The organism is Streptomyces sp. NPDC060049, from assembly GCF_042736715.1.
Taxonomy (GTDB): domain Bacteria; phylum Actinomycetota; class Actinomycetes; order Streptomycetales; family Streptomycetaceae; genus Streptomyces.
This window is the reverse complement of the sequence record NZ_JBHWVV010000007.1, coordinates 396,379-437,212: the sequence shown is the minus strand read 5'-3', so window position 1 is coordinate 437,212 and position 40,834 is coordinate 396,379. Positions and strand designations below refer to the sequence as shown.

Here is a 40,834-nt window from a genome sequence, read left to right as displayed (position 1 = left end):
CCCCCGCCCACCGCCCGCCGGTGCCACGGCCGGGCCGCCGCGTCCGGAGTCCCGGCTCCCGGCCTCCGCCCGCCGGTGCCACGGCCGGGCCGCCGCGTCCGGAGTCCCGGCTCCCGGCCTCCGCCCGCCGGTGCCCCGGCCCGGCCGCCGCGTCCGGAGCTCCCTGCCCCGCCCGGCCGTCCCGCTGGGCTGGGTCCGGCCCCCTTTACGCTGCTCGGCGGCTACCCCCTGCGGCTATCCCCTGCGGCTACCCCCTGCGGCTCGCCGCCGACCCGCCGCGGACCTCGAGGGCCGTCTGCCAGCCCGGGGCCTCCTGCGGGGCTTCCGGCGGGGTGCGGCGGCCGCCCCTGGCGAAGAAGGCCGCCAGGGGGAGGGTGGCCGCGCCGACCGTGACCGCGTCCGGGCCCAGCGAGCCCATGTCGATGGTGACCCGGGCGGCCGGGTGGCGCAGCGAGTAGCGCGTCGCGTGTTCCCGTACCGCTTCGAGGATGTGCGGGCCCAGCATCAGGCCCGCCCAGCCGCCGATCAGGATCCGCTCCGGGTGGAACAGGTTGATCACGTCGGACAGGCCCGCGCCCAGGTACTCGGCCGTCTCGTCCAGGACGTCCAGGGCGACGGCGTCGCCGCTGCCCGCCGCCGCCAGCAGCGCGGCCAGGGCGTCCTCCTCGTTCCCCGCGACCGCCTCCACGCCGCCCCCGAGCTCCGCCCACCGTTCCAGCAGCGACTCGGCCCCCGTGTACGCCTCCAGGCAGCCCAGCGCCCCGCACCGGCAGCGCCGGCCGCGGACCTGGACCGTCAGGTGGCCCCATTCGAGCGGGGCTCCCTCGGTGGCGCCGCCGTCCGGTGAGCCGTCGGTGATCAGACTCGCGCCGACGCCGGAACCGAAGAGCACGACCACGGCGTCCCGCGCGCCGCGTCCGGCGCCGAACCACATCTCCGCCTGGCCGAGCGTGCGCGCCCCGTTGTCGATGATGTACGGGACCTCCTGCGGCACGGCTCCCGTCTCCCGCAGCAGCGCCTCCAAGGGGACGGCGTCCCAGCCGATGGTCTGCCCGTGGACGACGGTTCCGCCCGGCGCGTCGCGGTCCACGATGCCCGGTACGCCGATCCCGACGCCGAGGAGCCGGTCCGGGCCGATCCCCGCCTCGGCGAGCACGGTGGCGATCCCGGTCCGTACGTGGTCGACGATCGGGCCGACGTCGTAGCAGCCGCGCGGCTGCAAGGGGAGCTCGGTGCGTGCGAGTTCGGTGAGGGTGAGGTCGAACAGCTCGACCCTGACCCTGGTTTCGCCGACGTCGACGCCGATCATGTGCGCGCTGTCCGGAGCGATCCGCAGCAGCGTGCGGGGGCGGCCACCGTCGGAGTCGACGACGCCGGCCTCCTCCAGGAGTCCGTCCGCGACCAGTTCGCCGACCACGTTGCTGACCGATCCGGAGCTCAGGCCGGTGGCGGGACCGAGCTCCTGCCGGCTCATCGGCCCGCCGAAGTACAACTGCTGCAGCACTGCGCTGCGGTTGCCCCTTCGCAGGTCCCGCACCGTACGTCCACTGCGCCCCGTGGTCATGTGGCTCCTTCCGCCCTGACGTCGATCGCAACATACCCTTGAGCGACCCCTTGGCGCGACCCTTTCACAGGACTTAACTCACGTTCTAAAATAAGTCGGGACCAAGCGAGACGGGCAAGTACCCGGTTGGGGCCGGTACGCCCCCTCCGACCGGAACCTTCCGCCGCGCCGCGCCCGCACCTCCTCCCGGGGCGGGCGCGGCTCTTCGTGGTGGGATGGGCAGGGGGACATCTGACCGGCTCACGGAGAGGCGAGGCGCATGTCCGAAGACCAAGAGGGCACCATGCGGGCGATGACCTACGACACCTACGGCGGAGTGGAGGTGCTCTCCGAGACCCGGCAGCCCCGGCCCAAGGTCGGGCCCGGCGAAGTGCTCGTGCGGGTGCGGTGCGCCTCCGTCAACCCCGTCGACTGGAAGATCATGGCGGGCGGACTCGACGCGCTCATGGACGTCGTCTACCCCGTCGTACCCGGCTGGGACGTGGCCGGCACCGTGGAGTACGCCGGCATCGACGCCCCGGAGTTCACGGCAGGTGACGAGGTCATCGCCTACGCCCGCAAGGACTACGTGCACGGCGGCACCTTCGCCGAGTTCGTGACCGTCCCCGTGCGGGCCCTCGCGGCCAAGCCCGCCTCCCTGAGCTGGCAGCAGGCCGCGGGACTGCCGCTGGCCGGCCTCACCGCCTACCAGGTGCTCACCCGCCTCGCCACCGGCAAGGACGACACCGTCCTCGTGCACGGCGCCGCGGGCGGCGTCGGCAGCCTCGGCGTACAGATCGCCCGCGCGCTCGGCGCCCGTGTCATCGGCACCGCCTCCGCACGCAACCACGACCGGCTGCGCGAGCTCGGCTGCGAACCCGTCGAGTACGGGGACGGCCTCGCCGGCCGGGTCCGGGAGCTGGCTCCCGACGGCGTCACCGTCGTCGCCGACTTCGTCGGCGACGTCCTCGAGACCACCCTCGCGGTACTGGCCGAAGGAGGCCGGCACGCCTCCATCGCCGACCACACCGTCCTCGGCGCCGGTGGCCAGTGGATGTGGGTGCGGCCCATCGGCGCCGACCTCGCCGAGCTGGGCCGGCTCGCCGACGCCGGAGCGCTCACCGTCACCGTCGCCGAGACCTTCCCGCTCGCCGAACTGCCGGCCGCCTTCGAACTCAGCCAGGCCGGACACACCGCGGGGAAGATCGTTCTGGAGGTCTGAGCCCGCCGGCCGTCGGCGGACGCCGACCGCGCGCCGGGACATGCGAAACCGCGCGCCGCCCGGGTGAGGTACGGGCGGCGCGCGGGATGTGCGGAGGTGGGGTCCCGGGATCGGGCGTAGACGGCCGAAGTGGAACAGGGAGCTGCGCGGTGCACGCGCATCCGCCCCAGCCGTCGTTCGGGAACCCGCTCCCGTCCTGGGAAGGGCGGGGTGCGGAACCGGGTGTGCGGGGGAGGGTGCGGGTGCGGCCAATCCCCCTACGGGAGGCGGTAGTCGGGGCCGAGCACGGCGCCCGCGCCGGGGTGGGTCTCGTCGTAGCCGCGGGCGTTGCACTGGAGGCCGCCCTTGATGCAGTGCTCGACGAGGGCGTTCAGCGTCCGGTCGTCCCACGCGTTGAAGAAGTCGTAGTGGAAGGAGTGGCCGGATCCGCTCGACAGCCTGACCTGCGACATGTCGCCGCTGACCGGGAAGGCCATCTTGAACTCGACCATCGGCACCGCGACCGGGTGGTCGGCCGGGCAGACGTTGTCGTTGTTGCCCGGCTTCACGACCGGATAGGCCATGTGCGCCTTGTGGTCAGGGGTGTCCAGGTGCTTCCCGTCCCAGCAACTGGGCGACTGCATGCGGATGTTGAGCTGAGTGCCTGACGGGCAGTGGGCCGGGAACTCCGTGTTCTTGAAGCTGTCACCGCACTCCCAGCCCTCGACCCAGCCCCGGTGGCCGCGGAACTCGGCCGCGGTCTGGGTCGGGCTGCCGACGACGAAGCGCAGGCCCTTGGGGAACGGGCGCACGCTCGTGTAGTCGGTGACGCCCGTCTTGTAGTAGATGACCTGCGGACCGGTGGGCAGGACCTTCTGGTTGCCGTTGTAGAGCGTCGGCATCCAGTAGCCGGAGAGGTCGCCGACCGCGTTGCACGCGGTACCGCCGCCGCTCAGCGAGGCGGTGGTGCTGAAGGCGTTCGTGGTGGTGTTGCCCATGAAGGTGTGGTCGTGCGAGGCACCCGGCCGGCCGGCGTAGACGATCGGGTCGTCCGGGGCGGTCTTGCTGACCGCGCAGTTGGCCTGGAACTCGTGGAAGTAGCGGTCCGGCGGATTGTTCCAGGACGGGGTCACGCCGGTCACCTGCGGCACGGCCGGGATGTAGCCGTCACCGTCGGGGTCGTCTCCCGACGCGAGCGGGGCCGCGGCGGAGTGGTCCATGCCCAGGTGGACGGCTCCGGAGTCGGGCGCGGCCTGCGCGGTGAGCGCGGTGGCGCCGAGGCCGGCGGCCGCGGTCACGGCGATGGCCGCCGAAACCAGTGAGGCGGACAGGGCCCGCGGTCGGAGATTCATGATGCTGCGGCTCCTTCGGTTGGTGTTCTTGGGGGTTCGGGTGGTTGTTGAGGGCCCGGAGAGGTGGGAGAGCGCTCTCTCGGGTGTCCCGGAAAACGCGGGGCGGCCGGCGGCCGCCCCGCGATCCGGGGGTCAGGGGTAGATCAGGGGAAGGAGACGACGGTGGACGGGACGGTCGACGTCCCCGACGTCGGCGCACCCGTGCTGTTGATGACGTGCTCGTACTGGCCGTTGCCGCCCAGCGAGACGACGAGGAGGTCGTGGAACCTCACGCCGGGCTTCACCGGGACCTGGAAACCGTGGTCCTGACGGATCGTCGGGTCCACGTTGTAGTAGCAGTAGCTGCCCAGGCCCCAGCCCTCGTGGGTGTTGACCGAGTCGGCCACCTTGTAGGCCGCGTAGCCCTTGATCGAACCGTTCTGGATGGCGGCCTGGTTGGGGGCGTCGTAGGCCTTCTCGTTCTGGAAGAAGATCGTCCGGCCGCGCTCGCCGTTCCATTCCACGTCGTACTTGTTGAAGTGTTCGACGAACAGGCCGGTGGCCAGTACGTCGTCACCGTTGACGCGGAACCCGTAGTCGGAGCGGTTGGTCTCCCAGCCCACCCCGTCGCCGTGGTCGGCGCGCCAGATCCAGGTGTGGTCGACGATCGTGTCGTGGTTGTTGATCACCATGCCTGCCGTCGCCTTGCCCGCGCCGGCGCCGCCGACCCGGATGAAGACGTCCTGGACGGTGGTCGGGTTCGCCGCGTGGTCCGTCGTGGTGCCGGCCGGGCCGACCTCCAGCAGGGTGGGGGAGTTGACCTGGCCCGCGTCGATCAGGAACCCCGCGAGCTTCACGCCGTCGACGTCGGCGACCTTCATGGCCGTCACCCCGTTGTCGGGGATGAGGGTGGCGAGGCCGAGGCCCAGGACGACCGTGTCGGCGCGGTTGACCCGCACGGTCTGGTCGACGTGGTAGACGCCCGGGGTGAAGAGCAGGTGCAGGCCCTGGGCCAGTGCCTGGTTCATCGTCGCGGCGCTCGTGCCCGGCTTGACGACGTAGAACTGGCTGAGCGGGATCGAGGTGCCCTGCGGGGTGCCGTTGCCCCACGAAGTGCCGCGCGCGTTCACGCGCTTGGCCGGGACGAACACCTTGTACTCGGATCCGTCCAGGTAGAGGAAAGGCTTCTCCCGGGAGACCGGGGTGGTGTCGAGCGTGGTGTAGCGCGGCTCCGGGAAGCTCTGCGCGGGGGCTCCCACGGTGCCGGAGAAGACCTGGTTCCAGACGCTGTTGGACCAGCTGCCGATGGAGCTGTCCCGGGTGTACCACTGCTGCTGCGAGTAGTTGCCGACCTGGCCGTCGATCTTCGAGTCGGCGATGTAGCCGCCCGAGGCCCAGCCGTAGCCGTTCGGGGCGAGGTTGAGGCCGCCCTTGACGTGCATCCGGCGGAAGGGAGCCGCCTGCGAGACGGCCCAGCGGTCGGTGCCGTTGACCGGGTTGAGGGCGAGGTTCTCCGCCGAACGCCAGAAGTTCTGGGTGGCGTTGCCGCCGAACCAGCCGGCGTCGACGGTCACGTCGCCGTTGATGGTGGTGTCGTCGGGGTTCAGTCCGAGGCCGGAGATGGAAGTGTAGAAGCCGATCTGGGCGTTGAGGCCGTTGTAGGTGCCCGGCTTGAAGAGGAACTGGTAGCGGCCGGACCCGAACTGGGCCGACTCCTGCTGGGCGAAGACCTGGTCCAGCTTGGCCTGGATGTTCGGCGTGGAGGGATCGAAGACGATCACGTTGGGTCCGAGGTCGCCGCCGCCGGGGAGGGTCGGACCGGTGCCGGTGGTCCCGTACACCTGGAACTCCCAGAGCGAGTAGCCGTATCCGGTGGTGCGCTGGGTGCCGTACACGCGGACGTAGCGGGCGGTGCCGGTGATGTCGTGGGTCTGGACGCCGCCGGTGCCGTTGGCCGTCGAGTAGGCCGTGGACCAGTTGGTGCCGTCCGTGGACAGCTCGACGCGGTACGCCTTCGCGGCGGCCGCCTCCCAGCGCAGGACGACCTGGCTCAGCTGGGCGGGGGCGCCGAGGTCGACCTGTATCCACTGCGGATCGGCGAACTGGCTCGACCAGCGCGTGCCGTCGTTGCCGTCCACGGCCGCGGAGCCGGGGGTGCCGGCGCCCTCGATCGAGGAGACGGTGACGGACTTGCCCTGCGAGAGGAGTGTGGGCGCCGCGGTGGCGGCGGTGCTCGGGAGGAGCACGAGGAGGGCCGCGACCAGCGCGGCCGCGAGAGTGGCGACGGTCAGCCGCGAGGGGCGTGGCGGGTGATCGGAGAGCAGGGGCATGCGGGGGGACTCCTGACGTCGTGGATCCCGGGGGGATCGAAGCGTGAGTGAACTGCCCGGGGAGGAGGCCGTCAAGGGTTTGAGCGTTCATGAACTGAAGATCCACTGAGGTGTCAACCACGCATCAAGCCTGTGAACTTGGAGTTTCTTCAATCCTTGTGAAAAGTGTTGACGAAAAAACTTCGCAGGACTCTACTAGGGCTCTGACCGCTCCGTCCCGCCGTGCCCGCTGCGGTGGGACGGCGCGTGGGTCGGGAACTTCGGTACGTTCGGAGAGTCGGGTCCGTCGTGCGCTCCGGGCAGCCCATGTGTTCGTTACTTGTCGGCATGGGAGGGGTGGCGCGGGGAGGGTGAGGGCGCGGATCGTGAAGGCCGCGCCGGGACTTCGGGCGCTGAGGTGCCGGATGTCAGGGCAGGTCGGGAACGTCGCCGCAGTCGGCCCCGGCCACCTGTGTGCCCGGGAGCGTCGCCGACCAGGAGGCCGTGAGGGCCGTGAGGGTCCGCGCGTCCGGCGGATCGGCGCCGAGGCCGATCGCGAAGCGGGCCAGGGTCGCGGTCCGCTCGAACGGGCGGGGCCAGGCGTGCACGTCCTCGAAACCCGCCTGGGACAACGCGCCGAGCAGGGCGCGGAGGCGGCCGCGCATCCGTCCGAGATTCTCCTCGAAGTCGGTGGGACGGGCCCCGGTCACCGTGACCACGGCCCAGGCGGCGTGCCGGCGGTGAAGGGGCGGGGCGCCGGCGAGGGCGTCCGCTCCGCCGCCGTCCTCCAGGGCTTCCCACGCGGCGTACAGTTCGCGCCCCAGCAGGTCACGCATGCCGGCGCCGACTTGGGCGGTGCACGTACGCACCGGAGCGGAGGGCGTGAGGACGGTGACGGCCCCGCCGCCGAGCCCCGCCGCTCCGTGAACCGCCCCGCCGGCCGGTCCGGGGTCCCTACCGGGGGCGGCCTGTGGACCGGCCTTCGCCTGCGGTGCCGGCCCGGTCGCGGTGCCCGCGTGCGGTGCCGGCGCCAAGGCCACCGGCGCGCGCCAGTCCCACGCGGCCCAGGTGGCGAAGAACTCGCGGAGCAGTGGGCCGGGGGAGCGGTCGCCCGCGGTGCGGACCGTGCGGGCCGCGAGGACCGCCCAGGCCAGGCCGGGCAGACCGCCGAAGGGGGCCGAGTCCAGGCCGCGGGTGCGGGCCCAGGCCTTGGCCTCGCGCGCGAGCCGGGCGAACGCGGCGTGCTCCGGGCCCACGAAGGCCCGTACCGCGTCCGCGTCGCTCACCGCGCTCAGTGCCACCGCGGCCGGCTCGCCGAGCTCCGCGCGGCGCTCGACCGCCCGGCGCGGCGGGACCTGCCCGGTGGCGACCACGACCAGGTCCACGTCCAGTCCTGCCACGCGCAGCCGCAGGCCCGGCACCCGCGCGCCCGTGACCTCCCGGAGCCGTTCCGCCTCCGGGAACGCCGAGGCCACCCGCGCCCGTACCTCACCGATGCCGGTGGTCCCCGGCACCGCCGCCACCAGGTCCAGGTCCGCCTCCGGCAGGGCGCAGCCCATCCGCCGCGATCCGGCCACGTGCACGACCGCTTCCGGCAGCGCCGCCGCGATCCGCGCCACGACCGCGGCCGCCGTGTCCGTGGCGGCACCCGCGGGCCGCGCGCTCGCTCCCCGCGGCGCTTTCCCGACGGGCCGGACCTGCCCGGCGGGCTCCGGAGCCCGGTTCACCTCGCCCGTGCCGAGTTCCACCGTGGCCCTGACCCGCATCGGCCCGTCGCCGCGGCGCGAGAGGACGGTCAGCGTGCCGACGCGGGCCGATCGGCCGGCGCCGAGCCGCGCGGTGAGTTCCCGCTCCGCCCGGCGCGGGTCCGCACTGCGGCCCAGGGTCAGGTGCGGGGTGAAGCCATCGGCCCGGCCCCGGCACCCGGGGAACCGCAGGGCCAGCGCCTGCCGCAGCTCCTGCCACGGGGCGTCGCCCGCCGCCGCCGGGTCCAGCCACAGGGTCGCGTCGAAGCTGTGCACGCCCTCCAGCCGCGCCGTGAACGGCGCCGTTTGCGCGGCCACTTGGGACAGCAGCGGCAGGGCCTGCTCGAAGGAGGACTCGGGTACGAAGCCGAACAGCAGGTTCACGTGCGCCGGCCAGCGTTCCGCTTGCGGGTCGAGCTCCCGGCGCACCGCCTCAACCGCCGCGTCGTGCGGCGGTGTCCACGCCACCGCCGTCCGCGCCGTGGACCGTACGTCCAGGGTCGCCGCGTGTCCGTCGGCGTCCACCGGGCCGAAGTCCAGCGCGGCCTCGACCCCGTAGTGGTCGGACACGAACAGGCCTTCCGGGGAGGGCGAGTCGCCGCGCAGCCCGGCTCCCGTCACCCGGGCCGCCGCCGACCGCAGCAGGATCCGGTCCAGCCGTGCCGCACGTCCCGACAGCGATCCGACCGCGGCCAGGGGATTGGCGACCGGATCGAAGGTCGGCGTCGCGTCGGCCGGCCCGTGGACCTCGTTCCACGCGTCTCGCATCCCCAGCGCCGCCGCCGGCCCCCCGACCCCCGAGCGGCCGTCGTTGAAGTCGCCGAGCAGCGCCACATCGGCCGCCTCGATCCCCGCCAAACCCTCTGCTATCCGCGTCAGTTCGACAGCACGCCGCTGCGCCCCGCCCTCGGTGTGATCGCTCGTCAGGTGCGTGACGGCGACCACCAGCGGCCCGCCCGCGGTGTCCACCGTGACCGCGAGGACCGCCTTGTGCGGGCCCAGGACGTGCACGCCCGCCTCACGCACCGGGAGCCGGCTCAGCACCAGCAGGCCGCTGTCGGCGACCTCCCGCCCACCGGGATCGGCGGCGACGGTGTACCCGGCCCGCACCCACGGCTCGGCGAGCAGCATCCCGAGCAGCTCGCGCTCCACCTCCTGGAGCGCGATCACATCGGCGTCGGCGGCCGCCAGGTCGGCCAGCAGCAGCGGTCTGCGCAGCGCGGTGGCGATGTGCGGGGCGTCGTACCGGTCCCACAGCGTGTTCCAGGTCAGCAGCCGGACCCGCGCCGGACCGGCGCCGGCGGATCCGGCCTCGGGCGCGGGCAGCCACGTGCCGCCGGCGGCCGCCGCGTCCCACGCGTACGGTGTCCGGGCGGTGAAGAGGGGCGCCCGCAGCAGTCTCGGGTCGCGGACCCGCCCGGCCGCGGCGCTGTCGATGATGTCGACGCCGGTGGCCCGGTCCCACACCAGGACGCCGTCCGCCTCCACGAACAGCACCCGGTGCCACGGGATGTCGCCGCCGGGCACGAACGACGGCAGCGGGACCCGCTTCGGTGCGGCGCCGCGCTGGAGCAGCCCGAGGGTGAAGCGCGCCGGATCGAAACGGGGGTCCCAGCGGACCTGGTGGTAGAGCTCCTCGCTGGTGCGCATCAGTGGTCCCCGCCCCGGGTCGTCCCCGCCGCCGTCGTGCCCGCGGTCGGCGCTGTCGTACCGATCGTGCCCGCCGTGTCCTCGACGGTTCCGTCCGCCCCGATGTACCAGGTGCGGTGCGCCTCGCCGGGATACGGCGGAGCGAAGCGGAGCAGCTGCGATTCCAGCACCCCGGCCGGTACGGGATGGGCGCGCACGGCATTGCGGCGCAGCAGCTCCGCCTCCCCGACGAGGACCACGGCGTGGGTGACCAGCGCGTCGCGCCTCCGGGCGACCGCTCCGGCCTGCCCGCGCTGCCGCCCGGTCAGGGAAGTGGCGTCCCAGACCACCGTGCCGCCGCGGGGTGCGGCGGCGGCCAGCGCCGAGTCCAGCCGGTCCAAGCCCTCGCGGAGCACGTCCGCGTTGTCCCGCTGGTCCGCACGCGCACCCCGCGCCGCGCGCAAGTCGTCCAGAGCGATGTACGCCTCCACCCCGGGCAGGTTCCGGGCGAACGTGCTCTTCCCGCTGCCGGAGGGTCCGCAGAGCTGTACCAGGCGCGGGTAGGACGAGCCGTCCCGCCACCTCCAGGTGGCCGCCACCGCCTCCTCGGCGGTCGTCAACTTCCCCAGTCCGTAGGCCTCGCGCGCCTGCGCCCAGCAGCGGTCGGACGCGTCACCGTCGGATGTCGGCGCGCCGGCGAGGGCGTCGCGCAGCCCGGCTCGCAGGGGTTCCAGCGGCGCCGGCCCGAGCAGTCCCGCCTCCTCGGCGTGCAGCGCGGACCACTCGACGTACTCGCGCACCTCGGCGGCCCGCGCCCCGGAGCCGGCCGGGGCCGCCCCCGCCAGCGCGTGCAGAACCCCCAGGTCGGCTGCCTCCGCCATCCGGACCAGGCCGGCCCGCCGCTCCGCGTCCGGGTAGGGGAAGGGCCTGCGCAACGCCGGGTACAGACCGACCAGGTCCGCGACCCTCCGCGCCGTCGCCATCCCGAGCGGCCCCGTCGCGAGCCGCGCCGCGATCCGGGCCCGGGGTGCGCCGTGCAGGACGCCCGCGAGTACTCCGGCCAGCCGGTCCTCCCCTGACCGGCGCGCCTCCAACCCGTCGATCCTGCCCGCCACTTCGGCGCCCACCTTCTCGGCCGCGCCCCCCGATGCGACCTCGCTCGCCGCCGCTACGGCTGCGCCCGCCGCGCCCGGTTCCCCGACCGCGTCGAACCCCAGAGCGCCGAGCAGGCCCGCCACATCGGGCTCCGCGCCCGACCGTACGTCCCACAGGGCGGCCGCCGGTCCGAGGCCGTTCGCCACCACCCGCTCGTACATCCAGTGCGTGTCCGTCGCGACATGGCCGCCCCGCACCCACTTGGCCACGTACCGGCCGAAGTCGGCGCGCTCGAAGCCCGCCGCCGTGCGCACGACGTAGCCTTCCTGGCGCGCCGTGTCCAGCTTCAGTGCGCGCAGCGCGCGCTCGTCGAAGACGCCCCGCCAGAGCACCCGCGGTCCCGGCACGCCGAGGTCGCGCAGGAAGCGCGCCGTCCGGTCCCAGTCCAGACAGTGATCGCCGTCCCACACGGAGAACCCGTAGAACCACGAGTCGAGTTGCTCGTACGCGAGGGAATGACGGGCGTACACGTTTTCCCCGCAGACCCGCCAACCGGCCGGGATGCCCGCCCCGATGCGGCTCTGCAGACCCTTGACCCACGCCCGCGAAGGGTGGTGGCCGGAGTCGAGCGAGCGCGCGTGGAGACCGTCGGCGTACAGGGTGGTGTTCTCCCCGTCCAGTTTCTCGGTGACCACGACCTCCCGGCCGGCCAGCCCGTCGAGCCGGGTGGTCCGCACGTCGTCGGAGCTCGCGCCCGGGGACCACGGGAGGTGCGGGGTCCGGGGATAGTGGGTGCGCATGGTCCGCTCCTGCTCGACGACGGCGTGCCCCGTCACTGTACGTAGGGGCCACGCGGCCGGACCAGCGAATTAAGCGGTGCCGGGAGCCCGGGTCAGTAGCCGATCGTGAACCGCTTGCCCCCGTGCGCGTCGCGCTCGACCTCGTCGACCAGGGCGACCGCGTAGTCCTTCGTGGAGATCAGGCTGCGGCCGTCGTCGTCCACGACGAGGTCCTCGAGACCCAGCCGGTACGTCCCGGTCCGCTCGCCCGGTTCGACGCGCGCGGCCGATCGAGCCTCCCGCGCCCCGCAGCGCCGCGCGGTCAGTGACACAGCGCGACGATGGCCGGGTCCACCCTCCCGCGCGCCGCCGCGCACAGCGGCGCCATGTCGTACGTACGCTTCGGCGCGGGCCGGGACCCACGGGCCTTCGCGGCCGGCGCCGGGACCCGGGGAGCGGCGGCGGGCCGTCCCGGCTTGGCCCGGCGGGGCCGCTCCGGCCCGCCCCGGGGTGCGACCGGCTCGGCCCTGCTCCGCTCGCGGGCGGCGGGGGCGGGTTCGGCGGAGGCCGTACCGACTCCCGGGCCGGGCGCGGGAGTCGACGAAGGGGCCCCGGGCAACGTCCCCAACGGCTGGGCCTCGGACACCGGGTCGGGCAGCGCGGCCCGTACGCCCGGCCACACTCCCGTCGGCCCGCCCGTCGCCTCGGCGGCCCCCGGCCGCGCGTCCGACCCCGAACCCGCTCCCGGCCCGACCGGCCGCACGGTCACGCACCCCGCCGTCACGGCCGTCAAGGCCGACACGGCAAGGATCAGCGCGGCAACGTTCAAGGGCACCCGCAGTCCCCGGCGCAACTCCATCCGCCCACCCTGCCCCACGAACGTGCAGACCCCCGCACGCCCTCACCCTCAAGGGTGGTGGAGGCAATTCCGCACGCCGCGCACCGTGGTGCCCGCGGCGACGTCCTCGCCGGCCGGCGGCCGGGCGGCGTACAGCCCACCGGATCCGAGGACCGCGGCGCCGCATCCGGCCCCTCCCGGGACGCCCGGCTCGGTCCACCGCTCGCCGGTGGCCGTCCTGGTGCCCGTACGGGGTCCGCGCCGCATGCCGGGGTCTCCTCGCTCCGGTGACGTGGTCGGACCGGAGGTTTTCAGGCCGCCAGTCCGCTCCCGGACCGTAGCAAGATCCGTGTAACCAGGTAATAAGGAGCCATAGCGGGGGCAAAGACGGCAAGAGTGATCTCCGTAACCCCGGAGACGTGCGGGCTGTTGCACAGGCGGCGGGTCCACCCACGGTGGACACCCCTACGGTGAACGGAGTCCGATGCCGCAGCTGACCGACGAGAACCTGGCCGAGGACGCGGGCGGGTCGGGACCGGCCGCATCAGGACAGGACCCCAAGGGATCCGACCGAGGCCGTCCGGACCGCCCCGACCGCCCGGAGCCGGGAACGTGGATGACCCCGGAGGAGTACGGAGCCTCGCGCGCCGCACTCTGGACCGGCGCGGTCGTCCTGGTCACCGACGCCGACGGGCGCGTCCTCGTCCAGAGCGTCGACTACCGCCCCGACCGGATGCTGCCCGGCGGCGCCGTGGACGCGGGGGAGGCGCCGGCCGCGGCGGCCGCCCGCGAGATGTACGAAGAGCTCGGAGTCGAAGGACGGTACCCGCGCGGCCTCGCCGTCGACTGGATCCCGGCGGACACGCCCGGCATCCCGCCCGGGATGCGGTTCCCCGGCGAGATCCTGCACGTCTTCGACGGCGGCACCTGGACCCGGGAGCGGATCGAGTCCGTCCGCCTCCCCGCGCAGGAGGTCACCGGGATCGACTTCGTCGAGCCGGCCGAGCTGCCCTCCCTGATGGACGCGGGCGACGCCCGCCGAGCCCTCTCCGCGCTGCGGGCGCGGATCAACGGCGGCGGCGCCGCCCTGCTGGAAGACGGCCGTCCCACCGCGCCGACCGCCCTGGACCGGCTCGGCGTTCTGCGCGGCCCGCGCGTGCGGCAGCACGGCACCTGGCACGCCGGCCCGGCGCCCGCCGCCCTGCCGTCGCGGGGCCGCGCGGGCTGGCTCTTCGCCCCGGACGGGCGCGTCCTGCTGCTCGTCGACCGGGCCACCGGCACGGCCCACCTCCCGCCCCCGACGGCCGGACCCACCACCCGCGAGCTCCCGCTCGGCTACCGGCACGCCGACGGGGGAGCCCATCCGCGCACCGCCGCACGGCTCACGTCCCTGCCCCCGACCCCCGATCCGGCGTACGCCCGACTGCTGGCCACGCCCGAGCAGGTCCGCGAACTCAGCGACTGGGGCCCGGCCGGCCACGGGGAACTCGCCGCCGTCGACGCCGCCCGAACCCGCCTCTCGCTCCCCGCGCCGCCCCGCACCCCGCCCACGGAACTCCCGGCGGAGGGCTGTCGCTGGTGACTCAATCCCCCGTCCGAGGGCTGCGGTCCCGCAGCATGGGGGGATGAGCGAGAAGTTCACCTACACCGTGTACGTCCAGGCCGACCCCGAACGGGTGTGGCAGGCCCTGACCGAGCCCGCGTTCACCCGCCGCTACTGGGGGCTCGAGTTCGAGACCGACTGGCGGGTGGGATCGACCATGGACTGGGTGGAGCGCGGCGTGCGGACCAGCGATCCGGAGCAGGTGGTCCTGGAGTGCGTACCGCACCGGCGGCTCTCCTACACGTGGCACACCTTCACCCCCCGGTGGGCGAACTCCGCCGGCGTCGACGAGGAACTGCGGGCCCGACTGGCGCGCGAGCGGCGCACGAAGGTGACGTACGAGATCGAGCCGGTCGGCGATACGCTCGCCCGGCTGACCATCCTCCACGAGGACTTCGAACCGGGCGGCACCCTGATCGGCATGTGCGGCCGGGCCTGGCCCATGCTCGCGTCCAGCCTGAAAACCCTCCTGGAGACCGGCGCGCCGCTGCCGGAGCAGGGCCACGAGAACGAACAGGGCTCCGGCGGCTACGAGACGCACGAAACCGGGGTCTGAGGCCGGACGCGCCGACCATCCCCTGCGACCTGCGGATATCTACGCCCGAAAGGCTTCGGCGGACGGTGCTCCGGTCCCGCCAGCCCCCTCCCGGCGGCTGCCGGCGCGGGGCTTCGGCGGACGGTGCTCCGGTTTCTCCAGCCCCCTCCCGGCGGCTGCCGGCGCGCCCTCTGTGATCATGGTCGGAGTCCCTTGATCAGGAGTGCCGACATGTCCCTCCAGCGCCACCGTGCCGCCGAGTCCCTCCGCTCCGGGCAGGTGTGATCCCCGTGCGTCTCGCCGACATCCTGGACGAAGCCGCCGCCGGACGCTTCCCGGCGCCCGACGGCTCCACCACCGTCGTCCCGCAGCCGAGCCCCCGCGACGCGGGCGTACTCGCCTTCACCGCGCACTCCGTGATCTTCACGGACGAGGATCCCGACTGGATACGGGCCACCCTCGCCGCCATCGACTGCGACGGCCTCGCCGCCTCCATGAACCCGCGCTTCCTCGGCGCGCTCCTGGACCGCACCGGCCGGGCACACGACACCACCGACCTGCTCACCGTCGCCGACCCACTGCCGGGAGATCCGGCCCTGGAGCTCCGGGAGGTGGACGACCCCGACCATCCCCGGGTCCGCAGGGCCCGGGGGCGCCGTGACGGCGTACGGGTCTGGGCGACGCCCACCGGCGGGGGAGTGGTGGTACTCGGCCGGGGCGTCGCGGGCCGCTGGGAGACGGCCGTCGAGGTGGCCGAGGACGCTCGCCACCGTGGGCTCGGCCGGGAGCTGGCCCGCGCCGCCCGCCACCTGGTTCCGGACGGGGCGCCGCTCTGGTCCCAGCAGGCCGCGGGCAACGCGCGCAGCATCCGCGCGTTCCAGGCCGCCGGGTACCGGCCGGTCGGCGCGGAAGCCCTGATGCTGGCACGACCCTGACGGGATGCCGGGTCCGACGGCGCGGAACGGGCGGACCGGCGGAACGCTCGGGAGACCCTGACCACCGGCGGTCCACCGGTGTCGTGTGGAATGGCCGTATGGGGAGAAGCCAGTACCGGATACGTCAGCAGGGGGCAGCCAGGTGAACGAAGCCGAGGGGACGACCGCGGCGAGCGTGCCGCCCGAGCACTGGCGCTACGCCCGGCACCTGGAATCCCTGGCCGCAGCGTCCGGCGAGCCCGCGGAGGCCGAGGCCGTGAAGGCCGTGCTGCGCGACCCGGATCCGGTCATGGCCGAGAGCGCGGTCGTCACGCACCTGGACCGCCGGGCGGCGCGGCTGCTGGGCGACGAGACCTTCCCCGCCTGGGCGCGGGCCATGGGCGCGGCCATAGGCGACCACGCCTTCGCAGCCCGCCGGCTGTGGGAGTGGACCCTGCTGAAGGCCATCACGGGCGGCGAGTCCTGGTCCGGGGCGGAGCTCCTCGCCGCCTCCGACTGGTGTCAGCGCACGGCCGCGCAGTCACTGCACGCGGAGGAGGCCCTGCGGCTGCTCGCCGACGCCGCCCGTACCCGGCGCGTGCGCAACGCGGCGGCCCAGCGGCTGCTGCGGCGGGCCGCCGTCACCTGGTGAGGCCGCGGCGCGGGTCCCGTACGACGTGACCCGCGAAGTGCCGGTCCCCTGAAAGGGACCGGCACCAGCCGTTCCCGGCCGGGCCGTGACCGCCGCCTGAGGCCGCGGCCGATGCGGCTACTTCGTGCCCCGCCGCACCCGCGCCGCCGCGCGGGCCTCGGCGGCCTGCCGTGCCTCGATGGTCTTGCGGGACTCCTTGCCCTTCCCGGTCCGCCCGGGACGGGTCCCGATCCCGCGGAAGCCGAGCTCCGAGCCGGAGGGCCGGCCCTTGGCGTCGGTGGCGGCGGCGCCGGCCAGCGGGACCCCGGAGGGGGCCTTCGCACCGGTGATCCGGCTCAGCGCCGCCTCGCCGGAGCGGACCTGGGTGATGGAGGGCCGGATCTTGGCATCGGCCATCAGCCGGACCATGTCGCGCCGCTGGTTGGGGGTGACCAGGGTGACGACCTTGCCCGACTCGCCGGCACGCGCCGTGCGGCCGCCCCGGTGCAGGTAGTCCTTGCTGTCGGCGGGCGGGTCCACGTTGACCACGAGGTCGAGGTCCTCGATGTGGATGCCGCGCGCGGCGACGTTGGTCGCGACCAGGACGTTGAGGAGGCCGTCCTTGAACTGCCCCAGGGTCCGGGTGCGCTGCGGCTGCGACTTGCCGCTGTGCAGCCCCTCCGCCCTGACGCCCATGGCCCGCAGGTGCTTCACGAACTGGTCGACGCCGTGCTTGGTGTCCAGGAACATCAGGACGCGGCCCTCGCGCGCCGCGATCTCGGTCGCGGCCGAGACCTTGTCGGCGGCGTGGATGTGCAGCACGTGGTGGTCCATGGTGGACACCGACGCCGACTGCGGGTCCACGGAGTGCCCGACCGGGTCCTTCAGGTACCGCTGGACCAGCTGGTCGACGTTGCGGTCCAGGGTGGCCGAGAACAGCATCCGCTGGCCGGCGTGGTGCACCTGGTCGAGGATCTCGGTGACCTGCGGCATGAAGCCCATGTCGCACATCTGGTCGGCCTCGTCGAGCACCACGATCTTCACGCGCTCGAGGTGGACGTCACGCCGGCCGATCAGGTCGCTGAGCCGCCCCGGGGTGGCCACCACGATCTCGGCGCCGGTGCGCAGCGCGCCCGACTGCTTGCCGATCGACAGGCCGCCGACGACCGTGGCGACGCGGAGCTTCAGGGCCTGCGCGTACGGGGCCAGGGCCTCCGTCACCTGCTGCGCCAGCTCCCGCGTCGGTACGAGGACCAGCGCGAGCGGCCGCTTCGGATCCGCCTGCTGTCCCGCCGTGCGGGCGAGCATGGCGAGGCCGAACGCGAGCGTCTTGCCGGAGCCGGTGCGGCCGCGGCCGAGGATGTCGCGGCCCGCGAGGGAGTTGGGGAGGGTTGCCGCCTGGATGGGGAAGGGCTTCGCCAGCCCCTGGTCGGCCATCGTCTTCACCAGCTCAGGGGGCAGGCCGAGCTCCGCGAAGGACTCCACCGGCGCCAGCGCCGGCGTGGTCGTACGGGGCATGGAGTACTCGCCCTGGGGGCCGAGGGTCCGGGGGGTCTTGCCGCCGCCCTTCGCACCGCCCCTGGGGCCTGCCTTGGCTCCGGCCTTGATGCCGAAGCGCCCATGAGCCGACGGGTTCTTCATGCAGAACCTTCCGTGAGACGTACAAGACGTTCGAGAGTGCGACGTGAAAATCGCGAAAAGACAAATTTTACCATCGGGGCTAAGGAGCCACGGGCCCGAGTTCCGAGGCCCTTACCCATTCCAGATGGGCGGTGACCTCGGCCGTCGCCCTCCCGAACCAGTCGGCGATGACGGCGACCTCGTCCGGGGAGTACTCGGCGAACACCGCGCCGAGCCGTGCGTAGAAGGGCTCGTAGACGGCGAAGACCCGGGCGGCGGCCTCGGGGTCGGCAACCACCCGCACCCGGCGCCGGTCGGCGGGGTCGGGCCGCCGGCGTGCGTATCCGGCGCGCTCCAGGCGGTTGAGCACCCCGGTCACGGCCCCGGTCGTGAGGTTGGTGAGCTCGGCGAGGTCGCCCGCGCCGAGCGGGTCGTCCCCGGCGCCGAGGATGTGGCCCAGGCAGGTCAGGTCGGTGACGTTCAGCCCCAGCAGCTGCGCCACCTCCTGTTGCCCGATGACGCCGAGGGCGACGTACCGGTCCATGCGCGCCAGCGCCTCCTGGACCGTGGCCGCGGGGCGGGGCTTGCCCTGCACGCGATTACTCCTTAGCATCTAAGTTACTTAGCTCGTGAGATAAATGGCTTTCTCCGTAAGAGACCGCCTTCCGAGCCTACTGAACCAGGGGAGAAGCGATGAGCGCTCACGGCCACGTAGACCTCGGCCACACCGTGGCCGGCTGGACCGGCACCGCACTCGCGTTGGTGGGCTGCACGGCCGCGGGAGCGGCCGTGTGCGCCTCGTGGATCCCCGGCGTCTGGATCGGGCTCGCGGTCGTCGTCCTGGCGGGGCTCGCCACGTGGGTGCTGCACCTCGCCGGCTGGGGCAAGCCGAGCGGGCCCCGCCCCGCGGACCAGTGGGACTGGCGGGTCCGCGACACCGTCGCGCACGCCGGCCACGCCGACTGCCTGGGCTGCCGGGTCCGCGGACCTCGGCGAGCCCTCGCGCCAGCACCGCGGCCGCGCCCCGCCGCCGCGGACGCCGCCGCCTGATCCGAACCCCTCGAAGCGCCTGCCCGCAGGGCCTGGTCCCCCGTTCCGTGGACGGGGCGGAGAAAAGTTCGAATAGCCGGAAGCACCCCGGTTGGCGGTGCTTGGCGTGTGCTCGGGCCGATCAATGGGCAGGATCGGGTCCGGCCGCGTGTGCGGCCGGTGGAACGTCGTGAAGGATCAGTACAGATGGCAACTGGCACCGTGAAGTGGTTCAACTCTGAGAAGGGGTTCGGCTTCATCCAGCAGGACGACGGCGGACCCGACGTGTTCGTGCACTTCTCCGCCATCCAGACGACCGGCTTCAAGGAGCTGGCCGAGGGCGCGAAGGTCGAGTACGAGGTCACCCAGGGGCCGAAGGGCCCCCAGGCGGAGCGGGTGGTCGCCCTCTAGCGCCGCTTCACGAGCCCGGCCGTGACCGTGAGCCCCGCCGGTTGGTCCGGCGGGGCTCACGCACGGGCGGCCCGGCCGGTAGCGTGGGCCGGATGATGACGGGCACACCGGACACCCGGTTGATCGTGCTGCGCGGCAACTCCGCCGCGGGCAAGTCCTCGGTCGCCGAGGCGATCCGCGACCGCCACGGCCGGGGCGTCGCACTCGTGGGCCAGGACAATCTGCGGCGTGTCGTCCTGCGCGAGCGGGACACCCCCGGCGCGGCGAACATCGGGCTCATCGGCAGCGTGGCCCGCTACGCGCTGGACCACGGCTTCCACGTGATCGTGGAGGGGATCCTCTACGCGGACCGCTACGGCCCCATGCTCGACGCCCTGCGCCGGGCCCACCGGGGGCCCACGCACTTCTACTACCTCGACGTGCCCTTCGAGGAGACCCTGCGCCGGCACGCGGGCAAGCCCCATGCCGGCGAGTACGGCGAGGCGGAGATGCGGGAGTGGTACCGGCCGCTCGACCTGCTGCCCGGGGACTGGGAGAGCGTCGTCGGCGCCGAAAACTCCCTGGAGGACACGGTCGCCCGGGTCATGGGCGAGACCGGCCTCGGCGCGGAGCAGACCTGACCACCGGCGCCGCCCGGCCGGGGCGTGGGCCTACCCCGCCCGGTGCAGGGCGACGAGGAGCGGCCAGATCCGCTCCGCCAGCTCGGCCGGCTCCGCCAGGTCCGCCGGGAGGTCGCCGTGCAGCCAGTCCGCGAGCACGGCGGTGAAGGTGGCGGCCACCGCCGAGGCGACCAGATCGGGGCGCGGCGCGCCCACCGCCGCGCGCTCGGCCCGGCTGCGGGCGCGCAGCTCCCGGTACAGACGCTCGCCGAGCGGGCCCCCGCCGCCCGGCAGGAGCAGGGCGCGGTAGAGCGGGGACCGCTCGGCCGCCCCGGCGAGGAAGGCGGCCAGGGCGCCCGGCGGGCGGACCGGGGGCAGCGCCGAGGGATCGTTCTGCCAGGCGTGCAGGGCGTCCACGGCCGCGTGCACGACGTCGGCGCACGCGTCCACCGCGAGCGCGGTGAGGTCCTCGTAGTGCAGGTAGAAGGTGGCGCGGCCGATGCCCGCCCGGCGCACCACCGCCGAGACGCCGACCTCGTCGAGCGGCCTCTCCGCGCACTCCGCGAGGAGGCTCTCGCGCAGTCGCGCCTTGGTGCGGGCAGTGCGGGGATCGGTCCGGGGGCCCGTTCGGGGACCGGAGTCGGAGCCGGCGGGCGGCTGCCCGTCCGTCCGGCCGACCGTCACGCGGCGAGCAGCGCCGCGCCCAGGGCGAGGGCGCCGGGCAGGGCCTGGGCGATCAGGATCCGGCGGTTGGCGGTCGCGGCACCGTACACCCCGGCGACGATCACGCAGACGAGGAAGAACACCTGAGTGGCGAGCGAGTCGATGACGAGCGACCAGACCAGGCCGGCGGCGAGGAAGCCGTTGTAGAGGCCCTGGTTGGCGGCGAGCGGAGCGGTCAGGCGCGCGGTGTCGGCGTCGAAGCCGGACAGTGCCCGGCCGGGCGGCCGCTGCCACAGGAACATCTCCAGGACCAGGATGTACGCGTGGAGCACGGCCACGAGGCCGATGAGGATCGTCGCGACCGTCTGCACGGCCACCTCCCTGGGTGCGGGGTGGAGCGGAGGCCGGTCCTTCCGACTTCCTGGACAACTGTACAGGAAGTCCCGTCGCGGCCGGCGGTCCGCGGCGCGGCTACGCTGACCGCATGACTGCGCTCGTATATGAAGACTTCGCTCCCGGACGCCACCGTGAGGCCTCGCTGATCCGGCACGCGCTCGGCAGCGTGCACGACGAGGCGCTGGTCGCCGGCCTGGCGGGCGGCATCGGCTTCATGTACTTCGTGTTCGAGTACGCCGGCCGGCCCCCGATGCCGACGATCGTCGCCCAGGCGCACCCCGACCCCTGGGTCCAGGTCGCCCTCGGCCGCCTGCACATCCCGTACGAGGCCACGCGCAGCTCCAAGCCGCGCTGGAACCGGGTCGAGGCCGCGCTCGACGCGGGCGCCCCGGTCTTCTGCACCGTCGACCGGTCCGCCCTGCCCTGGCACCGGCCCGCCCCGATGGCCGAACTGGCCGCCGCGGACCCCTACGTGGTGGTCGTGGTGGGCTACGAGGGCGACACCTACTACGTCGAGGACGGGGCGGGCGGGGCCGACGCCCCGTACGCGATCGGCCGTGAGGAGTTCGCAGCCGCCTGGTCGGGCCACAAGAAGGGCCGCCACCAGATGGTGGTGACCACCGGCAAGCCCGCCGGCGAACCGGACCTCGACGCCGCGATCGCCGCCACCGTCTCGCGCCTCACCGGGCCCGTCCTGGGCAACCACTTCGACGTCAACTTCGGCTTCTCCGGCATGGAGAAGTTCGCCGCGCAGCTGCGCGACACCACGACCAGGACGGGCTGGGAGCGCCGGTTCGCCACCCCGGAGGCCTTCGCCCTGGGAACGGGCAGACTGCACGCCTGCCTCGAGGAGGAATGGACCTCCCCGGGCGCCACCCGGCCGCTGTACGCGGACTTCCTCGACCTCGCCGGACACGCGGGAGCGGCCGGTCTCTTCCGCGAGTCCGGCCGGCAGTGGTCGCGCCTCGCGGAGCTGGCCCGCACGGCGGACCCGGAGGCGGACGCCGCCGGACGCCGGGACCTCTTCCACGCGTGCGCGGAGCTGGTGGACGCCGCGCTGGCGCTGGAGCGGGAAGCGGCCGGGGCGCTGCCGGCCGCGCCCGCCGCGTAGGGACGCCGACCGGCCGGCCCGGGGCGGCGGGCCTTCGGGGGGCTCAGCTCCGCGGGCTCTCGGCCTCCCGTCCCTCCTCGACCGTGATCGCCGACACCGGGCACGCGCGAGCGGCCTCCCGCAGCAGCGGGCTGCCGCCGCCGTCCTCGCGCCCCGGCAGCAGGGCACCCAGGCCGTCGTCGTCCTGCGTGAACACGCCGGGCGCCGTCAGGGCGCACTGGCCTGCCCCGATGCAGACGTCCCTGTCGACGGAGACGCGTACGGGCGGCGAGCCGCGGGACGGGCCCCTGGGGGATTCGTGGCGTGCGGTCACCCGGCTCACCAGGCCACGGGGAGTTCGACCATGCCCTGGATGGTGTCCCCGGGCTTGAAGGGGATCAGGTCCGGCTCGGCCGCCAGGCGCAGCCCGGGCAGCCGGTCGAAGAGGGTGCCGAGCGCGATCTCCATCTCGGCGCGGGCCAGGTTCTGGCCCAGGCACTGGTGGATGCCGAAGCCGAAGGCCAGATGGTGCCGGGAGGGCCGGTGCCAGTCCAGGGTGTCGGGCGACTCGAAGACGGCCTCGTCGCGGTTGATGACGGAGGTGGAGAAGATCACCCCGTCGTCGGCGCGGACGGTCACCCCGCCGATCTCGATGTCCTCGGTCGCCACCCGCAGCATGCCGTCCGCGATCGACAGGAACCGCATCAGCTCCTCCACCGCCGCCGACATCAAGGAGGGGTCGGCGCGCAGCTCGGCCAGCTGCCCGGGATGGCGGAGCAGGGTGAAGGTGCCGAGCGAGATCATGTTGGCCGTCGTCTCGTGCCCCGCGACCAGCAGGATCGCGGCCAACGACACCAGCTCCTCGACGTCCGTCTCACCGGTCTCCAGGCGCCGGGCGACCAGCTCGTCCAGCAGTCCCTCGCCGGGGGTCCGGCGCTTGTGTCCGATGAGCTCGCGCAGATAGCCGTTCAGCTGGTCGCGGGCGTCCTCCACGTCGGCGAGCTCCGGCCCGCGCAGCAGGCGCCGCGACTGGTCCTCGAAGAACTCGTGGTCCTCGTAAGGGACTCCGAGCAGCGCGCAGATCACCATCGACGGCACCGGCAGGGCGAAGGCGCCGACGAGTTCCGCGCGCGGACCGGCCGCGACCATCGCGTCGATCAGCCGGTCCACGGTCTTCTGGATCCGGGGGCGCAGGGCGGCGGTGCGCCCCAGGGAGAAGCTCGGGATCAGCATCCGGCGCTGGGTGTTGTGGACGGGGTCGTCGACGCCGATCAGCGCGGTACGGCGGTTCTGGAGCCCCGCGAACCGCCTGGTGGGGGTGGGGAAGGAGCCGTTCTGGCGATCGGCGGAGAGCCGGCCGTCGGAGAGCAGGGCGCGCGCCTCTGCGTGCCCGGAGACCACCCACACGGAGCGGCCGTCGAAGAGGGTGACGCGGGAGAGCGGCCGACCCGCCCGCAGGGGCTCGTAGGCCGCCGGCGGGTGGTAGGGACAGGTCCGGTCCTGGGGGAAGGCAACGGTCTTCTCGGACATACAGCACCTCGCACGCGATGGTTCCGTTTCGCCGGGATCCATTACATGCCTCAGGCACCTATCCTTTCCATGCCACTTCCGGCCAGATTGCTCGCCTTCGCCCGCACGGCGCAACGCCGCGACGAGCAGAGCCCGGCGGGGATCAGAGGTGGGCGTCCAGGAAGGCCCGGAGCTCGGTTCCCGTCATGGGGCCGGCCTGGGTCGCCACCGCCTCGCCGCCCGCGACGAGGACGGCGGTCGGCGCGCCCGTCACCCCGTACCGCTTGGTCTGGCCGGGGCAGCGGGTGATGTCCACGCGCACCGCCGTCAGCCGCGTACCGTACTGCGGCGCCAGCTCGGCGACGACCGCGTCCATCGCACGGCAGGCCTCGGCGGCCTTCGGCCAGCTCCCGCAGAAGTAGGCGAGCACCGGCCCGTCCGTCATGCCGAGGATGAAGTCGAACTCCTGGTCCTCCAGTGGCTGGTGTACCCGACGTGCCATGCGTGGTGCTCCGCTTCGTGTGCCGTGCGATCCGGAAGGTGGCCCCCCATCATCGCCGCTCGCCCGCGACGGGGTGCTCCCGCCGGGGAGCGGGCAGCCGCCCGGACCCGTCCGTCCCGCCCTGCCAGGGCGTTGTCAGTGCCGTCTGTGAAGCTGGCGGCATGGACGACAGGATGCTCCGGCGCCGGGTCTACGGCGCCGACCACGACGACCCCGACCCGGGTCCGCTCCCGGGGCACGCCTACGGCGAGCTCGTCGGCGGCCCCCTCGACGGGCTTCTGCTCGACATCACGGGCTGGAGCGGTCCGCAGCTCGCCGAGGAGGTGCGGCTCCCGACGGAGATAGGGCGCTACGGGGCGGGCGGCCGGGCGCACTACCGCCGCCGGGCCGCTGATCCCGGCCACTGGGACTGGGCGGGCGACAGCCGCTGACTGCGGGGGCGGTGCGTCGGATGTCGGCTGCGGGGCGTCAGTTCGCCGTGCCGCGGCTGACGTTGCGCGCCCAGAGCACCAGCGGGACCTGGAGCGGCAGCCGGCCGACCGCCACGGCCCGTAGGGCGGGGGAGCGGTGGCGGGCGTCGTAGGCCATCTTGACGTTCGCGGGGAAGACGCCGACGAAGAACGCCGCCGTCGCCAGCGCCGCGACCCGGCGGGTGCGGGGGTGGGCGACCCCGGCGGCGAGGGCGAGCTCCGCCACGCCGCTGGCGTACGTCCACTGGCGCGGGCTGCCGGGCAGCGAGCGCGGCACGGTCGCGTCGAACTGTTTGGGGGCGACCGCGTGCGCCACCGCCGCACCGGCCAGCAGACCGGCGAGCAGCAGGGGCGAGGAAGGGGTGCGCGGCATCGGGAGGATCCTCTCGGAGGGGCCTGGGCCCGGCGATCCTACTCGTGAGTAGCAGGTGGTGGGGCCGCCCCCCGAGGTTTCCGGTGGCGGCTTCCGAGGATTCTTTGAAGAATTTCCCGGGGGCTGTCGATCCGGGCGTCTCCCGTTCGACGCAGGGGTGAGAGGCAAGGGGAAACCCTCCCCACCGCCCTCCCCGACCGAGGAGTCACCAATGCCGCGCTTCCTTTCGATGATCCGTATCGACGAGCAGAGCCTCACCCCCGACACCGCCTTCCCCGCCGGCTTCGAAGAGCGCATGGGAGCCCTGATGGAGGAGATCACCAAGGCCGGGGTCATGCTGGACACCGCGGGCCTGCTCCCCACGTCCGAGGGGACCAGGGTCACCTGGTCCGGCGGCAAGCTCAGCTACACCGACGGCCCCTTCACGGAGACCAAGGAGGTCGTCGGCGGCTACGCCCTCATGCAGTGCAAGGACAAGGACGAGGCGCTGGAGTGGACCAAGCGCTTCCTGGAGATCCACCCCGAGCACTGGACGGTCGGCGCCGAGCTCCGCCAGATCGCCGAAAGCTGACCGGCGGCCCCGCGACCCCGTTTGCCCTGCCTCGTCACGGCTGCTCTGATGGGTGGCCGTGACGGCAGTGGATGCGACCCGAGCGGTCGAAGCGGTGTTCAGGATCGAGTCGGCGCGGATCATCGCGACCGTCGCCCGGATCGTGCGCGACGTCGGCATCGCCGAGGAGATCGCACAGGACGCGCTGGTCGCGGCGCTGGAACAGTGGCCGGCGACGGGTGTCCCGGACCGGCCGGGTGCCTGGCTGACGGCCACCGCCAAACACCGGGCCGTCGACCTCGTCCGCCGCAAGGAGACCTACGCGCGCAAGCTCGCGGAGGTCGGCCGCACCCTGGAGGACGCGCCACCGCCCGCCGGTCCGGCCGAGCTGGTGGACCCGGAGGGCATCGACGACGACCTGCTGCGGCTGATCTTCACCGCCTGCCACCCGGTCCTCGCCACGGACGCCCGGATCGCGCTCACCCTGCGCCTCATGGGCGGTCTGACGACCCAGGAGATCGCCCGCGCCTTCCTCTCCTCCGAGACGGCGGTCGCCCAGCGGATCGTCCGGGCCAAACGATCGCTCGCGAAGGCGGGCGTGCCCTTCGAGGTCCCCTACGGCGCCGACCGCGAGGAGCGCCTCACCTCCGTGCTGGAGGTCATCTACCTCGTCTTCAACGAGGGTTACTCGGCGACCGCCGGCGACGACCTCGTCCGCCCCGCCCTGTGCGAGGACGCCCTGCGCCTCGCCCGCGTCCTGGCCGCCCTGATGCCCGGGGAACCCGAGGTGCACGGGCTGGCGGCGCTCCTGGAGTTCCAGGCCTCCCGCATCGCCTCCCGCACCGGTCCGGGCGGCGAGCCGGTGCTGATCGCCGACCAGAACCGGTCCAAGTGGAACCGCATGCTGATCCGGCGCGGGGTCGAGGCCCTGCACCGCGCGGGCACCGGCCCCTACTCCCTCCAGGCCGCCATCGCCGGCGCTCACGCCGTCGCGGTCCGCTACGAGGACACCGACTGGGCGATGATCGCCGCCCTCTACGGACGCCTGGTCCTGCTGGTGCCGTCACCGGTGATCGAGCTCAACCGTGCCGTCGCCGTCTCCATGGCCGAGGGCCCGGCGGCGGCGCTCCCCCTGGTGGACGCCCTGGCCGCGGAAGGGACCCTGCACGCCTACCACTTGCTGCCGAGCGTACGGGGTGACCTGCTGGAACGCCTCGGCCGCCCGGCGGAGGCACGCACGGAGTTCGAACGCGCGGCCTCGCTCACCCGCAACGCCCGCGAGCAGGCCCTGCTGCACGAGCGCGCGGCCCGCGTGGCCGACTGACGGCCGACCGTCGGCCGGGTCCCCGGAGCTCAGGGGCGGCGCGCGAACTCCGCCACGTCGAGCGGTGTCCGCGCGACGGGCCTGCGCGGCGGGGTCAGCGCGATGGGCCGGCGGAAGGAGCCGTGGCGGGCGATCTCCCGGACCGTCTCGCGCAGTGCCTCCAGGAATCCGTCCATGGTCCGGCGGGCGGCCGGGGTGTCCGAGTAGATCGAGTTCATGTGCAGCCCGTCCGCGTCCCGCTGGAACCAGGAGCAGGCGCCGTTGGCCTGCGCCGACCACACGTGCGAGGTCGGCCGCCAGTCCTCGTGCCGCTCGGCGCCCGGGCACTTGCGCATGTCGATGTAAGAGAAGAAGTTCACCGGGTACGGCCAGGAGCGGGCGGCGAACTCGCGGGGCGCGAGGAGCTCCCAGGCACGGACGAAGGGCACGTCGACATGGCCGATCATCTCGGCGAAGCCGGCCCGCGCGGAGGCCATGACCTGCTCGAAGTCCCGTCCGGGCGAGGCGTCGAACTCGATGGGCATGGTGTTGACGAACCAGCCCACGGAGTTCGTCCACGTGGCGCGGCCGCGCTCGCTCACCGGCATGAACCCCCTGTACACGCCCGGCCCGCCCGCCTCGCGCAGGCAGACGGCCACGGCGGCGAGCACACCCATGAACGGCTTGCCGTCGACTGCGAGGCACGCCTTCTCGAAGACCTCGGCCTCGGCGGCGTCCAGCAGCGCGGAGGCCTCGTTGACGATGGAGTACATCCGGCCGGGTTCGACGCCCAGTTCGAGCGGGAAGCGCGGGAAGAACTCGCCACCACCGCGCGCGATGAACTCCTTCCAGTAGCCGAGGCGTTCGTCACCGACGTCGATGGACAGGTAGCGGCGGCGCTGCTCCTCCGCGAAATCGAGGTAGCTCGGCGCGGGAGCCCGGTCGGGCCGCTCGCCGCGGCACAGGGCCTCGTAACCGCTCTGTACCTCCTGGACGACGATCGGCATCGACATGCCGTCGCAGACGATGTGGTCGAAGGCGAGGTAGACCGTCGCCGAGTCCTCGCGGAGCACGGCGCCCATCGTGAACAGGGGCCAGGACAAGGTGTCGATGCTCCGCTTGAACCGCTCGACGAGGAAGCAGGTGAGCTCCTCGGTCCGTTCGAAGGCCGCCACCGGTACGGTGTCCAGCGCCAGTTCCTCGGTGGGGATCGGCGCACACGCCAACTCGCCCGCCAGCCGCCGGAATTCGCAGCGCAGCACTTCGTGCCGGCCCACGAACGCCAGCAGCGACCCGGTCAGGGCGTCCTCGTCCAGCGTGCCCGTCACCTCGAAGGTGACCGCGATCCACGACGCCGTGGGGTCGTCGGCCGCGCGGCTCTCCTCGGCGACGGTGAAGTGCTTGTCCTGGTTGAAGGAAGCCCTCCTGTCCGCCGTGCCGTCCGAAGCACCGGCTTCCGCCGCCGTGGACCGCAACCGCCACTCGACGACCCGGCCGGGTGCCATGTGGTGCATCTCCAGAGGAAACTGCCGCATTCCGTCATCCCTTCGACCCCCGAGTCAACCCCGAGGCCCTAACGACACCCGGGCCACGGAAGTGACGCGCGCCAGGAGGTTCACCGGTCGGCGCGCCGCGCGGCCCGGAGCACGCGCCCGGCGCCGGGTTCAGCGGGGGCGGCGCAGGAACGCGCGCAGGCCCCTCGGGCGCTTCGCGCCGGGTCCGTCCGGGAGGCGGGTCACGGCGGATCCGTCCGGGACGGGGACCAGGTCGAGTTCGTCCGCGATGCGCGTCAGGAAGTCGCGGAACTCGGCCTCGCGGAACGGGCGCTGTCCCGGATACGGCTCGAACGTCGACGCGAGCACCTCGTCGGAGGCGACCGCCGCACGCAGGCCCGCCGCCTGGCGGTGCAGCGGCTCCCGGCTGATCGGCTCCACCCGCATCGCGTGCGCGCAGCGCCGGGCCAGACCGTCGTCGAGATCCGAACAGTCACTGTGATACATCACCTTGTACAAAATGCTGTTGACCAGCCCGGTCACCCATGCCTCGGTCATCGCCGCGACCCCTCCTCCGGCGCCGCCGCGGACGCGTCGTCGGGGCGCAGCTCGATGTGGTCGGGGGCCAGGTCCACGGCCACCCGGTGTTCCATGCCCAGGGCCTCCAAGAACTTCTGCGGCAGCTGCACCCGGCCGGTGCGGTCGAGCATCACGTACTCGCGCTCGCTCACCGACTCGCCGCCGTCCTCGTCGGTGACCGTGCGGCGCAGCACCTCGCTGCTCGTACGCCCGTCGCGCATGGCCACGGTGCGGCGGACCTCGCCCGCGACGAGCGGGTCGTGGGTCACGATGACCACGGTGGCGCCCAGTTCCCGGTTGACGGTGCGGAAGGCCTCGAAGATCGCGGCCCCCGTCTCGGAGTCCAGCTCGCCGGTCGGTTCGTCGGCCAGCAGCACCGACGGGTCGTTGGCCATCGCCACGGCGATGGCCACCCGCTGCTGCTGGCCGCCGGAGAGTTCGGCGGGGCGCCGCCCGGCCAAGTCGCCGATCTCCAGGGCTTCGAGGAGCTCCCCGGTCCGGGCCGCGTGCCGTCTGGCGGCTCCGCGCCCGCCGCCCTTCAGCTGCATCGGCAGGGCGATGTTCTGCGCCGCCGTCAGGAAGGGGAGCAGGTTGCGGGCCGTCTGCTGCCAGACGAAGCCGACCGCCTCACGGCGGTAGCGCAGCCGGTCGCGCGCGGACATCTCCAGCAGGTCGTAGCCGCCGACGCTGGCGGTGCCGGCCGTCGGCACGTCCAGGCCGGCCAGGATGTTCAGCAGGGTGGACTTGCCACTGCCGGAGGCGCCGACCAGGGCCATCAGGTCGCCCTGGGCCACGGTCAGTTCCAGACCCTGCAGGGCCTGCACCTCGACGCCGTCCGTGCTGAAGATCCGCACCAGGCGGTCGCAGGCGATGGCCGTGTCCGCGCCGTGGCGGCGGGGTTCGGCGGCGGTCAGGGCCTGCTGCCGCAGCTCCTCGAAGGTGGGCTGGTCGCTGTGGGCCGCTCGGTTCACCGCTGGTCTCCCGCTCTCAACTCGGTAGTGATCTGTCGCCTGCCGGATACCGCCGCCTCCGCGAGCACGGCGCCCGCGACCAGGACCGCGAGGCCCAGCGCCTGGAGCAGTACGGGCCGCGCGAGGAGACGTATGCCGGTCGGCACCTTGGCTCCGACCAGCGTGGACAGGTCCACGGCCGGACCCAGCAGGGCGACGGCGCCCGCCGCCGCCAGGGCTCCGCCGAGGGCGGCGGCCAGGGCCAGGGGCACCGACTCGGTGAGGATCAGCAGCACCGCCTGCCGGGGGCGCAGGCCCATCGTGCGCAGCCGTGCGAGCAGGGCCGCGCGGTCGGGGGCCGCCCGGACCAAGGTCAGCAGGACGGCCAGGACCGCGAAGCCGGCCGCACCGGCCAGGGCCGCCCAGAACAGCCGCTCGGCCGAGCGCTGGAGCGGGTCGGAGCCCAGCTCGGCGGCCTCGGCGGAACTGGTGCGGACACGGTAGAGCTCGGCCGGCGCCCCGGGGTCCGAGGCACGCACGAGCTCCTCCAGCCGGTGCTGGTCGAGCGGGCCCAGCGCGTACCAGCGGTCGGGAAGGCCCAGCTCGGGCAGGGCTGCCGTGACCGGCCCGGCCGGCAGCACCACGGTGGTGGACTTGGCGCCCGGCCGGGCGGGCGTGCCGTCGACCACGCCGGCGACCTTCACCTGGAGGTCGCCGGCGTCCATGCGCAGCAGGAAGGAGTCGACGTCCTGGGCGGCGAGGTCCCCGCTGACGAGCGCCGGCACGGGGGCGGCCGCGGTGCCCGAGGGCGCCGGGGCGCCGCCCGCGAGCAGGGCCGGATCGAAGGTGCCGCGTCCGACGGCCCGGGACAGCTCCGCGTAGGCCACCGGGTCCGCGACCACGACCGAGACCTGGGTGGTGCCCCGCTCGGTGCCGACGAGGAGGGCGGTGTCCTCGGTCCAGACGTTCACCGCCGACCGCGCGCCCGGCAGGTCGGCGGCGGCCTTCGTCAGGGCGTCCGGGAGCGTGCCGCGGGGCGCCGTGATCTGCGCGTCGCCGCCCACCGCCTGACGGACCACCGAGATCCGTACGTCCTTCACCGCGGTCAGCACGGTGGCGCCGAAACCGCCGGTGGTGACCGCGAGCAGCAGCGCCACCAGCGGCAGGACGGACGGGCGTGACGTGCCGCCGGTGCCCCGCGCGGCGCGCGCCAGCCCGAGGAAGCCGATCAGCCCCGGGCCCCGCCCGGCCGCCCGGGCCAGCGCTCCGACCAGGGCCGGCTGGACCCGGGCCAGCAGGAGGCCGCCGCAGAGCGCCAGCAGCAGCGGCGCGGCGACCAGCAGGGGGTCCACCCCGTCGCCGGCCGGGGAGATCCCGCGCGAGCGGACCTCGAAGACGGCGGCCGCGGTGGCGGCGAGCACGAGCAGCTCGGCGACCAGACGCCGCCGGGGGCTGGGCCCGCGCGGCGGCGACAGCAGCACGGCTGCCCGTACGGGGAAGGCCAGGAGCGTTACGAGGGTGGCGGCCGTGGCGGCGAGCAGGGTCCCCGTCAGGCGTGGGGTGGGCAGCAGGACCACGGCGAGGGCCGTCGCGAGGGCGGCCGCCGGCAGGACCGTGACGGCGCTCTCCGCGAGCAGCCGGCGCACGATGCCGGAGCGGGAGCCGCCGCGCGCCAGCAGCAGCCTCAGCTCCGTCTCCCTCCGGTCACCGGTGAGCGCGGCCGCCAGGCAGAACACGACGAACGCGACCCCGGCCACCCCGGCCGGGCCCATCGCGGCGAGTGGCGCCGACGCCTGCCGCCGGGCCTGGGCCTGCGTGAACAGGTCGGGGAGGCGAGAGGTGATCTCCAGCTCGGACCGGTGGGTGTCCTTGCGCAGGCGCGCCGCGGTCGGGCCGGCCACGTAGGACGCGAGCTCCTTGGCCGTGGCGGGCAGCTGGTCGGCGCGCAGGTTCCCGGTGTCGACCGGGATCCGCCAGAAGTCCCGGGCCTTGCCCTCGCCCCATTCGCCGAGCCGGTCCAGTGCCTCCGGGCCGATGAGGGCTCCCGTCTGCCAGAACTGCAACGGCGGGCGGGTCGGTGTGGGGGAGAGGCAGGCATGGGTCAGGCAGTTGAGATCGGTCCAGTAGACGTCGTCGTCGTTCGCGGTGTAGAGCCCCACCACCTCGGCCTTGACCGGCCCGGACGGGCCCTCCGGGGACTCCAGCACCATCCCGAGCCGGACACCGAGGGTCCTCGCCGCGCTCTGCGAGAGCGCGACCGGGACCGGTCCGCCGGGCGCGGGGGCGCCGGGCCAGCGCCCCTCCACCAACGTGGTGTGGCCGGCGGCCTCGCGCAGGTGGTAGAGGGAGAGACGTGCAGGGACGCCATCGGGGGCCGGCAGGCCGGGGTTGGAGAGCGGACGGGGGTCCGCAGAGGAGCCGTTGACGGGGCCGCCGGGAGCGACACGCACACGCGGACCGGTACCGGAGACCAGGGTGGCGAGTACCTCGTCCAGGTCCTCGGGACTCTGGGCACCGTAGCGCAGGGGCGCGGTCACCCACAGGCTGGTCGGGCTCGGCCCGCGGGCTTCGAGGAAGGATCGCAGCGCCTGGTCGGCGCCCCGGTCCTCGGCGCGCGGCAGGGCGGCGGCGAGCAGGACCGCGACGAAGGCCAGGGCCGCCCCGAGGAGGGTGGCGAGAGGGGTCGCGCGCAGCCGGGTCCGCACCCAGGGCGCGGGCGGGACGAGCGCGGGCGCGGGCGTCCCGCGCCGGGCCGCCCCGGGAGGCTCGGTGCCGTCCGGGGTGCGCCGCCCGGCGTTCGTCGCGGCCGGCCCGGTCATATCTCCTCCATGTGCCGCAGCCGGTCGGCTGTCTGCAGGGTGTCGCGGTTGCGCAGGCCGCCGACGACCGCCGACAGCAGCGGTACCCCGGCGATGGCGGCGGCCAGCAGCAGGGTCCGCACCGTGGGCAGGTCCACCAGCACGCCCGGCACCGGCCGGGTCGCGGCCGGCGTGAGCACCATCAGCGGCACCACGAGATGGACGATGACCGCACCCAGGCCCAGCCCGACGGCGGTGCCCAGGCCGACGAGCACGCAGCTCTCGGCCGTGGCCGTACGGGCCAGGTCCCGGCGGCGCGCCCCCAGGGCCAGCAGGACCGAGAACTCCCGGGCCCGCTCGCGCGAGGCCGCCGCGGCGGACGCCGCGAAGCCGATCGCCGCCAGGGCGGCGCAGGCCACCGCGAGCGCGGCGAGCGCGCCCTGCGGGCCCGCGCTGAGCGGGTCGTCGAGCAGCGCCGCGGCCACGTCCTCGCGCAGCCGCACCTGCTGGGCGCCCGCACCGGAGCGCAGTTCGGCGGCGGCACGGGCCGGCGCGGGATCGTCGGCGGATCCGGCCGGCAGCCACCACTCGGCGGGCACCGGCAGCTCACGGCCGCCGACCGCCAGGACGCGGCTCACCGTAGCCAGGTCGACGGCGATCGCCGTGTCCCCCGCGACGGGCAGCGAACCGATCGCGGAGGTGATCCGTACCGTTACGGTGGTGTCGCCCAGCTTGACGGGCACCAGATCGCCCACGGCCCCGCCGACGGCGGCCAGGTAGCCCCGGGTCGCGATCGCGGGGACCTCGGAGTCCGGCGACTGCTCCGGCGCCAGGCTGACCTGAACGCCGCCGCTCGCGCCGGAGCCGTCGCGGTAGCGCAGCCGGGCCAGCGCCGGGGCGGCGCCGGCTTCGGACCCCGGGAGCAACTCGGCGGCCGGGGCGCCGTCCTTGAGGGCGGGCGCGGTGAGTTTCCAGGCGGGAGCGGTGACGGCGAGCGGAGCGGCCGTACCGTCCGGGGTCTGGGCGACCGAGAGGCTCCGTACGGTCAGTTCGTCGAACGACTTCATCGCTTCGGCCGGCTTGTCGGTGCCCGGACCGGCCTCGGGGAGCCAGCCCTCCCGGTCGTACGAGAACACCAGCCCGGCCACGCTCAGCGGGCCGGAGGCCGACCCGAGCGGGGCGCCGACGAGGGAGCCGAGGTGCACGGACGCGGTGGAGTCGCCGTCGTCGCGGAGCTGGACCGTCGGAAGCCGGTAGGTCAGGCCGAACCGGTCGCGCAGCAGCAGGCCGAGGCTCGGGCGCCCGCCCGCGCCGGTGGACCGTACGGTGACGGCGAGATCGACGCGCTGCGGGTTGCCGGGCAGCGGGATCCCCGCCCCGGCCGGGGACCCCGGTGCGGCCGCCAGCGGGGCGAACAGCTCCCGCATCCCGCGACCGTCGCGCAAGTCGGCCCGCAGCGGGACCCGTTCGGCGACCGCGGCCGTGTCCAGCGCCATCACCTGCCCGGTGCGCCCGCCCGGCAGCTCCTGCTTCGTGCGGAGCACCGGCATCACCCGTTCCCCGCCGGGCAGCGCCGCGTACCGGCCGCCCCGGCCCATCGGGGGCAGGTCGCTGCCGGATATGAGCAGGCCCCCGGCGGTGGCGAAGTCGGCCTGGTCGCGCTGGGACCCGGACCAGGCGGAGTGCTGGCCGAGGGCGAGGACCCCGCTGGAGACGGCGAGCACGAGCAGCAGCACCGGTCCGGTGGCCCGCCGCGGCCGTCGGGCGAGCTGCCAGCCGACGAGCGCCGGACCCAGCCCCCGGCCCCGGGAGGCGATCCGCGCGCCGAGGCGCGCCGCGAGCGGCAGCAGCCGCAGGACCAGCAGGGTTCCCGCGCACAGCGCGAGGGCCGGCGCGGCGACGAGCACCGGGTCCACACCGAACGGGCCGTCGGACGCGGCGGCGGGACCGGGCGCGTCGCCGTACCGGGCGAGCTGCTGGTAGGCGAGCACGGCCAGCGCCACCAGGGCCAGGTCCGCGCCGGAGCGGGCGGCGCCGGCCACGAGCGCCTGCCGGCGACCGGTGCGGTTCAGGGCCGCGGCCGCGGCCCCGCGCAGGACGACGGGCAGGGTGGTCAGCACGACGCACCCGAGGGCGCAGCCCGCGGCGAGCGGCCAGAGCGCCAGGCTCGACGAGACGGTGAAGGGGACGTGCGCCAGCGAGCCGTAACCGCCGAGCAGGCGCAGCAGCGGTGGGGTCAGCAGCGGCGCGAGAACGGCGGCGGGCAGTGCCAGCAGCAGCGACTGGGCCGCGGTGAGCAGGCCGAGTCGCCCGCGCGAGGCGCCGCGCGCGGTGAGCAGGGCCCGCTCGCCCTCCTGCCGCTCGGTCAGCAGGTGGGAGACGAGCAGCAGGGCGGCACCGGCCAGCACCGCGAGTTGCAGGGCGCCGACCAGCAGGGTGGAGCGGGCGACCGTCAGACCGGAGTGCAACTCGCCCAACAGCACCGGGAGATCGCTTTCCACCTGGAGACCGGAGGCGCGCCGCAGGGTTTCGGTCGCGGCGGCCGCCCGGGCCCGTACCGCCTCGGCCCCGGCGGCGTCGACGGCCGAGAAGTCGGGGGTGAGGAGCACGGCCCGGCTGTCCTGGGTCAGCCCGCCCGCGGTGAAGGCGGTGTCGTCCACCAGCAGCGGGCCGTAGGTGGCGAAGCCGGCGACCTGCATCCCGCGGGCACCGAGCGGATCGAGCCGCCAGTACGGGGCGTCGGGGTCCGCAGCCTGGTAGACGCCGGTCACCGTCACGGTCAGCGGGGAGCCGCCGTACCGGTCGTCGAGGCGCACCTCGGCGGGCAGCGCGCCCTCGGCCAGCCCGAGCCGGGCAAGCGCCGCCTTCGGCACGGCCACGGGGACCCGGCTGCCCGGGGCGGACACCGGTCCCGCGACGGGCTGCGGCCACGTGCCCGCGAGCAGCTTCACGCGCTCCTCGGCGAAGGCGGCCAGCAGCGTCAGGTCGGCGTCCTTGCCCGGCGTGGTGTGCGCGCCCGGCAGCCCGTACGAGCGGCTGCGCGCCACGCTCTCGGAACCGGCCGGCAGCGTGCCGAACAGCTCGCGTGCGAAGCCGCGTACCGCTTCGTCGTCCTTCGCGCGGTCGGCCGCCGCGTGAGCGCCGGTGACCAGTACGGTGCTGCGCACGTGCCCGGGACCCTGGAGGGCCTGGCGCAGGCCGGCCTCGCCCACGCCGCGGGTGAAGGCGAAGAGGGCGGTAAGGACCGTCGTGGTGATCAGGACGGTCAGCAACACGGCGGCAGCGAGCGGCAATCGCCCGCGCAGCCGGCGCATGACGAAGCCGAGCATGTGCTTGTTCCTCCCCCGCACCGGACGTGTGATCCCGGATAGCGGACGATGCTGCCAGATTCGAACAGATAGTGGAAGGGACTTGCGTGAATGGTGCATCGGATGAACAAATCGACGATACGGGTACGTCAAGAGCGCAGAACGAGAAAGTTTCCGGCGGCCGCCGGTGGCCGGATCGGATTCCAGGGGGAGTTGCAGACATGACGCAGCAGCAGGAGCCGGCAACGGGCCGCGCGACGGCGCCGATGGTGGTCGTGGACGACGTACGACGCAGCTTCGGCACCGGCCCGCAGGCCGTACACGCGCTGCGCGGGGTGTCCTTCGAAGTGCGCCGCGGCGAACTCACCGCGCTCAAGGGGCGGTCCGGATCCGGCAAGACCACCCTGCTGAACCTCGTCGGCGGGCTCGACGCCCCCACCGGCGGCAGCGTCGCCCTCGACGGCACCGACCTGGCCGGCCTGGACGAGGAAGGCCGGCTGGCGCTGCGCCGCGACCGGATCGGCTTCGTGTTCCAGTCCTTCGGCCTGATCCCGTCCCTGACCGCCGTGGAGAACGTCGGCGTCCCGATGAGGCTGCGCAAGACGCCGGCCAAGCAGCGCGAGGAGCGGGCCCGCACCCTGCTCGCCCTCGTCGGCCTCTCGGAGCACACCGAGCAGCGGCCCGGCGAACTCTCCGGCGGCCAGCAGCAGCGGGTCGCCCTCGCCCGCGCCCTCGCGAACGAACCCGACCTGATCATCGCGGACGAACCGACCGGCCAGCTCGACTCCGACACCGGCAGGCAGATCATGCGGCTGCTGCGCGCCGTGGTGCGCAGCGAGGGCGTCACGGCGCTGGTCGCCACCCACGACCCGGCCCTGATGGAGCTCGCGGACCGGGTCGTGGAGCTGCGCGACGGCCGCATCGTCGAGGCGGAGACCGCCTAGGCGGTGGCGGAGCCGGGCGCCACCGGGAAGGCGGGCCCGCTCTTCGGTGTGGCAGGGCGGCCTCTTCGGCGTGCAGGGCGGCCTATTCGGTGTGCAGGGCGGCGGCGATCGTCATCCGGGCCGCCGAGCGGGCCGGGACCAGTGCGCCCAGTACGGCGATCGCCACCCCCGCGCACAGCATCGCGGCGAGCTGCGGCGCGTGCCAGACGTCCTTCATCGACTCCGGGAAGGCGACGATGCCCACGTTGTCCACGACGAGCCGGTGCGCGAGCATCCCGAAGGGGATCCCGAGCACCCCGCCGACCAGGCCGAGACCGGTCACGGAGGTCACGGTCATGGCCACCACCTGGCGCGGTGTCATGCCGATCGACTTGAGCATGCCGAGGTCCCGGCGGCGCTCACGGGTGTTGAGGAGCACCGTGTTGAAGACGCCGAGCGAGGCGACGAGCGTCAGCAGCACCGTGAACACCGAGGAGAAGCCGACGACCGTGGTGGTGGCGGCGTTGACCGAGTCCGCCACTTCCGCGCGCAGGCCCGGGTCGGCCGCGTTGACGGCGTCCGCGTAGGCGTCGGCGTCCGTCCCGGGGGCGAGCCGGACCGAGTAGTCGACGGCACGCGTGCCCGGGGCCAGCTGCTCCAAGGTCTCCCAAGTGGACTCCAGCGAACGGGCGTCGCTGTCGATGAGCTCGCCGACGATGGTCGCGGCCGTCCGCCTGCCGCCCGCCTCCAGGGTGACCTCGTCGCCCACCGCGAGACCGCGTTCGGTGAGGAAGGCGGGACCGGCCGCGATCTCACCGGGTCCGCGGGGCGGCCGGCCCTCCACGAACGGGGCCTCGGCCGGGGACAGGCTCCCCCGGTAGAAGCTGCCGAAAGCGGGCTGCGTGTACCCGACCAGCCTGACCTGCGTCAGCCCGCGGCCCTTGATCTCCCGTGCCCCCAGTGAGCGCAGCCGCTCCTCGATCTGCGCGTCGCTCAGCAGCGGCTGCGGCTGCGGCTGACGGTCTCCGGGACCGGCGACCTGGATGTTGACCACCCGGCCGCCGGAGCCCTGCCCGGTTCCCGCGTACGCGACCATCGTGCTGGTCAGACCGGTCGCCAGGGTCGCCGTGGTGACACCGAGGACGATGGCCGCCATGGTCATGAGGGCGCGGCCGGGCCGGGCGAACGGGTGGCCGAGGCCAAGGCTGACCGGACGCGGCAAGCGGGAGGAGGCCAAGGCGCGCTGGACGCGCAGTCCGCGTCCGGTGCGCGGAGCACCACCGGCGCTGATCGCTTCCGCGGCGGGTAGCCGGTGCGCCCGCAAGGCCGGGACCAGCGCGGTCAGCAGGACGAGGGCCGGCATGCCCGCCAGGCAGGCGGCGCTGAGCCAGCGCGGGACGGAGCCCACGCCCACCAGGCCCGTTTCGACGCCGGAGAAGGCGATCTGCAAGATGGGCCCGGCCAGCGCGTTGCCGAGCAGGGTGCCGAGCAGGCAGCCCACCACGGCGGGGGCCGAGACCATCGTCAGGTAGACGGCGACGACCTGGTTCGGGGTGAAACCGATGGCCTTGAGCACGCCGATGTGCCGGCGACCGGAGACGACGGCGCCGCTGACCACGTTCCCGACGATCAGGGTGGAGACGAGCAGGCCGAGGACGCCGAAGATCGACATGAAGGGCAGGTAGGCGTCGGCCCGGGAGGAGAAGGCCTTCTTGAGCGTGAGGTAGTTCTGCGCGGCCACCCTCGAGTCCGGGGGCAGCTCGGCCGTGGCCGCGGCGAGCGAGTCGCGCAGCTGCGCGCCCGTCGCCGGGGCGGTGAAGCGGTACAGCATTTGCGCGGAGGCCGGGCGCAGCGCGGCGACCTGCTCGGGCGTCACCCAGGCGGAAGCCGACTTGCTCATGCTCGTCGCGAACCCGACGACGGTGAGCTCGGGGTATCCGGGCACCTCCAGGCGCGTGCCGAGCAGATCCGCGTACGGAGTCCCGTCGATCGCCCAGTTGACGACGATCTCACCGGGCGCCCGGGCCCAGCGGCCCAGCAGCACTTCGACGCGGTCCACCGGGCCCGCGGGGTCGGCCCGGCCCACCACGGTGAGGGGCCCGGGCGGCATCCAGAGCCAGTCCCCGGGGACGTCGACGACCGCCTGGTGGAACGGTCCGGCGGCGGCCGCCACCCCCGGGCGGTGCGCGGTGCGCGCGAGCTGGGCGTCGGAGACCTTGGCGGTGTCGTAGGTGGCCACGGTGTGCGCGCCGCGGTGTGTCGCGTACGCCTTGTCGAAGGGTCCCGAGGCGGCGGCGAGCAGGCCGAGCGCGAGAAGGACGGTCGTGGTGGAGCACAGGACGACGAGAGCGATGACGAACGTCTGGACCTTGCGGCGGCCGACGGCGGCGCGGGCGGCCCGCCACACGGCGCTCACGCGGAACGCTCCGGCGCGCTCGCGGTGCCGGCCGCGGTGGTGCCGGCCGCGGTGGTGCCGGCGGCACGTGGTGCGGTGCCGGCGGTGACGACGGCGTCGTCCAGGGCGCGTTCGCGGGCGACGCGGCCGTCCGCCATCTCCACGAGGCGGCCGGCGCAGCGGGTCGCGAGGTGCGGGTCGTGGGTGACGATCAGCAAGGTCTGACCTATCTGGTTGAGGTCGATCAGGAGGTCCATGACCTGCTCGCCCGAGCGGCTGTCGAGGGCGCCGGTGGGTTCGTCCGCCAGCAGCAGTGCCGGACGGTTCATCAGGGCGCGTGCCACGCCCACGCGTTGGCGCTCACCGCCGCTGAGGGTCGTCGGGTAGTTGTTGCGGCGGTCGGCGACGCCGAGCTCGTCGAGCAGTTCGAGTGCGCGGCGGCGGGCCTGGCGGGCCGGTGCGCCGGTGAGCTGGGCGGCGAGCGCGACGTTGTCGAGCGCGGGCAGGTCGTCGATGAGGTTGAAGAACTGGAAGATCATGCCGACGTCGCGGCGCCGGTACAGCGCGAGGCCGGTCTCGTTCAGCTTCCCGAGGTCCTGGCCGTGCACTTCGACGGTGCCCGCGGTCGGCCGGTCCAGACCGGCCACCATGTTGAGGAGCGTGGACTTCCCGCAACCGGACGGCCCCATCACGGCGACGGCCTCGCCCTTGCGGATCTCCAGCGAGAGTCCGTCGAGCGCCTTCGCGTCGCCGTACTCCTTGTGTACGCGGTTCAGGCGGACAACGGTCTGACCTGCAGCGCGGTGATGAGTCGTCATGGCACGAACTTAGAAGGCGGCCGGGCCGCCGTGCGTCGCCCCGGGGATGTAGAAAAAGGACCGGGTCATCCTGGGGATGTATGCGGGCAGACCCGGGGGAGTGATGCGGACTACGCGGGAGGCCTGCGAAGCTTGCGGAGCAGGTGATCTTGGACGAGGGGACTGTGAGGGAAATGGCGGGGGAAGGCTGGCTGTTGGGGGCGGTGTGCGCCGTGGCGGGCGGTGCGGTGCTCGTCGCGTGCGGGCTGGCCGTCGCACTCGTACGCGCCCGGCGCGCGCACCGTGCGGCGATCGAGGAGCGCGGCTGGCTGCTGGAGCGGGAGCGGGAGACGGCGGCCCGCACGGCCGTGGACGCCGAACGGGCCCGGATAGCGGCCGAGCTGCACGACATAGTCAGTCACAACGTGAGCTTGATGGTGGTCCAGGCAGGTGCGGCCCGTGAGGTTTTGGAGACCATGCCGCGGGAGGCGGCGGCCGCGATGACCGCCGTCGAGAAGGCCGGGCGCACGACGATGACCGAGCTGCGGCACCTGCTCGGCCTGCTCGCCCCCGCCCAGGACGGCAAGGACGAGCCCTACGGCAGCGGCGCGCCGGAGGCGGAGCTTTCGCCGCAGCCGAGCCTGAGCCGGCTCAGTCCGCTCGTCGACCGCATCGCCTTCGCCGGGCTGCCGGTCGAGGTCCGGATATCCGGCGAGCCGCGACCGCTGCCCGCCGGGATCGACGTCACCGCCTACCGGATCATCCAGGAGGCGCTGACCAACGCACTCAAACACGGGGACGGGGTGAAGGCCGAGGTGACCGTGAGATACGCGGAGCACGCGCTGCGGGTCGAGGTGCTCAACAGCGGACCGAGCGTGCTGTCGGGGGACCGGGCGCCCGCGACCACCACGTCCGGCCCGACC

General features: G+C 74.1%; 37 protein-coding genes. 14 read left to right on the top strand and 23 right to left on the bottom strand.

What is annotated here, in order from left to right; genetic code table 11:
- Positions 1–247 precede the first annotated feature (247 nt).
- The gene (locus tag ACFWBY_RS16485) at positions 248–1,564 is read right to left on the bottom strand and encodes an ROK family protein (RefSeq protein WP_385335156.1); all 1,317 of its coding nucleotides are present in this window, start codon (positions 1,562–1,564) and stop codon (positions 248–250) included.
- A 283-nt stretch (positions 1,565–1,847) separates the two neighbouring features.
- Here ACFWBY_RS16485 and ACFWBY_RS16480 point away from each other — a divergent pair, with 283 nt between their 5' ends.
- Complete coding sequence (locus ACFWBY_RS16480) at positions 1,848–2,765, top strand: NADP-dependent oxidoreductase (protein WP_385335304.1); 918 nt, start codon at positions 1,848–1,850, stop codon at positions 2,763–2,765.
- Positions 2,766–3,022: 257 nt separating this feature from the next.
- On the opposite strand, the gene ACFWBY_RS16475 is transcribed toward ACFWBY_RS16480, so the two are convergent.
- The 7 genes from ACFWBY_RS16475 to ACFWBY_RS16445 all read right to left on the bottom strand — a co-directional run bounded on the left by ACFWBY_RS16475 (position 3,023) and on the right by ACFWBY_RS16445 (position 12,737).
- On the bottom strand, positions 3,023–4,096 hold the full coding sequence (locus tag ACFWBY_RS16475) for a DUF1996 domain-containing protein (RefSeq protein ID WP_385335158.1): 1,074 nt from the start codon (positions 4,094–4,096) through the stop codon (positions 3,023–3,025).
- 143 nt (positions 4,097–4,239) lie between these two features.
- Complete coding sequence (locus ACFWBY_RS16470) at positions 4,240–6,405, bottom strand: discoidin domain-containing protein (RefSeq protein ID WP_385335160.1); 2,166 nt, start codon at positions 6,403–6,405, stop codon at positions 4,240–4,242.
- A 407-nt stretch (positions 6,406–6,812) separates the two neighbouring features.
- Positions 6,813–9,779: a poly(A) polymerase gene (locus ACFWBY_RS16465; RefSeq protein WP_385335162.1), complete on the bottom strand. Its 2,967-nt coding sequence runs from the start codon at positions 9,777–9,779 to the stop codon at positions 6,813–6,815.
- Positions 9,779–11,653, bottom strand: coding sequence for an RNA ligase family protein (locus ACFWBY_RS16460; RefSeq protein WP_385335306.1), 1,875 nt, complete (start codon positions 11,651–11,653; stop codon positions 9,779–9,781). Before ACFWBY_RS16460 ends, ACFWBY_RS16465 begins: the two co-directional genes overlap by 1 nt.
- Positions 11,654–11,745: 92 nt before the next feature.
- Entirely contained in the window at positions 11,746–11,964 is a 219-nt protein-coding gene (locus ACFWBY_RS16455; protein WP_385335164.1) for a hypothetical protein, read from the bottom strand.
- Complete coding sequence (locus ACFWBY_RS16450) at positions 11,955–12,491, bottom strand: hypothetical protein (protein ID WP_385335166.1); 537 nt, start codon at positions 12,489–12,491, stop codon at positions 11,955–11,957. Before ACFWBY_RS16450 ends, ACFWBY_RS16455 begins: the two co-directional genes overlap by 10 nt.
- Positions 12,492–12,539: 48 nt before the next feature.
- Positions 12,540–12,737, bottom strand: a complete 198-nt coding sequence (locus tag ACFWBY_RS16445; RefSeq protein WP_385335168.1) for a hypothetical protein — start codon at positions 12,735–12,737, stop codon at positions 12,540–12,542.
- A 217-nt stretch (positions 12,738–12,954) separates the two neighbouring features.
- Here ACFWBY_RS16445 and ACFWBY_RS16440 point away from each other — a divergent pair, with 217 nt between their 5' ends.
- From ACFWBY_RS16440 to ACFWBY_RS16425, 4 genes are all read left to right on the top strand, one after another.
- The gene (locus ACFWBY_RS16440; RefSeq protein ID WP_385335170.1) at positions 12,955–14,052 is read left to right on the top strand and encodes an NUDIX domain-containing protein; all 1,098 of its coding nucleotides are present in this window, start codon (positions 12,955–12,957) and stop codon (positions 14,050–14,052) included.
- Between the two features lie 43 nt (positions 14,053–14,095).
- On the top strand, positions 14,096–14,629 hold the full coding sequence (locus ACFWBY_RS16435; RefSeq protein WP_385335172.1) for an SRPBCC family protein: 534 nt from the start codon (positions 14,096–14,098) through the stop codon (positions 14,627–14,629).
- A gap of 269 nt (positions 14,630–14,898) precedes the next feature.
- Positions 14,899–15,543: a GNAT family N-acetyltransferase gene (locus ACFWBY_RS16430; RefSeq protein WP_385335174.1), complete on the top strand. Its 645-nt coding sequence runs from the start codon at positions 14,899–14,901 to the stop codon at positions 15,541–15,543.
- Between the two features lie 142 nt (positions 15,544–15,685).
- Entirely contained in the window at positions 15,686–16,174 is a 489-nt protein-coding gene (locus ACFWBY_RS16425) for a hypothetical protein (RefSeq protein WP_385335176.1), read from the top strand.
- A gap of 117 nt (positions 16,175–16,291) precedes the next feature.
- On the opposite strand, the gene ACFWBY_RS16420 is transcribed toward ACFWBY_RS16425, so the two are convergent.
- Complete coding sequence (locus ACFWBY_RS16420; protein WP_385335178.1) at positions 16,292–17,794, bottom strand: DEAD/DEAH box helicase; 1,503 nt, start codon at positions 17,792–17,794, stop codon at positions 16,292–16,294.
- 79 nt (positions 17,795–17,873) lie between these two features.
- Positions 17,874–18,368 carry a MarR family transcriptional regulator gene (locus ACFWBY_RS16415; RefSeq protein WP_385335180.1) on the bottom strand — a complete coding sequence of 165 codons (495 nt, stop codon included), beginning with the start codon at positions 18,366–18,368 and terminating at the stop codon, positions 17,874–17,876.
- Positions 18,369–18,466: 98 nt separating this feature from the next.
- Here ACFWBY_RS16415 and ACFWBY_RS16410 point away from each other — a divergent pair, with 98 nt between their 5' ends.
- The 3 genes from ACFWBY_RS16410 to ACFWBY_RS16400 all read left to right on the top strand — a co-directional run bounded on the left by ACFWBY_RS16410 (position 18,467) and on the right by ACFWBY_RS16400 (position 19,833).
- A complete protein-coding gene (locus ACFWBY_RS16410) occupies positions 18,467–18,823 on the top strand; it encodes an HGxxPAAW family protein (protein ID WP_385335182.1) in 357 nt (118 codons plus the stop codon).
- A 186-nt stretch (positions 18,824–19,009) separates the two neighbouring features.
- On the top strand, positions 19,010–19,213 hold the full coding sequence (locus tag ACFWBY_RS16405) for a cold-shock protein (protein WP_214951732.1): 204 nt from the start codon (positions 19,010–19,012) through the stop codon (positions 19,211–19,213).
- A 95-nt stretch (positions 19,214–19,308) separates the two neighbouring features.
- On the top strand, positions 19,309–19,833 hold the full coding sequence (locus tag ACFWBY_RS16400) for an AAA family ATPase (protein WP_385335308.1): 525 nt from the start codon (positions 19,309–19,311) through the stop codon (positions 19,831–19,833).
- Between the two features lie 30 nt (positions 19,834–19,863).
- On the opposite strand, the gene ACFWBY_RS16395 is transcribed toward ACFWBY_RS16400, so the two are convergent.
- Positions 19,864–20,394, bottom strand: a complete 531-nt coding sequence (locus ACFWBY_RS16395) for a TetR family transcriptional regulator (protein WP_385335310.1) — start codon at positions 20,392–20,394, stop codon at positions 19,864–19,866.
- Between the two features lie 98 nt (positions 20,395–20,492).
- Entirely contained in the window at positions 20,493–20,846 is a 354-nt protein-coding gene (locus ACFWBY_RS16390; protein ID WP_385335184.1) for a DUF1304 domain-containing protein, read from the bottom strand.
- Between the two features lie 113 nt (positions 20,847–20,959).
- Between ACFWBY_RS16390 and ACFWBY_RS16385 the strand changes: the two genes are divergently transcribed.
- Positions 20,960–21,982 (top strand): BtrH N-terminal domain-containing protein, encoded by a 1,023-nt coding sequence (locus ACFWBY_RS16385; protein ID WP_385335186.1) that lies wholly within the window; start codon positions 20,960–20,962, stop codon positions 21,980–21,982.
- Positions 21,983–22,025: 43 nt separating this feature from the next.
- Here the strand turns inward: ACFWBY_RS16385 and ACFWBY_RS16380 are convergent, their stop codons facing one another.
- From ACFWBY_RS16380 to ACFWBY_RS16370, 3 genes are all read right to left on the bottom strand, one after another.
- A complete protein-coding gene (locus tag ACFWBY_RS16380; RefSeq protein WP_385335188.1) occupies positions 22,026–22,295 on the bottom strand; it encodes a ferredoxin in 270 nt (89 codons plus the stop codon).
- Positions 22,296–22,300: 5 nt separating this feature from the next.
- The gene (locus tag ACFWBY_RS16375; RefSeq protein WP_385335190.1) at positions 22,301–23,491 is read right to left on the bottom strand and encodes a cytochrome P450; all 1,191 of its coding nucleotides are present in this window, start codon (positions 23,489–23,491) and stop codon (positions 22,301–22,303) included.
- A gap of 142 nt (positions 23,492–23,633) precedes the next feature.
- Positions 23,634–23,972 carry a thioredoxin family protein gene (locus ACFWBY_RS16370; protein WP_385335192.1) on the bottom strand — a complete coding sequence of 113 codons (339 nt, stop codon included), beginning with the start codon at positions 23,970–23,972 and terminating at the stop codon, positions 23,634–23,636.
- 161 nt (positions 23,973–24,133) lie between these two features.
- Between ACFWBY_RS16370 and ACFWBY_RS16365 the strand changes: the two genes are divergently transcribed.
- Positions 24,134–24,403: a hypothetical protein gene (locus ACFWBY_RS16365; RefSeq protein ID WP_385335194.1), complete on the top strand. Its 270-nt coding sequence runs from the start codon at positions 24,134–24,136 to the stop codon at positions 24,401–24,403.
- Between the two features lie 37 nt (positions 24,404–24,440).
- Here ACFWBY_RS16365 and ACFWBY_RS16360 read toward each other — a convergent pair whose 3' ends face one another.
- Complete coding sequence (locus ACFWBY_RS16360) at positions 24,441–24,815, bottom strand: hypothetical protein (RefSeq protein WP_385335196.1); 375 nt, start codon at positions 24,813–24,815, stop codon at positions 24,441–24,443.
- Positions 24,816–25,026: 211 nt separating this feature from the next.
- Here ACFWBY_RS16360 and ACFWBY_RS16355 point away from each other — a divergent pair, with 211 nt between their 5' ends.
- Positions 25,027–25,386: a YciI family protein gene (locus tag ACFWBY_RS16355; RefSeq protein WP_385335198.1), complete on the top strand. Its 360-nt coding sequence runs from the start codon at positions 25,027–25,029 to the stop codon at positions 25,384–25,386.
- A gap of 67 nt (positions 25,387–25,453) precedes the next feature.
- Positions 25,454–26,689: an RNA polymerase sigma factor gene (locus tag ACFWBY_RS16350; RefSeq protein WP_385335312.1), complete on the top strand. Its 1,236-nt coding sequence runs from the start codon at positions 25,454–25,456 to the stop codon at positions 26,687–26,689.
- A 29-nt stretch (positions 26,690–26,718) separates the two neighbouring features.
- Here the strand turns inward: ACFWBY_RS16350 and ACFWBY_RS16345 are convergent, their stop codons facing one another.
- From ACFWBY_RS16345 to ACFWBY_RS16325, 5 genes are all read right to left on the bottom strand, one after another.
- Complete coding sequence (locus ACFWBY_RS16345; RefSeq protein ID WP_385335200.1) at positions 26,719–28,203, bottom strand: condensation domain-containing protein; 1,485 nt, start codon at positions 28,201–28,203, stop codon at positions 26,719–26,721.
- Between the two features lie 129 nt (positions 28,204–28,332).
- Complete coding sequence (locus ACFWBY_RS16340) at positions 28,333–28,719, bottom strand: hypothetical protein (RefSeq protein WP_385335202.1); 387 nt, start codon at positions 28,717–28,719, stop codon at positions 28,333–28,335.
- Positions 28,716–29,711, bottom strand: coding sequence for an ABC transporter ATP-binding protein (locus ACFWBY_RS16335; protein ID WP_385335204.1), 996 nt, complete (start codon positions 29,709–29,711; stop codon positions 28,716–28,718). The genes ACFWBY_RS16340 and ACFWBY_RS16335 overlap by 4 nt, the downstream gene beginning before the upstream one ends.
- The gene (locus ACFWBY_RS16330) at positions 29,708–32,509 is read right to left on the bottom strand and encodes a hypothetical protein (RefSeq protein WP_385335206.1); all 2,802 of its coding nucleotides are present in this window, start codon (positions 32,507–32,509) and stop codon (positions 29,708–29,710) included. The genes ACFWBY_RS16335 and ACFWBY_RS16330 overlap by 4 nt, the downstream gene beginning before the upstream one ends.
- Complete coding sequence (locus tag ACFWBY_RS16325) at positions 32,506–35,817, bottom strand: FtsX-like permease family protein (protein ID WP_385335208.1); 3,312 nt, start codon at positions 35,815–35,817, stop codon at positions 32,506–32,508. Before ACFWBY_RS16325 ends, ACFWBY_RS16330 begins: the two co-directional genes overlap by 4 nt.
- A 200-nt stretch (positions 35,818–36,017) precedes the next feature.
- Here ACFWBY_RS16325 and ACFWBY_RS16320 point away from each other — a divergent pair, with 200 nt between their 5' ends.
- The gene (locus tag ACFWBY_RS16320; protein WP_385335210.1) at positions 36,018–36,740 is read left to right on the top strand and encodes an ABC transporter ATP-binding protein; all 723 of its coding nucleotides are present in this window, start codon (positions 36,018–36,020) and stop codon (positions 36,738–36,740) included.
- Between the two features lie 82 nt (positions 36,741–36,822).
- Here ACFWBY_RS16320 and ACFWBY_RS16315 read toward each other — a convergent pair whose 3' ends face one another.
- Both ACFWBY_RS16315 and ACFWBY_RS16310 read right to left on the bottom strand, forming a co-directional pair.
- Positions 36,823–39,135 carry an ABC transporter permease gene (locus tag ACFWBY_RS16315; protein ID WP_385335212.1) on the bottom strand — a complete coding sequence of 771 codons (2,313 nt, stop codon included), beginning with the start codon at positions 39,133–39,135 and terminating at the stop codon, positions 36,823–36,825.
- Positions 39,132–39,932 carry an ABC transporter ATP-binding protein gene (locus ACFWBY_RS16310; protein WP_385335214.1) on the bottom strand — a complete coding sequence of 267 codons (801 nt, stop codon included), beginning with the start codon at positions 39,930–39,932 and terminating at the stop codon, positions 39,132–39,134. Before ACFWBY_RS16310 ends, ACFWBY_RS16315 begins: the two co-directional genes overlap by 4 nt.
- Positions 39,933–40,105: 173 nt before the next feature.
- On the opposite strand from ACFWBY_RS16310, the gene ACFWBY_RS16305 reads away from it, so the two are divergent.
- Positions 40,106–40,834 (top strand): sensor histidine kinase (locus ACFWBY_RS16305; RefSeq protein WP_385409668.1); only part of this gene is annotated, 729 nt, incomplete at its 3' end.

What these genes read in the sequence shown, in the direction of transcription:
- ACFWBY_RS16485 (WP_385335156.1), bottom strand. Translation starts at nt 1,564, where the DNA reads ATGACCACGGGGCGCAGTGGACGTACGGTGCGGGACCTGCGAAGGGGC.
- ACFWBY_RS16480 (WP_385335304.1), top strand. Translation starts at nt 1,848, where the DNA reads ATGCGGGCGATGACCTACGACACCTACGGCGGAGTGGAGGTGCTCTCC.
- ACFWBY_RS16475 (WP_385335158.1), bottom strand. Translation starts at nt 4,096, where the DNA reads ATGAATCTCCGACCGCGGGCCCTGTCCGCCTCACTGGTTTCGGCGGCC.
- ACFWBY_RS16470 (WP_385335160.1), bottom strand. Translation starts at nt 6,405, where the DNA reads ATGCCCCTGCTCTCCGATCACCCGCCACGCCCCTCGCGGCTGACCGTC.
- ACFWBY_RS16465 (WP_385335162.1), bottom strand. Translation starts at nt 9,779, where the DNA reads ATGCGCACCAGCGAGGAGCTCTACCACCAGGTCCGCTGGGACCCCCGT.
- ACFWBY_RS16460 (WP_385335306.1), bottom strand. Translation starts at nt 11,653, where the DNA reads ATGCGCACCCACTATCCCCGGACCCCGCACCTCCCGTGGTCCCCGGGC.
- ACFWBY_RS16450 (WP_385335166.1), bottom strand. Translation starts at nt 12,491, where the DNA reads ATGGAGTTGCGCCGGGGACTGCGGGTGCCCTTGAACGTTGCCGCGCTG.
- ACFWBY_RS16445 (WP_385335168.1), bottom strand. Translation starts at nt 12,737, where the DNA reads ATGCGGCGCGGACCCCGTACGGGCACCAGGACGGCCACCGGCGAGCGG.
- ACFWBY_RS16440 (WP_385335170.1), top strand. Translation starts at nt 12,955, where the DNA reads ATGCCGCAGCTGACCGACGAGAACCTGGCCGAGGACGCGGGCGGGTCG.
- ACFWBY_RS16435 (WP_385335172.1), top strand. Translation starts at nt 14,096, where the DNA reads ATGAGCGAGAAGTTCACCTACACCGTGTACGTCCAGGCCGACCCCGAA.
- ACFWBY_RS16420 (WP_385335178.1), bottom strand. Translation starts at nt 17,794, where the DNA reads ATGAAGAACCCGTCGGCTCATGGGCGCTTCGGCATCAAGGCCGGAGCC.
- ACFWBY_RS16410 (WP_385335182.1), top strand. Translation starts at nt 18,467, where the DNA reads ATGAGCGCTCACGGCCACGTAGACCTCGGCCACACCGTGGCCGGCTGG.
- ACFWBY_RS16405 (WP_214951732.1), top strand. Translation starts at nt 19,010, where the DNA reads ATGGCAACTGGCACCGTGAAGTGGTTCAACTCTGAGAAGGGGTTCGGC.
- ACFWBY_RS16400 (WP_385335308.1), top strand. Translation starts at nt 19,309, where the DNA reads ATGACGGGCACACCGGACACCCGGTTGATCGTGCTGCGCGGCAACTCC.
- ACFWBY_RS16385 (WP_385335186.1), top strand. Translation starts at nt 20,960, where the DNA reads ATGACTGCGCTCGTATATGAAGACTTCGCTCCCGGACGCCACCGTGAG.
- ACFWBY_RS16375 (WP_385335190.1), bottom strand. Translation starts at nt 23,491, where the DNA reads ATGTCCGAGAAGACCGTTGCCTTCCCCCAGGACCGGACCTGTCCCTAC.
- ACFWBY_RS16370 (WP_385335192.1), bottom strand. Translation starts at nt 23,972, where the DNA reads ATGGCACGTCGGGTACACCAGCCACTGGAGGACCAGGAGTTCGACTTC.
- ACFWBY_RS16365 (WP_385335194.1), top strand. Translation starts at nt 24,134, where the DNA reads ATGGACGACAGGATGCTCCGGCGCCGGGTCTACGGCGCCGACCACGAC.
- ACFWBY_RS16360 (WP_385335196.1), bottom strand. Translation starts at nt 24,815, where the DNA reads ATGCCGCGCACCCCTTCCTCGCCCCTGCTGCTCGCCGGTCTGCTGGCC.
- ACFWBY_RS16355 (WP_385335198.1), top strand. Translation starts at nt 25,027, where the DNA reads ATGCCGCGCTTCCTTTCGATGATCCGTATCGACGAGCAGAGCCTCACC.
- ACFWBY_RS16345 (WP_385335200.1), bottom strand. Translation starts at nt 28,203, where the DNA reads ATGCGGCAGTTTCCTCTGGAGATGCACCACATGGCACCCGGCCGGGTC.
- ACFWBY_RS16340 (WP_385335202.1), bottom strand. Translation starts at nt 28,719, where the DNA reads ATGACCGAGGCATGGGTGACCGGGCTGGTCAACAGCATTTTGTACAAG.
- ACFWBY_RS16330 (WP_385335206.1), bottom strand. Translation starts at nt 32,509, where the DNA reads ATGACCGGGCCGGCCGCGACGAACGCCGGGCGGCGCACCCCGGACGGC.
- ACFWBY_RS16325 (WP_385335208.1), bottom strand. Translation starts at nt 35,817, where the DNA reads ATGCTCGGCTTCGTCATGCGCCGGCTGCGCGGGCGATTGCCGCTCGCT.
- ACFWBY_RS16320 (WP_385335210.1), top strand. Translation starts at nt 36,018, where the DNA reads ATGACGCAGCAGCAGGAGCCGGCAACGGGCCGCGCGACGGCGCCGATG.
- ACFWBY_RS16310 (WP_385335214.1), bottom strand. Translation starts at nt 39,932, where the DNA reads ATGACGACTCATCACCGCGCTGCAGGTCAGACCGTTGTCCGCCTGAAC.